This is a genomic window from Vreelandella titanicae BH1 (genome assembly GCF_000336575.1).
Taxonomy (GTDB): domain Bacteria; phylum Pseudomonadota; class Gammaproteobacteria; order Pseudomonadales; family Halomonadaceae; genus Vreelandella; species Vreelandella titanicae.
On the sequence record NZ_AOPO01000002.1, the window covers coordinates 564609 to 605366 of the forward strand.

38 protein-coding genes (1 of these 38 cut by a window edge) are annotated in these 40758 nt (G+C 54.5%); 32 read left to right on the forward strand and 6 right to left on the reverse strand.

Annotation, left to right across the window (positions count from 1 at the left end):
• The 10 genes from ruvA to HALTITAN_RS07240 all read left to right on the forward strand — a co-directional run.
• Positions 1–208, forward strand: the end of a protein-coding gene (gene ruvA / locus HALTITAN_RS07195) for a Holliday junction branch migration protein RuvA (protein WP_009286690.1). It extends 401 nt beyond the left edge of the window; the window shows 208 of its 609 coding nt (coding positions 402–609); its start codon lies off the left edge, out of view; its stop codon occupies positions 206–208.
• 86 nt (positions 209–294) lie between these two features.
• Complete coding sequence (ruvB, locus tag HALTITAN_RS07200; protein WP_009286691.1) at positions 295–1332, forward strand: Holliday junction branch migration DNA helicase RuvB; 1038 nt, start codon at positions 295–297, stop codon at positions 1330–1332.
• Positions 1329–1742, forward strand: a complete 414-nt coding sequence (ybgC, locus tag HALTITAN_RS07205) for a tol-pal system-associated acyl-CoA thioesterase (RefSeq protein WP_009286692.1) — start codon at positions 1329–1331, stop codon at positions 1740–1742. Before ruvB ends, ybgC begins: the two co-directional genes overlap by 4 nt.
• Before the next feature lie 58 nt (positions 1743–1800).
• Entirely contained in the window at positions 1801–2496 is a 696-nt protein-coding gene (gene tolQ, locus HALTITAN_RS07210; protein WP_007114222.1) for a protein TolQ, read from the forward strand.
• Positions 2497–2507: 11 nt separating this feature from the next.
• Positions 2508–2945: a protein TolR gene (gene tolR, locus HALTITAN_RS07215; RefSeq protein WP_022523488.1), complete on the forward strand. Its 438-nt coding sequence runs from the start codon at positions 2508–2510 to the stop codon at positions 2943–2945.
• Positions 2946–2961: 16 nt separating this feature from the next.
• Positions 2962–4131, forward strand: coding sequence for a cell envelope integrity protein TolA (gene tolA, locus HALTITAN_RS07220; protein ID WP_039858487.1), 1170 nt, complete (start codon positions 2962–2964; stop codon positions 4129–4131).
• A complete protein-coding gene (tolB, locus tag HALTITAN_RS07225; protein WP_035537371.1) occupies positions 4131–5423 on the forward strand; it encodes a Tol-Pal system beta propeller repeat protein TolB in 1293 nt (430 codons plus the stop codon). Before tolA ends, tolB begins: the two co-directional genes overlap by 1 nt.
• 40 nt (positions 5424–5463) lie before the next feature.
• Positions 5464–6003: a peptidoglycan-associated lipoprotein Pal gene (pal, locus tag HALTITAN_RS07230; RefSeq protein WP_009286695.1), complete on the forward strand. Its 540-nt coding sequence runs from the start codon at positions 5464–5466 to the stop codon at positions 6001–6003.
• A gap of 80 nt (positions 6004–6083) precedes the next feature.
• Positions 6084–6878, forward strand: a complete 795-nt coding sequence (ybgF, locus tag HALTITAN_RS07235) for a tol-pal system protein YbgF (protein ID WP_022523484.1) — start codon at positions 6084–6086, stop codon at positions 6876–6878.
• Positions 6879–6902: 24 nt separating this feature from the next.
• The gene (locus HALTITAN_RS07240) at positions 6903–7664 is read left to right on the forward strand and encodes a YciK family oxidoreductase (protein WP_022523483.1); all 762 of its coding nucleotides are present in this window, start codon (positions 6903–6905) and stop codon (positions 7662–7664) included.
• A 64-nt stretch (positions 7665–7728) separates the two neighbouring features.
• Here HALTITAN_RS07240 and HALTITAN_RS07245 read toward each other — a convergent pair whose 3' ends face one another.
• Both HALTITAN_RS07245 and ubiG read right to left on the reverse strand, forming a co-directional pair.
• Positions 7729–8397, reverse strand: a complete 669-nt coding sequence (locus HALTITAN_RS07245; protein WP_022523482.1) for an HAD-IA family hydrolase — start codon at positions 8395–8397, stop codon at positions 7729–7731.
• Positions 8398–9141, reverse strand: a complete 744-nt coding sequence (gene ubiG / locus HALTITAN_RS07250; RefSeq protein ID WP_022523481.1) for a bifunctional 2-polyprenyl-6-hydroxyphenol methylase/3-demethylubiquinol 3-O-methyltransferase UbiG — start codon at positions 9139–9141, stop codon at positions 8398–8400.
• Positions 9142–9312: 171 nt separating this feature from the next.
• Here ubiG and galU point away from each other — a divergent pair, with 171 nt between their 5' ends.
• From galU to HALTITAN_RS07285, 7 genes are all read left to right on the forward strand, one after another.
• On the forward strand, positions 9313–10203 hold the full coding sequence (galU, locus tag HALTITAN_RS07255) for a UTP--glucose-1-phosphate uridylyltransferase GalU (RefSeq protein ID WP_009286698.1): 891 nt from the start codon (positions 9313–9315) through the stop codon (positions 10201–10203).
• 3 nt (positions 10204–10206) lie between these two features.
• Positions 10207–11499, forward strand: coding sequence for a nucleotide sugar dehydrogenase (locus HALTITAN_RS07260; RefSeq protein ID WP_039858492.1), 1293 nt, complete (start codon positions 10207–10209; stop codon positions 11497–11499).
• Positions 11500–11508: 9 nt separating this feature from the next.
• The gene (locus HALTITAN_RS07265) at positions 11509–12330 is read left to right on the forward strand and encodes a hypothetical protein (protein ID WP_009286699.1); all 822 of its coding nucleotides are present in this window, start codon (positions 11509–11511) and stop codon (positions 12328–12330) included.
• Between the two features lie 104 nt (positions 12331–12434).
• Positions 12435–14288, forward strand: coding sequence for an autotransporter assembly complex protein TamA (gene tamA, locus HALTITAN_RS07270; protein ID WP_009286700.1), 1854 nt, complete (start codon positions 12435–12437; stop codon positions 14286–14288).
• A 9-nt stretch (positions 14289–14297) separates the two neighbouring features.
• Positions 14298–18350 carry an autotransporter assembly complex protein TamB gene (gene tamB / locus HALTITAN_RS07275; RefSeq protein WP_009286701.1) on the forward strand — a complete coding sequence of 1351 codons (4053 nt, stop codon included), beginning with the start codon at positions 14298–14300 and terminating at the stop codon, positions 18348–18350.
• An 11-nt stretch (positions 18351–18361) separates the two neighbouring features.
• On the forward strand, positions 18362–18994 hold the full coding sequence (gene msrA, locus HALTITAN_RS07280; RefSeq protein WP_009286702.1) for a peptide-methionine (S)-S-oxide reductase MsrA: 633 nt from the start codon (positions 18362–18364) through the stop codon (positions 18992–18994).
• Between the two features lie 49 nt (positions 18995–19043).
• Entirely contained in the window at positions 19044–19571 is a 528-nt protein-coding gene (locus tag HALTITAN_RS07285; protein WP_009286703.1) for a cytochrome c, read from the forward strand.
• Positions 19572–19598: 27 nt separating this feature from the next.
• On the opposite strand, the gene can is transcribed toward HALTITAN_RS07285, so the two are convergent.
• Entirely contained in the window at positions 19599–20246 is a 648-nt protein-coding gene (can, locus tag HALTITAN_RS07290; RefSeq protein ID WP_022523472.1) for a carbonate dehydratase, read from the reverse strand.
• Positions 20247–20463: 217 nt separating this feature from the next.
• On the opposite strand from can, the gene gorA reads away from it, so the two are divergent.
• The 10 genes from gorA to yidD all read left to right on the forward strand — a co-directional run bounded on the left by gorA (position 20464) and on the right by yidD (position 29450).
• On the forward strand, positions 20464–21846 hold the full coding sequence (gorA, locus tag HALTITAN_RS07295) for a glutathione-disulfide reductase (RefSeq protein WP_009286705.1): 1383 nt from the start codon (positions 20464–20466) through the stop codon (positions 21844–21846).
• 208 nt (positions 21847–22054) lie between these two features.
• Entirely contained in the window at positions 22055–22633 is a 579-nt protein-coding gene (gene ectA, locus HALTITAN_RS07300) for a diaminobutyrate acetyltransferase (protein WP_009286706.1), read from the forward strand.
• 106 nt (positions 22634–22739) lie between these two features.
• Positions 22740–24008, forward strand: coding sequence for a diaminobutyrate--2-oxoglutarate transaminase (ectB, locus tag HALTITAN_RS07305; protein ID WP_009286707.1), 1269 nt, complete (start codon positions 22740–22742; stop codon positions 24006–24008).
• Positions 24009–24111: 103 nt separating this feature from the next.
• Positions 24112–24501, forward strand: a complete 390-nt coding sequence (locus tag HALTITAN_RS07310) for an ectoine synthase (protein ID WP_027959425.1) — start codon at positions 24112–24114, stop codon at positions 24499–24501.
• 229 nt (positions 24502–24730) lie between these two features.
• Positions 24731–25567 carry an ATP-dependent zinc protease family protein gene (locus tag HALTITAN_RS07315; protein ID WP_022523469.1) on the forward strand — a complete coding sequence of 279 codons (837 nt, stop codon included), beginning with the start codon at positions 24731–24733 and terminating at the stop codon, positions 25565–25567.
• Positions 25568–25600: 33 nt separating this feature from the next.
• Positions 25601–27124 (forward strand): inactive transglutaminase family protein, encoded by a 1524-nt coding sequence (locus tag HALTITAN_RS07320; RefSeq protein ID WP_009286710.1) that lies wholly within the window; start codon positions 25601–25603, stop codon positions 27122–27124.
• Positions 27121–28134 (forward strand): alpha-L-glutamate ligase-like protein, encoded by a 1014-nt coding sequence (locus HALTITAN_RS07325; protein WP_009286711.1) that lies wholly within the window; start codon positions 27121–27123, stop codon positions 28132–28134. The genes HALTITAN_RS07320 and HALTITAN_RS07325 overlap by 4 nt, the downstream gene beginning before the upstream one ends.
• A 44-nt stretch (positions 28135–28178) precedes the next feature.
• Positions 28179–28625, forward strand: coding sequence for a transcriptional repressor (locus HALTITAN_RS07330; protein WP_027959426.1), 447 nt, complete (start codon positions 28179–28181; stop codon positions 28623–28625).
• Positions 28626–28629: 4 nt separating this feature from the next.
• Entirely contained in the window at positions 28630–29100 is a 471-nt protein-coding gene (gene hisI / locus HALTITAN_RS07335; RefSeq protein ID WP_039858496.1) for a phosphoribosyl-AMP cyclohydrolase, read from the forward strand.
• 17 nt (positions 29101–29117) lie between these two features.
• Positions 29118–29450: a membrane protein insertion efficiency factor YidD gene (gene yidD, locus HALTITAN_RS07340; RefSeq protein WP_039858607.1), complete on the forward strand. Its 333-nt coding sequence runs from the start codon at positions 29118–29120 to the stop codon at positions 29448–29450.
• Between the two features lie 9 nt (positions 29451–29459).
• On the opposite strand, the gene HALTITAN_RS07345 is transcribed toward yidD, so the two are convergent.
• Positions 29460–29876, reverse strand: a complete 417-nt coding sequence (locus tag HALTITAN_RS07345) for a SufE family protein (RefSeq protein ID WP_039858498.1) — start codon at positions 29874–29876, stop codon at positions 29460–29462.
• Between the two features lie 61 nt (positions 29877–29937).
• The gene (locus HALTITAN_RS07350) at positions 29938–31116 is read right to left on the reverse strand and encodes a tyrosine-type recombinase/integrase (protein ID WP_039858501.1); all 1179 of its coding nucleotides are present in this window, start codon (positions 31114–31116) and stop codon (positions 29938–29940) included.
• A 215-nt stretch (positions 31117–31331) separates the two neighbouring features.
• On the opposite strand from HALTITAN_RS07350, the gene HALTITAN_RS07355 reads away from it, so the two are divergent.
• A complete protein-coding gene (locus HALTITAN_RS07355; RefSeq protein WP_039858503.1) occupies positions 31332–32372 on the forward strand; it encodes a DNA-binding protein in 1041 nt (346 codons plus the stop codon).
• 54 nt (positions 32373–32426) lie between these two features.
• Here the strand turns inward: HALTITAN_RS07355 and nfuA are convergent, their stop codons facing one another.
• Positions 32427–33050, reverse strand: coding sequence for a Fe-S biogenesis protein NfuA (nfuA, locus tag HALTITAN_RS07360; protein WP_039858505.1), 624 nt, complete (start codon positions 33048–33050; stop codon positions 32427–32429).
• A gap of 292 nt (positions 33051–33342) precedes the next feature.
• On the opposite strand from nfuA, the gene metH reads away from it, so the two are divergent.
• From metH to HALTITAN_RS07380, 4 genes are all read left to right on the forward strand, one after another.
• Positions 33343–37038, forward strand: coding sequence for a methionine synthase (gene metH, locus HALTITAN_RS07365; RefSeq protein ID WP_039858507.1), 3696 nt, complete (start codon positions 33343–33345; stop codon positions 37036–37038).
• 3 nt (positions 37039–37041) lie between these two features.
• Positions 37042–38367: an MATE family efflux transporter gene (locus HALTITAN_RS07370; protein WP_009286716.1), complete on the forward strand. Its 1326-nt coding sequence runs from the start codon at positions 37042–37044 to the stop codon at positions 38365–38367.
• Between the two features lie 156 nt (positions 38368–38523).
• The gene (locus HALTITAN_RS07375; protein ID WP_039858510.1) at positions 38524–40176 is read left to right on the forward strand and encodes a nitrite/sulfite reductase; all 1653 of its coding nucleotides are present in this window, start codon (positions 38524–38526) and stop codon (positions 40174–40176) included.
• Complete coding sequence (locus HALTITAN_RS07380; RefSeq protein WP_039858512.1) at positions 40169–40717, forward strand: DUF934 domain-containing protein; 549 nt, start codon at positions 40169–40171, stop codon at positions 40715–40717. The genes HALTITAN_RS07375 and HALTITAN_RS07380 overlap by 8 nt, the downstream gene beginning before the upstream one ends.
• Positions 40718–40758: the final 41 nt, after the last annotated feature.

The following is a 40758-nucleotide window of genomic DNA, read 5'->3' on the forward strand; positions in this document are numbered from 1 at the left end:
GTGGGAAGATGGCAGCGACGCGCTACTGCCCCTTGAAGCCACCAATGGCCGTGCTTCTACCCGCGATAGTCTTGCCGATGCGGAAGCCGCGTTAGTTAGCTTGGGGTATAAACTGACTGAGGCGTCGAAAATGCTCGCCGATATTGACCCCAATCAGTCTACCGAAGCGCTGATTAAAGCCGCGCTCACCCAGCGCATGGGTGGCTAAGCAGGCAGCGGTGTGAGTACGAAATTGTGGGTAGTGGATAGACCTTTGTGAATAGACCTTTTGAATCGCCATAAAGAAGAGCACCTATGTTAGAACACGATCGGCTGATCGCCGCTGAGCCTGAACAGGGGGAGGGGCGCATTGATTACGCGATTCGCCCCAAGCGGCTGGATGACTATATTGGCCAGCCGCGTGTGCGTGAACAACTGGAAATCTTTATCGGCGCCGCGCGGCTGCGTGAAGAGAGCCTGGATCACACTCTGGTATTTGGCCCCCCAGGGTTAGGTAAAACGACCCTTGCGCATATTATTGCCACCGAGATGGGCGTCGGTATGAAGTCGACTTCCGGGCCGGTACTCGAGCGGGCAGGCGATCTAGCCGCCATGCTGACTAATTTAGAGCCTGGCGACGTACTCTTTATCGATGAAATTCATCGCCTGTCACCGGTGGTCGAAGAAGTGCTCTACCCGGCCATGGAAGATTTTCAGCTCGATATTATGATTGGCGAAGGGCCTGCGGCACGTTCGATTAAACTGGATCTTCCCCGCTTCACCCTGGTGGGCGCCACGACCCGGGCAGGATTATTGACCTCCCCGCTGCGTGACCGATTTGGTATCGTGCAGCGGCTTGAGTTTTATAACCTGGAAGAGCTAACAGAAATTGTCTCGCGTTCAGCGCGCTTGTTAGGCGTTGAAACCAGCCATGATGGCGCCATTGAAGTGGCCAGGCGTTCAAGGGGCACGCCGCGAATTGCCAACCGACTGCTACGCCGGGTGCGGGATTACGCCGAAATGAAAGGTAACGGCGTCGTCGATGTCGCCATGGCTGATGCGGCTCTCAATATGCTTAATGTGGATCACCACGGCTTGGATCATATGGATCGGCGGCTACTGCTGGCCATGATCGATAAATTTGACGGTGGGCCGGTGGGTATTGACTCACTCGCCGCGGCGATCAGTGAAGAACGTGACACGATCGAAGACGTTATTGAGCCCTATCTTATTCAGCAGGGCTTGATGATGCGCACTCCCCGCGGCCGGGTGGCCACCCGCCAGGCGTGGCTGCACTTTGAGCGCGTGCCCCACGCACAGGCAACCGATATGGAAGGAGAGCGCCGTCCGTGAGTAGCTGCACAAGAGAAGGTTATCGACTGCCGCTGCGCGTTTATATGGAAGATACTGACGCAGGCGGCATTGTCTACTACGTTAACTACTTGAAGTTTATGGAGCGTGCGCGTAGTGAATGGCTCCGCCAGTTGGGCCTGAATCAGCAAACGCTGCTAGACGAAGGTACACAGCTAGTGGTATACCGCTTGGCCTGTCACTACGCGAAACCGGCTTACTTGGATGACGCGTTGGAAATTAGTGCTCACGTTACCAACGTTGGGCGCTGTCGGATGACATTTGAACAGCAGGTTTGGCGTAATGAGGAACTCCTATGCTCTGCCACAGTCGAGATAGCCTGCTTGAGCACCGAACGTTTACGGCCAAAAGCATGGCCAGCATCGCTTAAAGTTTTGACCCAGGCCTCTTAACCAAGAGGTCACTCACTGCGTCGGCAATCCCGACCCTAATAGATTGATGAGGGCACCTGTGAACGATAACACCATGTCCATTCCCCATTTGATAATGAATGCCAGTACTGTAGTGCAACTGGTAATGCTGCTGCTACTGGTGGGGTCGATCCTCTCTTGGGTAGTGATTTTTCAGCGCAGTATTGCGCTGGGCCGCGCCAAGAAAGAGTACAACCAATTTGAGGAGTCTTTTTGGTCAGGTGTCGACTTAAACGAACTCTATCGTGAGATTCCTGCCGATGACCCGCGCCACGGCGCCGAGCATATTTTTCAAGCTGGTTTTCGTGAATTTAACCGTTTGATGCCTAAAACCCGTGACCCGGATACCGTGCTGGAAGGCGTTCAGCGTAGCATGCGCGTAGCGTGGTCTCGGGAAGAGGATCGCTTAACCCAGCATTTAGTGTTTCTTGCCACGGTAGCCTCAGCTAGCCCCTATATCGGCTTGTTCGGCACTGTATGGGGCATCATGGGGTCGTTTCAGGCACTATCACTGACTCAGCAAGCGACCCTTGCTACGGTGGCTCCCTGGATTGCTGAAGCGCTCATTGCCACAGCCATGGGTCTATTTGCGGCGATTCCAGCGGTGATTTTCTATAACCGCCTATCCAACTCGTCTTCTCGCCTGCTGGGCAAATATGAAGACTTTGCCGAAGAGTTTCACGCTATCCTGCACCGCAATTTGCAAGGTCGTGACGGCAAACCGAGCGCCAGCTAAGGGAGAGAGCCATGCAAGGACCATTCAATCGTAGCGGCAAAAGCAAGCCAATGGCGGAGATTAACGTCGTCCCTTTCATTGACATCATGCTGGTACTGCTGGTGGTCTTTATGATCACCGCGCCCATGTTGACCCAGGGCGTACAAGTTGAGTTGCCGCAAGTCACCTCTCAGCCCATTGATATCCAGGAGGATAATGATCCGATCATTATCTCGGTTGATAGCGACGGTGGGTACTTCATCACGCTTGGGGAAGACTCCACGTCGGTGTCGCTGGATGAGATGTCCTCACGAGTGACAACGATTATAGAGCGTCGCCCAGGCACACCGGTAATGGTACGCGGCGACCGTAATGTGGCCTACGGTCAGATTGTCGTCTTGATGAGCACTCTGCAAGGCGCTGGCGTGGCTAATGTGGGGCTGCTATCTGAGCCGTCAAAAGATGGGTAAGGGCAAGGCGCAGCACATGGCACTGAAATCCCCGCGCGATCCTCAAGACGTCGGCTATAAGTGGCCGACTGTTCTGGCGATAGGTGTGCACGTAGCGATTGTAGCGTTTAGCTTGATCAGCCTGCCTAATCGAGACGCAGAACCTGACAGCTCCTCGATCGTACAGGCAACGCTGGTAAGCACCGAAACCTTTACCGACCAGGCGCAGCAAGCAACGGAAGAACAGGCGGCGATGAATGCGCCTGCTGAAGCCCCCACCGAGCCTGATGCACCGGAAGAGCCTTCAGCTAGTGAACAGCAGGCCGCAGCCGAGCAGCAAGCCGCAGAAGAAGCCGCCCAACAGGCGGCGGAAGCCGAGGCGCAGGCGCTAGAAGAAGCACGTGCGGCTGCGGAAGCTGAGGCCCAACGTAGAGCTGAAGAAGCGGCTGAGCAGGCCGAACAGCAGGCTGCTGAAGCGGCTGAACGTGAAGCCGAAGCGGAAGCTGCCGCAAAGCGCCAGCGTGAAGTGGAAGAGGCACAACGCCAGCAGGAAGCCGCCGAGCAGCAGCAACGCGAAGAGGCAGAAGCAGAACGCCAGCGCGAAGCCGAAGAACAGCAGCGCCGTGAAGCGGAAGAAGCCGAGCGTCAGCGCGAAGCTGAAGAGCAGCAGCGCCGTGAAGCGGAGGAGGCTGAACGCCAACGCGAAGCTGAAGAACAGCGATTGCGTGAGCAAGAGGAGGCTCAGCGAGAGCGAGAGGCCGAAGCACAGCGTCAGCGTGAAGCCGAAGAGCAGCAGCGTCGTGAAGCAGAAGCTGAGCGCCAACGCCAAGCCGCAGAAGCTGCCGAGGCGGCTATGCAGCGCCAACTGGACGGTGAGGCCGAAGCAGCTGCCAATGCCCAGCAGGCTGAGCAGGCTGCAAATAATTTCAGCAACATAATGAAACGAGCTATTGAACAAGCCTGGATAATTCCTGGTGGATCAAGTGATAGTATGCGGGCTTCTGTCAATGTGCGTCTGGGGCCTTCGGGGGAGGTATTATTAGTAAACGTAACATCATCGAGTGGCGATAGTGCCTTTGATCAATCCATTATTCAGGCGGTTGAGCAAGCGGCACCGTTTTCTGAGCTACTACAATTATCAGAAGATCAACAGCGTGAAATCCGACGCAATATCACTTTGAACTTTTCCCCAGGGGGAGTCCGTTGATGCAAACTCAAGTGTTAAAGAAATTTTGGTTATTGTGCTTGCTGTTCACTTTTAGCAGTGTGGCAAGTGCTAACTTAACCATTGAGATCACGCGGGGCAGCGATCAAGCGCTGCCGATTGGTGTCGTGCCGTTTGCCGGTTCAGACGGCCTGCCCGAAGATGTAGCACAGATTGTTCAAGATGACCTTGAACGCAGTGGCTATTTTGCCCCCTTGGCGCGCAGCGCTATGTTTGAGCAGCCTAGCCAATCTGACGATGTGCAGTTCGGTACCTGGCGTTCGCTGGACGTGCGCTATCTGGTCGTCGGCCAGGCAGAACAAACTGACGGTGGCTTTGAACTACAGTTTGAACTGATGGATATCAGTGGTCAGCGTCGAATGATCGGTGAAACCGTGACAGTGAGGGGTAATGACCTGCGCGGTGCAGCACACTATATCAGCGATCAAATTTTTGAAGAGATTACTGATATCCGCGGCGCGTTCTCCACCAAAATTGCTTATGTCACGGCCCAAGGTATCGGTGACGATATGCAGTTTGGTCTGTACGTTGCAGACGCCGATGGCCGCCGTAGTGAGCAGGTATTGACCTCTGATGAACCGATCATGTCACCGGCGTGGTCGCCCGACGGCACCAAGCTCGCCTATGTCTCCTTTGAGACTGAGCGTCCGGCGATCTATATCCAGGATGTGGCGACGGGCCAGCGCGTGCAGGCGACCTCCTTCGATGGCATTAACGGCGCGCCAGCATGGTCACCGGATGGGCGGCGTATCGCCATGTCACTGTCTAAAGATGGCCAGCCTGAAATTTACATTATGGATGTTGCCAACCGTTCAGTAGAACGTATTACCAATAACAACAGTATTGATACGGAGCCCGCTTGGGCGCCGGATGGACGCAGCCTGTTGTTTACCTCTGATCGTAGCGGCGGCCCCCAGCTCTATCAATATACACTAGGTGGCGGAGAGGCCCAGCGCCTGACATTTACCGGTAATTATAATGCGCGTGGCCGCTTCTCGCCGGATGGCGAGCAAATATTCTTGATCCATCGCTCTAGCCGTGGTTATCAAGTAGCAAGGCAAGACCTAAGCGGTGACCGCTTAGTGGTATTGAGTGAATCAACAAGAGATGAATCTCCTAGTGTTGCGCCGAACGGGACCATGGTAATCTTCGCTACCCAGCAGGGTAACAGTGGGGTACTAAGTGCTGTTTCTGCCGATGGTCGCTCTTCATTCAGGCTGCCGTCAGCACAAGGCGATGTTCGTGATCCAGCTTGGTCACCCTTCTTAAATTGATTAACATCAAAATTTCAGTTTTCAGGCAAGGAGTCTGATTATGCAACTTAAACCGTTGGCTCGCTCATTAGCAGCAGCGCTATCTATCGTGGTAATCGCTGGCTGTTCCAGCACCGGCGGAACCCAAGACGGTGACTCGTACGGTAGCCAGGATGGCAGCACGACTGGGTCTAGCACCTCGGGTACAGGCACGGGTAGTCAGTATGGTTCCACCTCTGGTTCAGGCGCTGGTCAGCAGGCTGATTCACGCATCCCAGAAGTACGCACCATCTATTTCGATTACGACCGCGATACAATTAAGAGCGAGTACGAATCCGTGGTAATGGCTCATGCGCGCTATCTGCGTGCTAACCCGAACGCTCAAGTGGTACTCCACGGGCATACTGATGAACGCGGTACCCGTGAATACAACATGGCGCTAGGGGAGCGTCGTGCTAATGCGGTAGAACGCTTCTTGAATATTCAGGGCGTCTCTCCTTCACAAATGAGCGTGGTTAGCTATGGTGAAGAGCGTCCGGCTGTCAATGGCCAAGACGAGAGCGCTTACGCTCAGAACCGCCGTGTTGTATTTAACTACTGAGCATTTAACGATTGAATGCTTAACCACTGATGAATTCGGCGTGCGGCTTATCGCACGCCGTTTACGTCTACGGAGTCATCATGAATCACAGTCTCAAGCGTTACGTTGAGAGGCTGTGCGGTGCGGGAGCCATAGTGCTCCCGCTGTCCGTATTGCCCCTAACGGCCACCGCTCAACAGCCGCTCGTTCAAGATCTTTCCAACTCTTCCAACAGCAGCTTTTACCAGCAAACGCAGCGCCAGGAAGCGTCCAGCGGTAACCTGGTATTGTTTAACCAGGTGCAGGAGCACCAGCAGGAGATCCAGCAGCTGCGTGGTCAAATTGAAGAGTTACGCCACCAGTTGGAACAGCTGCGTCGTCAATCCCAGCAGCAGTATCTCGATATTGAAGACCGCCTGATGAGCAGCGGCCCAACTCAGATTGAGCAGTCAACACCAGCAGTCGAGCCTGAGGCCGCTGAAGAAGTTGTCAACGCGCCTTCGAGCCGCAATGTCAGTGAGGACGCCCAGGCCGATTACCAAGCGGCTTTTGCGCATGTTCAAGCGCGCCGTTTTGATGAGGCGATTGCGGCCTTTGAGGCTTTTGTTAGCGACCATCCTGATACTAGTCTAACGGCTAATGGTCACTACTGGCTGGGCGAGCTATATGCTGCAGAAGGCGAGCTGGATGCCGCCGACCAGGCATTTAGCCGTGTGATCGAGGAGTACAGCGGCAGCAGTAAAGTGCCGGATGCGATCTATAAGCTAGGCTTAGTGAAAGCACGTAAAGGCGAAGCAGAGCGCAGCCGTGAGCTACTCGAGCAAGTGCGCGATGACTACCCGCAAAGCAGTGCCGCGGGCCTTGCCAATGACTTTTTACGCCAATCAGCAAGTTAATATCTTTTGCTTCAAGGAATCAGCATGAGCTGCAAGATCGACTATCAACCAGCGCCCAACCTATTGGAAAATCGCATCGTGTTGGTAACCGGCGCAGGGGACGGGATTGGCCGTGCGGCAGCTTTGAGCTATGCCCAACATGGAGCCACCGTGATTCTATTGGGGCGCACTATTGCCAAGTTAGAGCGCGTTTACGATGAAATCGAAGCGGCCGGTGGCCCCCAGCCAGCGATTTTTCCGCTCAACTTTGAAGGCGCTACGCTAAAAGATTTTCATGATATGGCGGAAACGCTGGATAAAGAGTTTGGCCGTTTGGACGGGGTGTTGCATAACGCTGGGTTGTTGGGTCGCATCACGCCTTTCGAGCAGTATAACCCTGAGCTCTGGCAGCAGGTGATGCAGGTGAATATCAATGGGCCCATCTGGATGACCCAGGCACTATTGCCGCTACTGCAGGCGTCTGACGATGCATCGGTGATATTCACCTCCTCCAGCGTTGGCCGTAAAGGCCGCGCCTATTGGGGAGCGTACTCGGTCTCTAAGTTTGCCACCGAAGGGTTTGTCGAGGTGTTGGCCGACGAATTGGATAACCAATCCACGGTACGCGTTAATTCACTCAATCCGGGTGCCACACGGACTCAAATGCGGCGTACCGCGTTCCCCGGTGAGGATCCCTTCACACTACGCACCCCGGAAGACATCATGCCTACCTACTTATGGCTTATGGGGCCAGACAGTGCAGGCACCAACGGTCAAAAGCTTGATGCCCAGCCGCCACGGGTATAGCGCTTACTTTTAAACCCCTTATCAGCACGTCGATGCCCGCCGGTACTTACGCTTGAAATTGTCGCTAGCGTCTGAAACCGTTAAGGGCATCGACCAGCGCGTGACACTCTCCAAACCATAAGTCAGCAGGCCACTGTTGATAGTCATCCTCTGCGCTGATATAGCCGTAGCCAACGGCCACGGCCGTCATCCCCGCAGCGACGGCGGCCTCGATATCCCGTGCATGGTCGCCGATGTACCAGCACTGACCCGGCTCAACGCCTAGCCGCCGGGCAGCTTCCCAGAGCGGCTCAGGGGCTGGCTTTTTTACACTCAGGTCATCTGCACATAGTAGGGCGCCCGGCTGAAGCGCCAATGCGTCCAATAACGGTAGCGTATAGCGACGCGGTTTATTGGTCACAATCCCCCAGGGTCGTTGGTTGCCATGCCACTCTTTCAGCCATACATCGAGCGGCGAGAAGACCTGGCTGTGCACCGCGACCGCCTGCTCGTAGGCATCCAGCAAGAACTGGCGTGCTTGAGTATGTCCATCCGCTGTCGCTTCTAACCCTAGCGCCAGCGTCACCAGCGCACTACCGCCGTTAGAGACCTGGCGGCGGATCACTTCAAAGGGAAGTGGCTCTAAGTCGTGGTGAATACGTAGCGCATTGGTTGCGTGGGCTAAATCTGGAGCGGTATCGACCAGGGTGCCGTCTAGATCGAAGAGAATCGCTTGGGGCGCTTGCATCGGCATTTAATCGCTCACCTTACGGCAGTACATCATGTAGTTGACCGAAACATCATGGCTTACCAAACGATAGTGCCGGGTTAGCGGATTGTAGGTAAGCCCCGTCTGCTCACGCACTTCTAAGCCACAGTCGCGAGACCAGGCGGCCATTTCTGAAGGGCGAATAAATTTCGCGTAGTTATGCGTACCCCGGGGGAGCAGTCTAAGCACGTACTCGGCGCCTAGAATGGCAAACGCATAGGACTTGGCGGTGCGATTCAGCGTAGAGAAAAACACATAGCCGCCAGGGCGAACCAGGGCGCTGCAGGCACGAATGACGGAGGCGGGGTCGGGTACGTGCTCAAGCATCTCCATGCAGGTCACTGCATCGTAAAAACCGGGCTTTTGAGCCGCCATGGCTTCCACACTGATGTGCTGATAATCGATCTCGACACCGCGATCTTCCGCGTGCAGCCTAGCCACCGCTAAAGGTGCTTCACCGAGATCAATACCGGTTACTTTAGCTCCGCGGTTGGCCATTGATTCGCTCAAAATGCCGCCGCCACAGCCCACATCCAGCACTTTTTTTCCTGCCAAGCCCGCACGCGCATCAATAAAATCGAGCCGCAAAGGGTTAATCTCGTGGAGTGGTTTAAATTCACCCTGCGGATCCCACCAGCGGCTAGCAAGCGCTTCAAATTTGGCGACTTCTGCTGCATCGACATTGCCTTGATAGTGACCAGCAGTGCTATCCTGTGGTGTCGCTTGCATGTTGTGACTCCCATTGTCGTTACGCATTAAGCGAAGAGTTGACGCTTAGTTACTGGTTATTATCCATTTGCACTGGTTATCGTCCATTGGCGAGGTGGCATCCATCCACGCCTTCAGTATTATGGACATTCTAACCACTCCTGTGTCGGAACGCATGAAAAGGACCTCTTTATGATTCGCAAGGCCGTACTTCCTGTTGCTGGGTTTGGCACCCGCTGCTTACCGGCTTCGAAGGCTATTCCCAAGGAGATGATTACGATTGTCGATAGGCCGGTTATTCAATATGTGGTCGAAGAAGCCATTGCCGCGGGTATTCGTGAGATTGTGCTGGTCACCAGTAGTAATAAAAGCGCTATTGAAAACCACTTTGACACCCACGCCGAGCTAGAAGCCAGCCTGGAAGCGAAAGGTAAACACGAGCTTTTGGCGATGTTGCGCAATTTGGTGCCTGATGATGTCAGCATTATCAGTATTCGTCAGGGTGTACCGCTGGGGTTAGGCCATGCGGTGCTATGCGCTCGCCCGATCATCGGCGACGACGAACCTTTTGCAGTGCTGCTTCCCGATGTGCTGGTCGACAACAGCGCCAACCAAACGACCGACTTGGCCGGCATGTTGGCAGCTTATGATCAACAGCAAACGGCGCAGCTAATGGTGGAAGAGGTGGCTTGGGAGCAAGTTGAGAAGTATGGCATCGTGGCACCCGCTGGCGATGTGCCTGCACCTAACCAATCGGCAGATCTTGTGGGAATGGTGGAAAAGCCAAAGCGCGATGCAGCGCCTTCAAACCTAGCCGTGATTGGTCGCTACGCGCTGCCAGGCCATATTTTCTCCATTTTAGAAGCCACCAAGCCCGGTGCCGGTGGCGAAATTCAGCTCACTGATGCGCTGGAGACCCTGCGCGAACAGTCGGGGGTGCAGGCATACCGTATGCAGGGCACGACCTACGATTGTGGCCAGCCGCTGGGTTATCTTGAAGCCACACTTGCCTACGCGCGTCGTCACCCCGAGTTTGGTGAGGGTTTCCAAACCCTGTTATCACGTTACCAACAAGGAGAGTAACCCATGCGGGTGTTGCTTTACGGTAGCGAATTGAGCGCAGCGACGGCCGCCGCTGCGTTGGCCTGGGTCGGGCATCAGGTGCAGTGGTTGCCGCACGCTGACGCCCCCTGGTCAGCACTTTCCCGAGTGGACTGGCTGCGCAGCGAACCTCAGCTGATGGCTCATCTGGAGCAGGGTTTGGCGGATGGGACACTGGAGGTCATTGAGCAGCTTAAAGAGGCGCGCACGCCTGAAGTGATCTGGCTGGCGTTATCTCCTGCGCAGCGTAGCTCAGCCAGTGCGTTGGTTGAAGACCCGCTATTGGTCGATCAGCAGGGCATAGTGCTTATCAATAATTCAACGTTTCCGGTCGGCGAGACCGAGCGCCTGCATGCACTGATGGGCATGCAGCACACCAGCGTGGCACTCCCAGATACGTTGGAAGAGGGGCGGGCGTGGGAGTCGTTTACCCGCCCCACTAGGCGGCTGCTAGGTTGCGATGATGCCACTGGTGAGCAGGTGACCAGGGAACTACTACGCGCCTTTAATCGCCGCAGCGAAGTATTTCAGTGTATGCCGCGCCGCGCTGCAGAGCTCACCAAGCTGGCAATTAACGGCATGCTGGCTACCCGTATCAGTTATATGAATGAAATTGCTGGCTTGGCTGATACCCTGGGGGTGGATGTTGAGCATGTCCGCCAGGGAATGGGCGCTGACTCACGGATCGGGTTTGAGTATCTCTACCCCGGATGTGGGTTTGGCGGGCCGAATTTCTCCCGGGATTTGATGCGCTTGGCCGATGTGCAACTGCAAAGTGGTCGCTATTCAGCACTGCTTGAGCAGGTAATGGATATTAACGAGCAGAAGAAAGAGACCCTGTTTCGCAAACTGTGGGCTCACTTTGCAGGTGAACTGGCGGGTAAAACCGTGGCGATATGGGGTGCGGCGTTTAAGCCCGGCACAGCGCGTATTGACCACGCCCCGGTATTAACGCTGCTTGAGGCTCTTTGGGCGCAAGGAATTAAAGTTCATCTCCACGACCCAGCAGCAGTGCCAGCTCTTCATGCCTTGGTGGGCGAACGTGACGACCTGCGCACCTATACGCATGACCCTTACCAAGCCTGTGAGGGGGCCGATGTACTGATGCTGGTGACTGAATGGAAAACGTATTGGAACCCGGACTGGCACCGACTCGGCTCGCTTTTAAACGCTAAGCTCGTACTAGACGGACGCAATATTTACGACCCTGAGTTCGTTGCCAGCTGTGGATTAATGTACCGAGGTATTGGCCGCCGTGCCGACCCGAAGACTCTTTGAGGAAATGTCATGCCAGACGCTACCGCATCCTCTCGTATTGTGCCCGATGTGGATCAAAGCTTGACGGCGCAACACTTGCGTCACCGAAAGGGGCCCACGCTATGGCCACTATGGCTATGTTTGCTACTGATCATTGCGCTTATGGGCGCGGCGGCGGCTGGACTTTGGTATGAACGTGAACGACTGCTGGGTGAGCTGCACCGGGTAAGTGGGGAAGTCTCCAATGTGCACGCTCGGTTGGATTCGGATGACACGGATGTACAAGATACGATAACCTTTGTACAAGCTCAGATGTCGACGCTTTTCCAAGAGCAGGAGCAGCTGTCAGTGTCGTTAGCCGCTACTCGGGAAGAGTTGTACGGTTTTCTCACTTCTAGCGAGGATACTGTCTCTAGTGATTCCATCAATACACTGTTGCAGCAGTTGTCTCAACTTAGAGAGCAAGCCGAACTGCGCGACAGTCAATTAATGGCGGTGAGGGAATCTCTTGACGCCTTGGAACAAACGGGTTCCTCGGGTCGTCAAAATCTTGTTGAGGAAGTCTCCCATCTGGAGCAATTGACCGAACGGCGCATCAATGGCCTGGATAGTCAGCTCAACAGTGTCAGTAGCGCTTGGGAAGAGCAGCTATCAGCACAAAGAGCAGCGTTCGAGGCACGCTTTAATGAGCTGGAAACATCCGTTGCAGAGATAGAAGCACCCGCAGATCAAGCAGCCCTGGAAGCATTGGAGCAGGAGTGGTCTCAACGGCTGAATTCGCTGGAAAGCGATGTGCGCCAAGTACGCCAGGCGCAGCTTGCTTTCAGTGCCCAGCTAGAGATGTTGCGTTAATAAGGCGCGACGGAAGTATGAGTGTGATTGCTTAATCTTTAACATGCTAATGCGTTGAAATGCTTAGGCGATGAAGCCGCTGATTTAGGTTGGGATAAAAATGTATGGGAAGACAACGGCGATGGACATCAGCCACAAAGCGCACCGTTACTGTTGTGCTACCGCTGTTATGCGTATCACCTAGCGCATGGGCATTAGAAGCGACTGTCACGGGTGTTTCCGATGAGGTCGAAGGCAACATCCAAGCCTACTTACAGAATATCGATGCGGCACAATATACCGAGGTGCGTTTAGAGGGTGAGATCCGCCGACGCACCGAGGAAGCAATGCGTGTTTACGGCTATTACGAACCCGAGATAACCCTTGAGCGCGCCACTGATAAACGTGCGTGGCTGGAAATCGAGCCCGGCCCTCAGGTTGAAATTGAAATTCTGTCAATCAATGTGGAAGGCGATGCGAGTGAAGACCCACCTTTCCAACAGGCCGTAGAGGACTTTCCCTTGGAAGAAGGGGATGTGTTGCGGCACGCCCCCTGGGATCGATTAAGCAGCCAGTTTTCGGGGCTGGCTATTGAGCGCGGTTACTTTGACTGGGGGTTTACCGATCGACGCATGGAAGTGCGTCCGTATCTGCAAAGTGCGCGCCTGTATATGGATTTTGACAGTGGCCCACGCTACCAATTTGGTGAATCCTCCATTACCGGAAGCCATATTGAGCTTGATCGATTGCGTCGCATGCAGCCCTTCGAGCCGGGCGACCCCTATTTGGCGCAGACCCTGGCAGACTATAATCGGTCGCTTGCGGAAACCGGCTGGTTTAGCTCGGTCTCGGTGCGTCCGCGCCTTGAGACCGCCCAAGAGTTGGTTATTTCTCCTCCTGGCGGTGGTGCCCCCTGGTGGAGTGAAGCCACCGCCTCTCAGCCGGAGCGCCCGAGAGTCACCAGTGCTGCTTTGGCCAGCGCGCTAAGTCTTAATAAGCCCAGTGATACCCAACTGCCTATCGATGTCAGTGTTGAACCTGCTGATCGCCATCAGTTTGAAGTGGGTATTGGTTACGCCACCGATGTAGGGCCACGGCTGCGCTTTGGTTGGGATCAACCATGGATTAACCGCTTTGGTCATAGCCTTGATCACGACCTCTATTTATCTGCCCCAGAGCAGCGTTTTACCGGGGTATATAATGTGCCACTGGAAGACCCGCTTCGCGACAGCTATCGGCTTCAGTACGGGGTTCGTAATGTCGATGACAGCGACACCAAGTCGTTAGAAGGCACTGTCGAGCTAGCCCGGCGTTGGGAGTTTGATAACGATTGGGTGCAAACGATCTATTTCCGCACTACTTATGAAGACTTTGAACAGGGCGGCGAAGCGGATCAAGTATGGCTGTTTTATCCAGGTATTCAGTGGTCGCGTACGCGGACACGCCCTCAGCGCTTTCCGTTATGGGGTGATCGCCAGCAGCTCTCGTTAGAGTATTCGGATACCGTTTGGGGTTCGGATGCGACATTCGCTCGTATCACGGGGGATACGGAGTGGATCCGCATGATTGGCAACGATAACCGCTTCTTGGCACGTATTAGCTTAGGCGCCATTGAAACCGATGATTTTGCCAAAATACCGCCATCGCTGCGCTTTTTCGCGGGTGGCGACCGCAGTGTGCGTGGTTACTCCTATGAGAGCTTATCTCCCCGCAACGACGAGGGCCGACTGCGAGGTGGGCAGCAAATGCTCACCTCGACCCTGGAGTATCAGCGTCGCGTGACGGGGGATTGGTGGGGGGCCACGTTTATAGATAACGGCGATGCGTTTGATAACTGGGGGCCTAATGATTTGAAAACGGGCGCCGGGGTCGGGGTACGTTGGGTCTCGCCGGTGGGGCCAATTCGTTTTGACATCGCCCACCCTTTTGACCACGAAGACGATTGGCGTTTGCACTTTTCTATCGGACCGGAATTCTAGGAGAGAGACTTGTCTCAGGTTGAACCAGCTGCGTCTGATAAACGCCGTATGTTGTCTCCAAAGTATCGTGCCTGGCTACTGTTCTGGAGCCTTGTGCGTCTTGTCATCGTGTTGCCTATTTGGCTGTTCGGTATTGTGGCGCTGATTGTCGGGGTGGCGTTATCACCCTGGGGCACTGGGGTGCTGCTCTCGCAGGGGGAGCAGCGTGATTTTTTCTCCTACACGCATCATGAAGGCGGCTTGCTCGACCATTTCCAGCTCGAAGATTTCCAGCTACAGCTAGGCGAAACCCGTATAACCGTGGATGAGTTCGAACTCCAGTGGGCAGATGACTGTGTTCTGTCAGGGCGCCTATGCATCGACACACTGCGTGTGGTGGGCGCCGACATCCAGCTAGGCCCATCCAGTGAGCAAGCGCCACCTCCCGAAGAGGAAGAGAGCCCGCTGACTATTCGTTTTCCTTTCCCCATCGAACTACGTTCTTTGTTGCTGGACGATGTTAACCTCAGGCTTGCCGATGGTACCGAAGTAGCGTGGCGCTCGTTAAGCTCGGCAGCCACCGCTGAAGGAAACACAGTACGCCTCTCGCCAACCCATTTGGAGCAGCCTCGTGTCTATTTGCCACCTTCCCCAGGTGTTCTGCTAACCCAGGGCATTGAAACGCCGCTTTATGCTGAAGCCATCGATGCCGCTATCTTGCTCAACCAACCACCCCAAGAAGCCGTGGCGTCGGTGGAATCTCCAGAGCAGCAGCTTGAAGAACGCGAACGCCTGGAACTACCAGAGATCACGCTACCGGTTGATATCCAGATACCTGAATTCACGCTCAACGATTTTCGATTGGAAGGGGCTACCGAGTACCGCGTCGAGCGACTGCGGCTTGGGCTGTTAACCGAAGGTGATAACGTCGAAGTAACTGAGCTTTCCGTTGTTACCCCGGATGCTGAGGCGGAATTAACCGCGAACGCCACTCTAACCGGCAACTACCCACTCGAAGCTCGCTTGGGCGTCGAACTATTTTTACCTGAGATATACCCTGAGCTAAGTGGCGAAGCTTTAACCTTAACGCTGTCTGGCCCACTGGATGCGCTTGAAGCGCAGTTGGATGCCTCTGGCGCGGTCAATGCGTCCTTGAGGGGGCAAGTCGATGCACTCGCCCCGACGCTGCCGTTTCAACTGCAGCTACAAAGTGACCAAGTTCAGTGGCCGCTGCCTGTCAGCGCAGATGAGAGTAGCAATGAAAGCGTCGATGACAGCACTGAAGAAGAGACAGCCCAAGCCTATATAGTCGATGACCTGGATCTACAGGTCACCGGCAGCCTGAGCGATTATAGTGCTCAATTGGCTCTGGCGGTTGAGGGCCCGAGCCTGCCGCGCACTCAAATTAACGTCACCGGAGAGGGCGATCTCGAGCAGTTTAGCTGGCAACCGCTCACCCTCGCAGTCGACGAAAGTTCCCTGCGCAGCGAAGGCAACATCAGTTGGGTTGCACCGCTACAGGTCAACACCACTATTCGTCTGGATCAGTTTAACCCTGCCCACTTCGTGGATCAGCTTGAGGGTAATTTAAACGGCGACATCGAGCTTACGCTGCGTCAGCAAGAGGATCAGTGGGCAGTTAGCGTACCCAACTTAGCGATTGACGGTGAACTGCGCGACTACCCGCTAACCCTGCAAGCGGCCTTTGATGCTAACAGCAACCTGGAGCTGGAGATTGACGAGTTGCTGTTTACCCAGGGGGAGAATCGCTTAACAGCAGAGGGGCAAATTAGCGAACAGGCCATGTCGTTAAACGCGGACATTGCACTACGCCAGTTGCAAACACTATCGCCAGACTTGGCGGGCACTATCGTCGGTACGCTAGAGGCCAGCGGTAGTTTTAATCAACCGCAATTACTCGCCAATTTACAGGGTGATGGCGTGCGTTTTGGTCAGAATCGTATTGAACGGCTTGTCCTAGATGCTGATGTACAGGGCATTGATGATCCTTCCCTCGACGTACAGCTCGCACTACAAAACGTCAATGCTGGGGGGCAGGCCCTTGCAAACATAGAGGCCAATTTGGCCGGGCGCCTCTCTGAGCATCAGCTTGAACTGACCGCCCAGGGCACAGACAACAGCGTTTTAAGCCGTGCGCTGATTGCCCTGGAAGGCCGCTTTGACCAGCAAGACCAGCTTTACCAAGCCCGCGTAACGCCACTGGAAGTTGATTCTGAGGCGGGGGATATTCGTCTTGAAGCGCCTCTAGACCTGCGCTATGACCTAGCCAATGGTCAGGCGCGCCTATCGCCGTTCTGCCTGCGCCGGGAGCAAGGTGGGCTAGTCTGTTCTGAAGAGGAGATCACTGCCTCTGCGCAACAGGGCAACGCCGTGCTTTCGGTACGTGAAGTGCCAATGGAAATGCTGGAGCCCTTTTTGCCTGAAGAGTGGCAGTTAGAGGGGGATACAACCGCGGATCTTGTTGCCAACTGGCGTCAAGGGGGTGCCCAGTGGCAGGCAGATCTACAAATTCTTAGCGAACTCGCCATTACCGCCGTTAATGATTATGGCCAGCCTGTGCAACTGCCAGAAGTCAGTTTCGACGCTCAGATCGAGGCCAACCAAGCCCAGGCGAATACCAATGTGTCGCTTTCGCTTGCCGAAGCGGGCGATATCAACTTGGACCTAGCGGTTAATGATCCCTTGGGGGCCGGCGCGTTAACTGGCGAGCTGCGTGCAGAAGATGTTTCGCTGCAGCCCTATCGATCCATGTTGGTAGGAATGGAGCGACTGGAGGGCGAATTAACGGGCAACGTCCAAATTACTGGCACCACCGCCGCGCCTGACTTACAAGGCCAGCTTGGACTGCGCGGTATAGGGGTAAGTGGCCCGGATATTCCTGTCGATATTCAGGGTGGCGAACTGGTGGTCTCTTTCGACGGTGAACAGGGGGATATTGACGGCTACCTGGCCGCTGAGCGCGGGCGTTTGGAAATCACCGGTGATGCATATTGGCCAAGCAGTGATGATTGGCGGATTGGCGTCGATCTGAATGCTGTGCAGGAGCCTATCCTGGTCGTTTTGCCCCAGTTTGGACGTCTTGAAGTAGCGCCTGATATCCGTATCCGGGTCACGCCGGAAAGGCTGCAAGTGAGGGGGGATGTGAATTTACCCTGGGCACGGCTTGAAATTGGCGATATGCCCTCATCAGCAGTCACCCCAAGTGGCGATGAAGTGATTATTACCGAGCGCGACGATCGCCAGGCCGAAATTGAGGCTCAGCGAGCGGCTGCCAATGAGGATGATCCAAGTGCCGCGGACGAGCTTGCCGCCACCGGTATGGCCATTGACGTACTGGTGACCTTAACGTTGGGTAGCGATATGCAAATTTCAGCCTACGGCTTGGAATCTGGCTTGGGAGGCGCGCTGGAAATTCGCCAAAGCAGCGGCGCGTTACAGTTATTCGGCGACGTTAATTTGGTCGATGGTCGTTTCCAGGCTTTCGGCCAAGACCTGGTTATCCGCCGCGGTGAACTGCTGTTTAGTGGGCCACCCGGTCTACCTACGCTCGACTTCGAGGCCATTCGCAACCCTGACATTACCGAAGATGACGTTATTGCGGGCTTGCGGGTAACAGGTAGTGCCGAATCTCCGAACGTACTGATCTTTTCTGAACCGGCGATGGATGAATCCCGTGCGCTCTCTTACCTGTTACGGGGTCGCGCACCTGATGCTTCTGGGGGCGGTGTGGATAGCGCACTGACTACCGCGCTGATAGGCATGTCGTTAGGGCGCACCGGTGGGGCGGTTGGTTCCATTGGTGAAGCTTTCGGCATTGATGACTTAACTCTGGACACCACTGGGGCTGGCGATGATAGCCAAGTCGCTGTCAGTGGCCAACTCACCGATGATCTTAGAATTAGTTACGGTGTGGGAATTTTCTCGCCAATTGCCGAACTAACACTACGCTACACGCTGTGGCGTAACCTTTATGTACAGGCCGTCTCGGGTACCAACCAAGCGGTGGACTTAATCTACACCTTTACCCGTTCCGGTAATCCTGAAATCATTCAGCAGCAATAAGTGAGGGTGATATGTCACTATTTTCAAACGCTAGCTCAGGTTCAGGCCGTGTACTGCCTGGACGTGATACGCCCATAGAAACCAGTCAGGTGCATACCATTAATGGGCACTCGATACATCCTCCGTTTCCCGAAGGCCACGAGGAGATCGTGCTAGGCATGGGGTGTTTCTGGGGCGTTGAACGCCTGTTTTGGCAGTTGCCAGGAGTCTATGTCACTGCGGTGGGGTATGCCGGTGGTGAGACACCTAACCCCACCTACGACGAGACATGCACGGGGCGTACTGGCCACACCGAAGTGGTACGGGTGGTTTATGACCCACAGCAAGTCGAGCTGGAAACGTTGTTGCAGGTTTTCTGGGAAGGGCACGACCCGACCCAGGGCAATCGCCAGGGGAACGATATTGGCTCGCAGTATCGCTCCGCCATTTTTACCACCAGCCAAGCGCAGCAAACGGTAGCCGAGCAGAGTGCGGCAGCGTACCAACAGGCGCTCGACAAAGCGGGCAGAGGGGCAATCACTACTGAGATTAAGCCGCTAGAAACATTTTATTACGCAGAGGCTTACCATCAGCAGTACCTGGATAAAAACCCTCATGGCTACTGCGGCTTAAAAGGTACGGGTGTCACCTGCCCGATAGGTTAAAACGTGCGCACTAAACCTTTGACTACCGAATCATCGACAGGAAGCCATTATGCAGCAACGCCATTACCTGAAGTGGGCTTCCCCCCGCGGCACGGCAGCCAGCGCTTTAGCATTAATGCTCTGCACGCCGCTGGCTTGGGCAGGCGAGGAAACGAGCGCCCTGGCCATGCCCCAAGCCGTCAGCGACACGCCATTCGCAAGTGAGCGCGAAGCCGTGGTTTGGCGCCGAGAAGAGCTTAAAGATATTGAAAGTCTGGTGCGTCAGCTGCGCTTTGATCTAATCAATAATCAAGATCTTGAGGCTGCAATGCCGCGGTTACTTGAGCTGCAAGAGCGTGCCAGCGCTGATCGTTTGCTACCTGCGTTTATTGAGGGCACCCACGGCAGTGGTTCTGAAGCGCGGGCATCCATATGGGAAGAGTGGGGTGAGTTCGCCGCCGGTTTTAGCGATCTGGAGGATAAAATCGCTAATTTAATTGATGTAGCCGAGCAAGAGGATACTCGAAACACTGCCCGAGCGCTTTCAGAAGTGGGCGCGAGCTGTAAGAGCTGCCATCGTGCCTACCGCTACGACTAAGCGTAGCGGTAGGCATTGGGGGAGTGCTTAATCGCCTTGCTGGATGCGGTCAATACGGTAAAGTGTTTCCACTTGTTCTAAACCACTTACGGTGCAGTTAAGATCTTTAACGCGGCCATCGCTTAATCCGTAGACCCAGCCATGCACCGAAATCTGCTGACCTCGCTGCCAAGCGCGCTGCAAAATTTTGGTGCGGCACAAACTGTTTACCTGGGCTTTCACGTTGAGCTCGCACATGCGATCGATTTGATCTTCCAGTGGGAGGTGGTCAAGCGAATTCCTGTGATGGTTGTACTGTTCGCGCACTGAGTGCAGCCAGTAATCCACCACGCCACATTCGCCTCCCATCATGGCGGCCTTAATGCCCCCGCAGCCATAGTGACCGACAATCATGATATGGCTGACTTTAAGAACATCCACCGCGAACTGAACCACCGAGAGGGCGTTCATATCGGTGTGGTGTAGCAAGTTGGCGACGTTGCGGTGTACGAAAACTTCCCCAGGCGGGAGTGCAATAATTTGATTCGCCGGTACTCGGCTGTCGGAGCAGCCAATCCATAAATAATCGGGGTTCTGCTGGTTCGAAAGGCGCTTAAAGTAGTCGGGGTCTTCTTCGCACATACGCTCAGCCCAGGCGCGATTATTGTCGAGTAGCGTCGCAATAGGGTCAGACATAGCGTCTCCAGAAAAGTTAAAGGGCGTTAAGTCGCTGGTAGATAAGCGGGTTATCAAAGCCCTACTCAGGGTGGAATTAGGCCTTGTATAACCTAGGCCAGTACAAAATAGCAGCAGAAGGTTTTAACCTTCCCGGGTAGTCAGGTCAACCACTGCACTTGACCAATGGGCAACCCGATATTGATTCATACGAATTCTAACTCCCCAGGAGCAAATCATGGCAGACGTTTCTGAATACGAATATGACCTTCTGGTTATTGGCGCAGGCTCTGGTGGTGTACGCACCGCGCGTATGGCCGCGGCTACCGGCGCCAAAGTGGCCATTGCCGAAGATCGCTACCTGGGCGGAACCTGTGTCAACGTTGGCTGTGTGCCCAAGAAGCTTTACTCCTACGCTGCCCATTTCCATGACAGTTTTGATGATGCGGCAGGTTTTGGCTGGCAGCTGCCTGGCCCCGCCAGCTTCGATTGGGCCACACTGCGCGACAACAAAATCAGTGAAATCAAGCGCCTGAATGGCATTTATCAGCGCATGCTGGAAGGCGCTGGAGTAACGCTCTTCAATGCACGAGCACGCTTGGCCGATGCACACACGGTGACCTTAAGCGGCGAGCATGGCGATATATCGGTGACTGCACAAAAAATCGTTCTGGCTACTGGTGGATGGCCCTGGGTACCCGATTTTCCTGGCAGTGAACACGCACTGGATTCCAATCAGATTTTTGATCTAGATACTTTTCCTAAGCGCTTTTTAGTGCTTGGCGGTGGCTATATTGCGGTGGAATTTTCGAGTATCTTTAATGGTCTGGGCAGCGAGACGCACCTCATCTACCGTGGCGAGCTGTTTTTAAAAGGCTTTGATCAACAGGTTCGCGAGTTCACCTGCGCGGAAATGGAAAGAAAGGGAGTCAACCTCCATTTCAACACTAACATCGAGCGTATTGAGCGCAGCCAAGACGGCTACAATGTTCACCTTACCAACGGCAACGTGCTTGAAGTCGATGTGGTGCTCGCAGCCACAGGGCGCAAGGCGAATATCCGTGAGCTAGGGCTTGAAGCGTTGGGCCTATGCCTGGATGAGGCGGGCAAAATCCCCGTAAACGAGCGGTTTGAAACAGCGCTGCCTTCAATTTTAGCCTTGGGCGACCTGACGGCTGGGCCGGAATTAACACCGGTAGCACTGGCTGAGGCGATGCAGCTTGTCGACGCCCACTTTGCCGATACGGTTCCCAAGCCGTTGGACTACACTACGATCCCTACCGCCGTTTTTTGCCATCCCAACATCGGTACCGTGGGTCTTTCCGAGGAGGCCGCGCGGGAAAAATTCACCCATATTCGCGTGTATAGCACCGATTTTCGCGCCATGAAGCACACCCTATCAGGTAGCCAAGAGCGCACCTTAATGAAGCTGGTCGTGGACGATGCTACCGATGTAGTCGTAGGGGCCCATATGGTCGGAGATGACGCGGGTGAAATTATTCAGGGAATTGCTATCGCGGTAAGAGCTGGCCTTACCAAGCAGGACTTTGACCGCACCGTAGGCATCCACCCAACGGGGGCCGAGGAGTTCGTCACGCTGCGTACGCTGACACGCAGATAAGCATATTAAAAGTGAAGGCGTGCCCATGGGCGCGCCTTTTTTTGTAGGCTACTTGCACTATTCTAAAAGAGATAGCGGTGAGCGGTGGTTATGCTACTCGATCATAACAAAAAATTATGGAAAGCGAGGTGTAGAATAATATGATTTTTGAATTGCTCATAATCAGCTGTTATAATGAACATCAAATTCGCTACAGCGAAGCATAACTATGAGTACGCCGACACAACCTTTTACCCCCTCTGCTGACCTTGCTAGGCCAACGGTGGCTGATGCTGTTGTGGGTCATGCGGAGATGCCGCTGTTTATTCGCAAACCCAATGCGGATGATGGCTGGGGAGTTTACGAGCTGGTCAAAGCTTGCCCTCCGCTGGATGTGAATTCAGCCTACGCTTACTTGCTACTGGCGACTCAGTTTCGTGATACCTGCGCAGTGGCTACCAATGAAGAGGGCGAAATCGTTGGTTTTGTTTCTGGCTATGTTAAGGATAATGCTCCAGACACCTACTTTTTATGGCAAGTGGCTGTCGGTGAAAAAGCACGTGGTACAGGGCTAGCGCGACGCTTGGTCGAGGCTATTATGTCCCGCCCTGAGCTTGATGATGTGCATCACCTTGAAACCACCATCACCCCTGACAATCTAGCCTCTTGGGGCTTATTCCGTCGCTTGGCGGCACGCTGGCATGCGCCGCTCAATAGCCGCGAATACTTCTCTACCGAACAGCTCGGAGGAGAGCATGACCCGGAAAACCTGGTTCGTATCGGCCCGTTCCAAACAGATCGCATCTAATACGTCGTTTTGCTAGATACACGTATCGGACTTACCGTTTTTCCCGCTCATGTTGCTTCGGGCAAGTAATGCCTAAAGTTAAAATGATCAACCAAGGAGGTCGCTAATGCAGACCCAGACGCTTGAACGCATGGAATCCAATGTACGTACTTATTCTCGTTCGTTTCCGGTGGTGTTTACCAAAGCGCAAAATGCGCGTCTAACCGATGAGAATGGCCGTGAGTACATTGATTTCCTCGCCGGCGCGGGCACGCTGAACTACGGCCACAATAATCCGCACATGAAACAGGCGATGATTGATTACCTGTCGACTGACGGTGTTGTTCACGGTTTGGATATGTGGACCAATGCCAAGCGTGATTATCTTGAAACGCTGGAAGAAGTTATTTTCAAGCCACGCGGGCTGGATTATAAAGTGCATCTGCCTGGCCCAACCGGTACCAATGCCGTAGAGGCCGCTATCCGCTTGGCTCGTGTGGCTAAAGGCCGTCACAACATTGTCACCTTCACCAATGGTTTCCACGGCGTCACCATGGGGGCTTTGGCGACCACGGGTAATCGTAAATTCCGTGAAGCCACGGGTGGCATACCCACCCAGGGCGCTAGCTTCCTGCCTTACGATGGCTACATGGGTGAGCATACCGATACCCTGGATTATTTTGAAAAGCTGCTCAGCGACAAATCTGGTGGCCTGGATATTCCAGCGGGTGTCATCATTGAAACCGTGCAAGGTGAGGGCGGTATTAACGTTGCAGGCTTGGAGTGGTTAAAGCGTCTCGAAGGGATCTGCCGTGCCCACGACATTCTGCTGATTATTGATGATATTCAGGCAGGCTGTGGCCGTACGGGTAAGTTCTTTAGCTTCGAACACGCGGGTATTACACCTGACATTATTACCAACTCGAAATCGCTCTCCGGTTTTGGCCTGCCATTTGCCCATGTGTTGATGCGCCCAGAGCTGGATAAATGGAAACCGGGTCAATATAACGGCACTTTCCGTGGTTTCAGCCTGGCGATGGTGACTGCCACCGCTGCGTTGAAAAAATACTGGACTAATGACACCTTTGAGCGTGATGTTCAGCGCAAAGGGCGTATTGTAGAAGAGCGCTTCCAGAAGTTAGCAGCGCTGTTAACGGAGCACGGCATGCCTGCCACTGAACGTGGTCGTGGCTTGATGCGCGGTATTGACGTCGTGTCGGGTGATATTGCCGATAAAATTACCAGTAAAGCCTTTGAGCATGGTCTGGTAATCGAAACCAGTGGTCAGGATGGTGAGGTGGTTAAGTGCCTATGCCCGCTAACCATTAGCGATGAAGATCTGCTGAAAGGTTTGGATATTCTCGAAATGTGCGTTAAAGCTGTTGCTAGCGAATAACCTGGCGGTAGGATTAAGCGTTACGCTGAAGCAGTAGCTCACAGTTTTTAGTTAGGGATATAGCGGCTGGTAGTCGCCAGCCGCTTTGCTAAGGAGTACTCCTATGATCGTTCGTAATATTGAAGAAGCGCGTAAAACAGAGCGCCTAGTGACCGCCGAAAATGGTAACTGGGACAGCACGCGCCTGGTGTTGGCCAACGACGGTGGAAACTTCTCTTTCCATATCACACGAATTTTCGAAGGCACTGAGACTCATATTCATTACAAACATCACTATGAGTCTGTGTACTGCATCGAAGGCGAGGGCGAGGTAGAAACACTCGCTGATGGCAAGATTTGGCCTATCAAGCCGGGTGATATCTACATCCTCGACCAGCACGATGAACATCTGCTGCGTGCGCATAAAACCATGCACCTAGCATGTGTATTTACACCGCCGATTACGGGCAACGAAGTTCACCAGGAAGATGGCTCATACGCAGCCCCAGAGTAAATCGTGCTAGCGTGAGATAGATAAGAAGGCAGCCTGCTAAATATGCGGGCTGCCTTTTTTGATCTGAATGGACGAGCGCAATTTTACCCATAGCGGCCTCACTGGTTCGCTTAATATATATTATGTTAAATTAGATAAAATAGGTGCTCCAAAAGCGATGATGGCGTTGGACACTAGACCCCCATCTCCTTATCATTCCCCAACCTATTGTCCAAGGATATCTCTCGTTATGCGCCCAGGTGTTTTGTGGCTTATCGCTGGCTTGTCGCTTTCGATCGCAGGCTGTGCAGCAACCCAGCCGGAAACGAATCAACCGCCCCCTTTAAGCGAAGCCTCATTCAATTCTCGTATCCTGGAGTTAGAGAGCCAGCTAACGCAACAATGTGACACCCGCATTAATTTGCAGCAACGCCAGCTTGATCACCAGCAGGCATTGACCGCTGATATGCGTGAAGTGGGCAGTTTATTGCGTTACCTCCGCCAAGACGTACAGCAATTGGAAGCTCGCGGTGAAGAGCCGGTCATCATACGTGAAGAGTGTGAGATTGATGAGAGCTTGACCACTAAAACGTTACTGGGCCGCAGCGAATGGGTTGGCTTACCAAGCCTTGGCACCTACCTCAAAGCGCGAGTCGATTCAGGAGCCAACACCTCGTCCCTTTCTGCTGCCGAGATCACTCGCTTCGAGCGTGACGGTGAAGATTGGGTGCGCTTCAAGTTGGCGCTGAACGACGACGACGTGGCGGTTGAGTCGCAGCGCGATGAGTGGGTTGAAGCGCCTATCGTGCGCCGAGTGCGCATTGTTCAAGCCTCTGGCGAAGAGTCACGCCCCGTCATTTCTCTGTTAATGACTCTAGGGCCGATTCGTGAAAATGTCGAATTTACCCTCAATGACCGCTCTCATCTCGATTATCCAGTGCTGCTAGGACGGCGCTTTTTGATGGATATTGCGGTAATTGATGTAGCCGATACTTACTTGCATGAGCGCCCCGAATTTCCTGGTGGCGAACCAGCGGACCAAGCTGCTGAAGATGAAGCAGTTGACGAAGACGATAGCGAAGAGTAACCGCTCTGACGCTTCACGAGGAAAGGAATCTCCATGTCACGGTTAATGTTCTATATTATTGTCGGCCTGTTGCTAGTCGCGGGCGTAGCGACCAGCGTGCACCGCCATGTGCAGTTTGAAATTCCATGGTTGCCTGGTGAACAGCGCCAAGTGTGGGAGATTGAGGCTGGCATTACCTTTAATGCTCAGGACGGCCCCGTCCAGGTCGACTTGGCGTTGCCTTCCCATCAGGCAGGCTACCGTGTACTGACTGAAAACACCGCATCATCAGGGTATGGGCTTGCTTATCAGGCGGATGATTTAGGCCGCACCGCCCGCTGGACTATTCGTGAAGCAGTGGGTAGCCAAACATTATACTACTCGGTTCAGATGCTGGTATCTCAAGATGCTCGCTCGCCGGTGCAGACACCCCCTGAAATCCCCGTCACAACGCCTTGGGAAAGCCCCTATGACACTGCGGCTAATCAGCTTATCGAACAAGCCTGGGCGCGCAGTGCCAATAACGCCACCTTCGCCCGTGAGTTAATACGTGATATTAACGGCGAGCGTCAATCTGAAAATGCCCGTCTGCTGCTGACGCAAGAGAATCCGGCGGCCTTGGTGGTGCGGTTGCTAAACCAGGCAGGCGTATTAGCGCGTGAAGTGAGCGGCCTGCTTCTGGAAGATGGTCGTCGTCGCCAAACGCTTAGCAGTTGGATTCAGGTGTTTAACGAGTCAGGTGAAGAATGGTCAATTTTCCATCCACTGACGGGTGAGCAAGGTAAGCCTGACAATCTGCTGCTATGGGAAACCGGTGGTCGAGCGGTATTAGAAGTTCAGGGCGGCACCAACTCACGGGTTTCTTTCTCAATGATGACCCATGACCAGCCTGCTTCGGCGGCGGTGCGCAACCACTACTCTGAAGATACGCTACTGAATTTCTCCATTCACAGCCTGCCACTGGAGGAGCAAGCGCTATTCCAAACTATCTTGCTGATTCCCATTGGTGCGTTAATGGTGGTGTTTTTGCGTGTGCTGGTGGGCATCAAAACGTCCGGTACCTTTATGCCGGTGCTGATCGCCCTCGCCTTCATTCAAACCACCCTTCCTACGGGTTTGATTGGCTTCCTGCTTATCGTTGCCGTCGGTCTGATTATTCGTAACTATCTCTCCTACTTGAATTTATTACTGGTGGCCAGGGTCTCGGCGGTGATCATAACGGTGATTGCGATTATCTCGATCTTCACCGTATTGGCCTACCGCATGGGGCTCAGTGCTGGCTTAACGATCACCTTCTTCCCGATGATCATCCTGGCCTGGACCATCGAGCGGATGTCGATACTTTGGGAAGAGGAAGGCCCTAAGCAGGTGCTAATCCAAGGCGGCGGCAGTTTGATCACGGCTATCCTTGCCTACCTGGCGATGAATAACCCCTGGGTACGTCATATCACCTTCAACTTCCTGGGTGTTCAGTTGATATTGATGGCGTTGATCTTGCTGCTGGGCAATTACACCGGCTACCGTTTATTGGAGCTGCGCCGCTTCAAACCAATCACTGACGATGAGAAGCCCTCATGAGTTGGCTGAAGAATTGGACGTGGCCCACGCGCTTGCGGGATAAAGGTATTATCGGCATGAATCGGCGTAATATTCGCTACATTGGCCGATATAATAGCCGCCGTCTCTATCCCCTTGTCGATGACAAGCTTAAAACCAAACTACTGGCTCAGCAGTATGGGATTACCACGCCCGAGCTGATTGGCACCGTAACAACCCAATTTGGCGTTAAGCATATTGGCGCCATGCTCACGGGGCACGCGGGCTTCGTCATCAAGCCTGCTAAGGGAAGCGGCGGTAAGGGCATCCTGGTGATTGAAAAGGTCGAAGATAACGCCTTTATCAAGCCTAGTGGTACCACGCTCTCTCTTACCGACGTTGAGCGACATGTGTCGAATATTCTGTCAGGGCTCTACTCATTGGGCGGCTCGCCTGATGTGGCGGTGATTGAAACACTGATTAATTTCGATGAAAGCCTGATGGATTACACCTATGAAGGTGTTCCTGATATCCGGGTTATCGTCTTCAAGGGTTACCCGGTGATGGCCATGATGCGCCTTTCCACCGCAGCATCCGACGGCAAAGCAAACCTGCACCAAGGGGCGGTAGGCGTTGGATTGAACATCGCTACCGGGGCTGCCCTGCGCGCCGTTCAGTTTGACCGCCCTTGCTTTAGTCATCCGGACACGGGGCACGATCTGGCAAGTTTGGTCGTTCCCCAGTGGGAAACGCTGCTTAACTTAGCGGCGGGTTGTTATGAAATGACCGGTCTAGGTTACCTGGGTACTGATATGGTGCTGGATCGTAAATACGGGCCGATGCTGCTTGAGCTCAACGCCAGGCCTGGCTTGGCTATTCAAATGACCAATGGTGAAGGTTTGCGCCGTCGCCTCGATCTGATTGAACGTCAACCCGATGGCGTGCCCGCTAAACAACGGGTAGCTTTTGCCCAGCACCATTTTGCGCGACAAAGTGAGCTGGTAGACAGCGAATCGGTAGAAAGCTCTGACACCGCTTCCACCGGCGCGTAGACTACTAACGAGAGCCTAGGCTAACAACGTTCAACGAGTTGCCCATGACCCAAGCGAGTACACTACTACAGCAGGCGGAGTCTCAGTGCCATATCCGCGGCGTCCGCTTCACCCCTATTCGCCGACGCGTGCTGGAGATGATCGCCGAAAATGGCGGCGGGCTAAAAGCCTATGACCTGCTCGATAAGCTCTCTACTGAGCATGCGGCTGCCCGCCCCCCGACGGTTTATCGGGCGCTTGAGTTCTTGATTGATCAAGGCTTGGTGCATCGCATTGAGTCACAGAACTCCTACGTGGCCTGCGCTTGCCCAGAGCATGCGCATGGTTTTCAACTACTGATTTGCCGTCACTGCGGCTATGTCGAAGAGCTGCACTTGGACGAGATAAGCGATCAACTGGCGGCGCTGGCAAAACGCCAGGGCTTTAACGTTGAGCGCCAAACCATTGAGCTTCAAGGGCTTTGTCAGGACTGCCGAACAGTTAGCGAGTAAATTTATGTCCCGTTTTGATCACGTCGCGCCGGATGCTCTGTTTAAGCAACTCGAGCGTGCTGCCCCAGAAGATAGTCTTCCCGCTGTGGCCACTTTGCTAGCCGCGGCGCGTTTTAATGCTGATGGTTTGATCCCTGCCATTGCTCAGCAGCACGATACTAACGAAGTGTTGATGATGGCCTGGATGAACCGTGAGGCGCTGGAAGAGACGTTAACCACCCAGCGTGTTTGCTACTATTCGCGCTCGCGGGGAAAACTGTGGCGCAAGGGTGAGTCATCGGGCCAGCAGCAGCAGCTTGTTTCTGCTGCGTTGGATTGCGATGGTGATACGCTGTTGTTGCAAGTTGAACAAACAGGGCCTGCTTGCCACACCGGGCGGCGCAGCTGTTTCTATATTGCCGTGGATGGAGAGCAGGCCTCAATTACCAGCAATCCGCTGATTGATCCTGACGACCTGTACGGCAAAAAAACCTAGTTCTGCCTATGCAAGCTATGACTCGGTTAATATCAGCCCTGCGCTCAGGCCCGCGTTGGGTATTGATGAAGGTGATGATTGGCTGCGTTAGAGTCTATCAATATACGCTCAGCCCCCTTTTAGGCCCGCGCTGCCGCTTCTGGCCGAGCTGTTCGTCCTACACGATTGAAGCGATTCAGGTGCATGGGCCCATCAAGGGCGGCTGGATGGCCGTTAAGCGGATCGTTAAGTGCCACCCGGGCAATCCTGGCGGTATGGATCCGGTGCCCGGTGGCCGCAGCGAACAGCTTTGCCGCGAGGATGACGAAAAGGGATCGCCGCTCTCTTGCTGTGACCATCACCCTCGCTAGCTTGTTTTCTTACTTCTGCTGCGCTACCGCGTAGATCTTCTCCAGCATGGCATGCAGGCCGTTGCTGCGCGTAGGCGAAAGGTGCTTATCCAATCCCAGATCCGCTAAAAAGTGTGGCTCGGTAGCACGAATCTCAGCGGCGGTGCGTTCGCTGTAAATGCGCAGCAATACGGCAATCAGGCCGGATACGATGGCGGCATCGGAGGTCGCTTTGAACACCAGCTTATCGCCCTCCTCCTCATGGCGCATCCACACGTTTGACTGGCAGCCCTGTATCTTAAACTCTTCTAGCTTCCACTCTTCTGGGAAGTCAGGCAGTTGCTTACCCATATCGATAATGTACTGGTAGCGATCCATCCAGTTATCGAATATCTCGAAATCTTCGATTAGCTCTTGCTGGGCCTGTTCGGCGCCGGAAGTGCTCATGCTATTTCCTTCTCTATTGGAATTGGCTGAATATTGGCGACTGACATTTTGCGTCATAGGGTTACTCATTGTGGCCATTATAACGGCTCGAAGGTGTCTTGAGGGAGGTTGTGTCGGAAACAGTCAATCGATGTCGCTGCTGTTCAAGATGCCACTCGTTGTCTTCGCTATGGAGATAGCGTGAGGTGGTGTCGAGGCGTGCGTGTCGGGCGCTTTCGGCCAGATGACGCAGGCTAATACCCGATTGAGCCTGATGGGTGATCGATGTGTGCCGTAACCAGTGCGGCGTTGCCAGGTTAAGCGCGGTCACATGTTCCGATGCTCCGTTAATATCTCCAAGTGCTTGTGCCGCCTGCTGAAACGTTGCGCGAATAAGCCGATAAAGCTGGTTATGGCCCAGGCCACGCTGTCCATCCAGAGCGCGAAGCACCGGTGCTTCAGCTTCAAACTGCTCAGGGTATTCAGGCAATCCCAGCGTATGGCGCCACTGGCGCAAACAATCAAGCATATCGTCAGGCAACGGAATGCGCGCCATCTTGTTTCCCTTGCCCACCACATGCCACCACCAGCGCCCTTCGCTGCGCTGGAAATCCCCCATACGTGCATCGGCCATCTCGCTGATGCGCGGTGCCAGCAAATAGGCAAAGCCAAAGATAAAGCGCCGTCGTGAATGTTCAAAACGGGCACGACTGCCCTCCCCAGCCTCTAACGGGCTATTCAGCCACTCCCACAGCCACGCCCACAAATCACTTTCCAAATAGCGCTCAACACGCGGCGTTTGATTATTCAGGCGCCGCGATTTATCGCGCATCAAGCGAAACGGATTGTGGTGAACCCAGCCTGCTTCTACCAGCCAGGCAAACATCCCTTGCAGTATCACCAGGCTTTGGCGTCGGCTGGCGGGCGATAAACCGCCACGAAATGGCCGCCACGACGGGTGCGCGCGGGGTTTGGAGGGCCCTACCCATTGCTCGCTTGGCTGTGGGTCGGCGAGAAAGGCTTCAAAGCGGCGCAGGTTTTCGCGGTTGATATCGGCCAGCGTGTGCCCTTGGCTGGTGAGCCAGAGCAGCAGCCGCTCCGCTTCGCGACGGTACGCTTTCAAGGTTTGTGGGCTATCCACGTACTCTTCAAGCCATGCTGTCACTGCCTGGGCATCGTTTTGGGCGCTAATACGTCCGCCATTTGGCGAATCTTTCAATATCTGTAGTTGACCAGTGGGTGTAATAACCTCGTTCGCCATGCCCGTCGCCACTCTCTTCTTTTTAGCCGATGTTTATATTATCTGGCCTTAAGTGTGCTCCTGTAGCCCTATAAATTCAAGATAATACGAGTAATCTTGAATTTATGCACATTATCATAAATAAAATTACGTATTACATAATACGTAATTGTTGCCTTTTATACGACAAGTCCCGACAATGGTGGTTACAGAAGCTCTCAAGGAAGGATCATTTCATGGCCCGCAACGGCATTCAGTACAGCGATGTTCAACAAGCCATTGATGCCCTGTTGGCCCGGGGCGACACGCCCAGCGTGCAGCGTATTCGCGATGTGCTGGGCACCGGCAGCTTCACGACGATTAGTGATCACTTCCGCTTGTGGCGCAGTGAGCGGGAGCAAAATCGCGACGTGCCGCCGCCCAAGGGTGTGCCGGAAGTCGTGGTGACCATGGCCAGCGAGTTATGGCGCGAGGCCCAGGAGGTAGCGAATCAAACGCTGCTTCACTATCGCGAAGATGCCAATCGCCAGGTTGCAGATGCACATCAGCTCGCAGAAGATGCAAAACAGCAGGCCGCTAACGCCGAGCAACGCGAAAGCGCCCTCGCAGAGCACTTGCGTCATATGGAGCAGCGCATGGAGGCGTTAAACCGGGAATTGGCCGCTAGCCAAACCAGCGAACATCACTGGCATCAAAAAGCTGAAACAGCGCAAGAAGAAGTAACTCAACTGAAGCAGGTACAGCAGCAGCTAGAGAACCAGGCAGATGCACAGCGCGATGCGCATAGCAATGCCCTCAGCGAGCAGCAGGTAGCGTGGGAGCAGCGTTTAGCACAAGAGGAGCAGCGCCATGAGGCGGCCGAAGGAAGGCTGATGGCGATGCTGGATAGCGCTCAGCAGACGCGTGCCCAGGAAGAGAAGACTTTCCATAAACGTCTGCAGCACTCTGAGCAGCGCATTGAGACATTGAGTCAGGAGCTAAAGACAAAGCAGCAGGCCCTGCATCAACTACAGCTGGAAGCCAGTGAGCGCGAGCAACAGCTAAGCGAGCAGAAGCTGAAAATGACGGCATTGGAGAAGCAAGAGAAAGCGCTGACCCAGCAGCTAGATGAGGCCAAAGCCGCGCTAAACAGCCAATCTCAACAGCATGCCGAGCGCGAAGCTGCGCTACAGCAAGCGTGGCAAGAGAAGCTTTGGAGCCGTATGGAAGCGCTGCAAACACAGCTAACGGCGCTCCCCGATGCGCTTTCAAAACAGAGCAGTGAGCCAGGCCAGTAGACGTAAAAAAGCCCAGCGATTCAAGCTGGGCTTTTGAGCCATACTATCGCTTATTTAGCGGTAGTAGGCGTTGGTGGTATCACTGTGATCGGTAACGTCGCGAATACCGGCAAGCTCTGGAATGCGCTCCATCAGGGTTTTCTCAACGCCATCTTTCAGGGTTAAGTCAACCGCAGCACAACCCTGGCAGCCGCCGCCAAAGGCCAACACCGCGTACTGTTGTTCGGTGAGTTCCACCAGCTTGATTTCGCCACCGTGGGCCGCCAGCCCAGGATTGATCTCGCTGTAAAGCACATAATTGATACGGTCTTCCAGCGGGCTATCCGCATTTACCTTGGGCATCTTGGCGTTGGGCGCTTTGATAGTTAGCTGGCCACCCATGCGGTCGGCGTTGAAATCCACCACCGCCTCTTCCAAAAACGCTAAGCTGTTTTTATCGAGAAAGACGTTGATTTTCTCGAGCTCAAGCAGAACGTCGGTGGGTTCTTCTTCGCCAGGACGACAGTAAGCCAGGCAGGTTTCCGCGTAGGGTGTGCCCGGCTGGGTAATGAAAATGCGTACGGCAATACCTTCAACGTTCTGCTTTTCCAGCAGCTCTGCCAAGTATTCTTGCGCACTGTTTGTAATATCAATACCTTGGGTATCGACATTGGTGTCTTTTTCGCTAGTCGTGGTCATGAGGGCTGTCTTCCTCCCGTGGTAGTGGCGGCGCCACTTCACATGTCATTTGTGTCTATGGTAAGCAAAACAGCGCGCTGACACAATCCCGACTGTTTTAGTCGGCTATTTTAAACAGCTCTTTTTACGAGCGACTATTAATTATCTTTCCTTATCTTGCGTATAGCCTCCGTAGGGGCGCCTTTTGCCATCCCTTTTGTTATCATTATGCGCCTTATAACGACAGATGCTGCTTTTCCGACGATAACAACATCCCCTTTGACGACTGTGACGCTGGAGAACTCCCCCTGCCATGGCTGATAGTGCTTTGATCGCAACCCTCACCCAACGCCTTGCCCAACGTATCCTGATTCTGGATGGCGGCATGGGAACCATGCTGCAGAATGCCCAGTTGAGCGAGGAAGATTTTCGCGGCGAACGGTTTAGCGACTGGCCCTCGGATCTCAAAGGCAATAATGATCTGCTCGCGCTAACCTGCCCCGAAGTGGTCACGCGGATTCACCGTGACTACCTGGAAGCCGGTGCCGACATTATTGAGACCAACACCTTTAATAGCACTCAGCTGTCACAGTCTGATTACGGCATGGAATCGCTGGTGGTTGAACTCAACCGTGAATCAGCGCGCCTAGCCCGTGAGGTCTGCGACGCAGTGGCCGCTGAAACCGGCGTGCCCCGCTATGTTGCCGGTGTGTTAGGCCCCACCTCGCGCACCGCGTCGCTATCGCCGGATGTGAATGATCCCGCCAAGCGTAACGTCACCTTCGATGAGCTGCGTGAGAACTACTATGAAGCCGCTGAAGCGCTGATTGCAGGCGGTGCCGATCTGATCATGATCGAAACCATCTTCGATACGCTTAACGCCAAGGCCGCGATCTATGCCCTGGAAGAGCTGTTCGATGACCGCGGCGAGCGCTTGCCGGTAATGATCTCCGGCACCATTACCGATGCCTCGGGGCGTACGCTTTCAGGTCAAACCACCGAAGCCTTCTGGAACTCGGTACGCCATGCTCAGCCGCTGTCGGTAGGCTTGAACTGTGCCTTGGGTGCCGAGGAGCTACGTCCTTACCTGGAAGAGCTCGCTACCAAAGCCGATACCTTTGTCTCCGCCCACCCCAATGCGGGCCTGCCCAACGAGTTTGGTGAGTACGACCAAACGCCGGAAGAGATGTCGGAGATTGTCAGCGAGTTTGCTGCCAGCGGGTTGGTGAATATTATCGGCGGCTGCTGTGGCTCGACGCCTGAGCATATCCGGGCGATTGCTGATTCCGTGCGCGATATGCCGCCGCGAGTGATTCCCGAGCGGAGCCGCGCCTGCCGTTTATCCGGTCTAGAGCCGTTCAATATTGAAGCCGATTCGCTGTTCGTCAACGTCGGCGAGCGCACCAACGTCACCGGCTCGGCGCGCTTTAAGCGCCTGATAGTAGAAGAGGACTTCACCACCGCCCTGGAAGTCGCCCTGGAGCAGGTCGAAAACGGCGCCCAGGTCATCGATATCAATATGGACGAGGGCATGCTCGAGTCCAAGGAAGCCATGGAGCGTTTCCTTAACTTGATCGCCGGCGAGCCCGATATCGCCCGTGTGCCGATTATGATCGACTCCTCCAAGTGGGAGATTATCGAAGCGGGCCTCAAGTGTGTCCAGGGCAAGGCGGTGGTGAACTCCATCTCGCTTAAAGAGGGCGAAGCCGCCTTCCGCGAACAGGCGACCAAGTGCCGCCGCTTTGGCGCTGCCATTGTCGTCATGGCCTTTGACGAAGAAGGCCAGGCAGACACCTTTGCCCGCAAAACCGAAATTTGTCAGCGCGCCTATCGCCTGTTGGTCGATGAGATCGGCTTCCCCGCCGAAGACATCATCTTCGACCCTAATATCTTTGCTATTGCCACGGGTATTGAGGAGCACAATAACTACGCGGTCGACTTTATCGAAGCGACTCAGTGGATTCGCGAAAACCTGCCCCACGCAATGATCTCGGGTGGTGTGTCTAACGTCTCGTTCTCGTTCCGTGGCAACAACCCAGTACGCGAAGCGATTCACTCGGCGTTCCTTTATCATGCGATCCGCGCGGGCCTTTCCATGGGTATCGTCAACGCGGGCCAGCTCGCCGTTTATGACGACCTACCCGCCGAGCTACGCGACGCAGTAGAGGATGTGGTGCTCAATCGCCGTAGCGACGGCACCGAGCGTTTGCTGGATATTGCCGATAAGTATAAAGGCGACGGTAGCGGCGCGGCTAAGAAAGAGGATCTTGAGTGGCGTAGCTGGCCGGTGAACAAGCGTATTCAGCATGCGCTGGTTAAAGGGATTACGGTGTATATCGAGGAGGACACCGAACAGGCCCGCGCCGAGGCCGAACGCCCTATTGAAGTGATCGAGGGCCCGCTGATGGACGGCATGAACGTGGTCGGCGATTTGTTTGGCGACGGCAAAATGTTCCTGCCCCAGGTAGTTAAGTCTGCGCGTGTCATGAAACAGGCCGTGGCCTACTTAATCCCCTATATCGAAGCCGAGAAGAGCGAAGAGACCAAAGCCAAAGGCAAGATCGTCATGGCCACGGTCAAAGGCGATGTCCACGATATTGGTAAAAATATCGTTGGTGTGGTCTTGCAGTGTAATAACTACGAGGTGATCGATCTCGGTGTCATGGTCGCCGCAGACAAGATCCTGCAGGCAGCCAAGGAGCATAACGCCGATATTATCGGTCTTTCCGGGCTGATCACCCCGTCGCTGGATGAAATGGTGCACGTTGCCAAAGAGATGCAGCGCAGGGGTATGGATCTACCGCTGCTGATTGGCGGTGCCACCACCTCTAAAGCGCATACCGCGGTAAAAATCGAGCCGCAGTACGAACACCCGGTAATTTACGTTACCGACGCCTCCCGGGCCGTTGGCGTAGCGGGCAAATTATTGACGCCTGCTTTAAAAACACCTTACGTCGCCGAGATCCGTGAAGAGTACGAAAAAGTTCGCGAGCGTAACGCCAAGCGCCGCCCCAAAGCAGCGGATCTTGACTACACTCAGGCGCGCAAGCGGCGTTTTCGCACCGACTGGAACAACCACACCCCCGCCGAGCCCAATATGTTGGGGTTAAAAACCTTCGATGATTACGATCTGGAAGAACTGATCGAACGCATCGACTGGACGCCGTTCTTTATGAGCTGGCAGCTAGCGGGCAAGTACCCCAAAATTCTCGACGACAAAGTCGTCGGCGAGGCAGCCCGCAACCTGTTTGAAGACGCCAAAGTGATGCTACGCAAGCTGGTCGATGAAAAGCGCGTTCAGGCCCGTGGTGTTATCGGCCTGTGGCCCGCCAATAGTGTTGATGATGATGTCATCGAGGTGTACGCCGATGAGTCACGCAGCGAAGTCGTCGAACGTCTCTTCCATATCCGTCAACAGACCACCAAAGGCCGCGACGGTATCTGCTACAGCCTGGCCGATTTTATTGCCCCCAAAGAGAGCGGCAAAGCCGACTGGATTGGCGGCTTTGCGGTCACCACCGGGCACGGTGTCGATGAGCTCACCAAAGCTTATGAGGCGGCAGGCGACGACTACAATGCGATTATGGTGCAGGCGTTGACGGATCGCCTTGCGGAGGCCTTTGCCGAGCGCATGCATGAACGGGTACGCAAAGAGTTTTGGGGCTATGTACCGGAAGAAACGCTGGACAACGATGCCCTGATCGCTGAGAAGTATCAGGGCATCCGCCCTGCCCCCGGCTACCCTGCCTGCCCGGATCATACCGAAAAAGCCACGCTATTCCGGTTGCTCGATGCCACCGAAAATACCGGTTTGGCGTTGACCGAAAACTTCGCCATGTGGCCTGCGGCAGCGGTTTCCGGCTGGTACTTTGCCCATCCCCAGTCGAAATACTTCTCCACTGGTAAGATTACCCGGGATCAGGTCGAGGCCATTGCCGAGCGTAAACAGATGCCCCTTGAGGAGATGGAGCGCTGGCTCTCACCAGTACTCTCCTACGACCCGAGCTAATTAATGCTGTTTGTCCCCGGTCGCCATGGCAAGGTCATGCGCTTAGCTTTTCCGATCATGTTGGGCATGCTCTCCCAGAGCATGCTTAACTTGATCGATGCCGTTCTGGTGGGGCATTTAGGCGAGGTAGCGCTTGCGGGTGTTGGCGTGGGCGGTTACGCCATGTTTATGCTCAGTGCTCTTGTGTTTGGCCTCTCCTCCAGCGTGCAGTCACAAACCGCCCAGCGCGAGGGGGCTGCCCACGCGGATATTGCCCATCCGCTTAACTCGGGGCTGGTGATTGGGCTTGTGGTTGGCCTGCCGCTGTCCGTCTGGGCTTGGTGGCAAGCACCGCTGCTGATTGGTTTGATTAGCCAAGCCGATGATGTTCAAAGCGTCGCCATTGACTATTTTCGTTGGCGGGTGGTGTCACTAATGGCCATTGCGCTAACGCTCTGCTTTCGTGGCTACTGGAACGGTCGGCAGCAAACGCATCTCTACTTGCGTATCATCGTGGCGGTTCACTTGATTAATGTGGCGGCCAGTGCGGGGTTGATCTATGGATTCGCCGGGCTACCCAAAATGGGCGCGAGCGGTGCGGGTGCTGGTACAACACTATCGCTGTTTATTGGCTTGATTGTTTGGTGTTGGGTGAGCATAAAAAGCCCATCTATCCAGCATTTTTTGACACGCATACCTTGCTTAGCCACCCTGCGCACGACCTTGGTACTTGCCGTTCCTCACTCTTTGCAGCAGTTTTTATTTGCAGCGGGTTATGCGGTACTCATTTGGTTACTTAGCCAGCTAGGCACGGCCAGTGTCGCGGTTGGCCATGTGTTGATTAATCTTTCACTGCTGCTAATTTTGCCGGGGGTGGGGATTGGCGTTGCGGCGATGAGCTTGGTGGGTGAGGCATTAGGCCGCGATGCTCAGCACGAAGCCCACCGCTGGGGTCTGGATGCGCTGCGAGTCGCATGGCTACTTTTACTTGTGCTGGCGCTGCCGATGTTAGTGATACCTGAACAGGTACTTGGGATATTTTTCAGCAGTAGCGAGCTAGTGGCTCTGGGTAAACTCCCGTTGCAGATAACCGGCGTGATGATTGTGCTGGATGCCGCCGCTTTAGTGCTCGCCCAGGCCTTAATGGGCGCGGGCGCTCAACGCACAGTGATGATGTTGACCCTGGGGATGCAGTGGCTACTTTTTTTACCCCTGGCCTGGTGGGTCGGGATTGGTTTAAACCAGGGCTTATTAGGTATCTGGCTTATGCAACTGCTCTACCGGTTGATAAACTCAGCCGGCTTTTTATGGGTATGGCAACGACGACGCTGGCTGGCCCCTGCTTTATAAGCCGGTTGCCTGACTCATAATAGATATTCTAAATAGCTTTTAGAGATAAAAAGATAATTATATATTCTTTTGAAGAATATGACGCCCGCGTTAAGGTGACGCTACATTAACGTCCGTCTCAACGTGACCATTTCGCTTTTAGCAGGATCGTGCCACATGTACCGTTATGATATTCACGACCAAACCCTGGTTGACGAGCGTGTCGCTCAGTTCCGCGACCAAATGGAACGCTACCGCGCTGGGCGTTTGGGAGAAGAGGAGTTTCGCCCTTTACGGTTGCAGAACGGCCTCTATATTCAGCGCCATGCGCCTATGCTGCGTATTGCGATTCCTTACGGCATGCTGGCGGGTAGCCAACTGCGTGCCCTGGCTGAGATCACCCGCCGCTATGACCGCGGCTACGGCCACTTTACCACCCGGCAAAATTTGCAGCTCAACTGGCCTGCCCTTGAAGACGTGCCGGATATTTTGGCAGATCTCGCCAAAGTACAAATGCACGCGATTCAAACCAGTGGTAACTGCATTCGTAACACCACCAGCGACCAGTTTGCCGGCATCGCCAACGATGAAGTGGAAGATCCACGTCCCTGGTGCGAATTAATCCGCCAGTGGTCGACTCTGCACCCGGAATTCGCCTATCTGCCGCGTAAGTTTAAAATCGCGGTCAGCGGTGCGGCCCAAGACCGTGCGGCGATTCAAGTACACGATATTGGCCTGCGCCTATGGCACAACGCCGACGGCGAGCTGCGTGTTAAAGTGCTAGCCGGTGGCGGCCTTGGCCGTACTCCAATGATTGCAGACGTGGTACGTGAAGATCTGCCCTGGCAGCATCTGCTCACCTACCTGGAAGCCTGTGTACGGGTATACAACCAGTTTGGTCGCCGGGACAACAAGTTCAAGGCGCGGATTAAAATCCTGGTAAAAGCCCTGGGCATTGAGGAATTCCGTCGCCGGGTCGAGGAAGAGTGGGCGCATTTGAAAGACGGCCCGCAAACGCTTAACCAAGCAGCCGTCGACGCAGCCAAAGTTCACTTCCCTGAGCCTGATCGTCGCCCGGTTGCAGAGAGCGCTAACGAGGATTTTGACCGCTTGCGCGCTGAAAACCGCAGCTTCGCACGCTTTGTCACCAACAACGTGACCGACCACAAAGTGCCCGGCTATAAGGCCGTAACGCTGTCACTGAAACGCCGCGAGCACGCGCCTGGGGATGTCACCGCTGACCAAATGGAAGCCGTCGCAGATTTAGCCGATCGCTACAGCTTTGGTGAAGTGCGTGTTACCCACGAACAGAACCTGGTGCTTTCTGACGTACCGGTCGATGAACTGGAAGCGCTGTGGGAAGAGCTTGAAGCGTTGGGTATGGCGAACCCCACCGTGGGCACGCTCAACGACATTATCTGCTGCCCTGGAGGCGACTACTGCAGCTTGGCTAATGCGGTCTCCATTCCCATTGCCCAGGCGCTGCAGGAACGTTTTGAAGACCTCGACTTCTTGTATGACCTTGGCCCGCTGGATCTGAATATCTCCGGCTGCATGAATGCTTGTGGCCACCACCATGTGGGTCATATCGGCATCCTGGGCGTGGATAAAAAAGGCGAAGAGTTCTATCAGATATCGATTGGCGGCAACTCCACCGACGATGCCTCGCTTGGTAAGATTTTAGGCCCATCCTTTTTCCGCTCAGACGTGCCGGATGTGGTTGAAAAAGTATTGGAAGTCTATGTGTCACAGCGCCATGAGGACGAACGCTTCTTGGATACTTACCGCCGTATTGGCCTAAAACCCTTTAAGGAGCGTGTCTATGCCTAATAAAACAGCTGAGACGCAAGCTGAAGCGGTTGAACAGACACCGGTTCATGTCGATCACTTGATTTTCAATGGCGAGCTTGCGGCGGAAAACGCTTGGTGTGTTTCCTACGATGCAGATGCCCTTCCCGAACAGCGCCCAGCGTTTGTGCCGCTGGCATTGTGGCAGGCTAATCAGGACGACGCTGAGCTGGCACCGCTACTCACCAGCGATACCGAGCTTAATGTTGAGTTAGGCCAACAGCTGAGTAGTGCTAGCGCAATCGCAGTTGATTTCCCTGCGTTTACGGATGGCCGGGGTTACACCATCGCCCGCCTGCTACGCGAGCGGTACGGCTATAGCGGCGAAGTGCGCGCGGTGGGTGATGTTCTGGTGGATCAGTTGGAGTATATGCGCCGCTGTGGTTTTACTGCCATGGCGCTGCGCGATGACCAGCATCCCGAGGATGCCCTGCGCGCGCTAAGTTTTATCAGCGTTCGCTACCAACCCGATGTTGAAGAGCGACAGGCGCTGTTTGAGCGCCGTTTAGCCGATACTAAGTAGACGCAGGGCGTGAATGTTATAAACCCAAAAGGGCAGCTTCT

What these genes read in the sequence shown, in the direction of transcription:
- HALTITAN_RS07325 (WP_009286711.1), top strand. Translation starts at nt 27,121, where the DNA reads ATGAGTTGGCTGAAGAATTGGACGTGGCCCACGCGCTTGCGGGATAAA.
- HALTITAN_RS07240 (WP_022523483.1), top strand. Translation starts at nt 6,903, where the DNA reads ATGAGCTGCAAGATCGACTATCAACCAGCGCCCAACCTATTGGAAAAT.
- HALTITAN_RS07315 (WP_022523469.1), top strand. Translation starts at nt 24,731, where the DNA reads ATGCGCCCAGGTGTTTTGTGGCTTATCGCTGGCTTGTCGCTTTCGATC.
- ybgF (WP_022523484.1), top strand. Translation starts at nt 6,084, where the DNA reads ATGAATCACAGTCTCAAGCGTTACGTTGAGAGGCTGTGCGGTGCGGGA.
- HALTITAN_RS07350 (WP_039858501.1), bottom strand. Translation starts at nt 31,116, where the DNA reads ATGGCGAACGAGGTTATTACACCCACTGGTCAACTACAGATATTGAAA.
- HALTITAN_RS07320 (WP_009286710.1), top strand. Translation starts at nt 25,601, where the DNA reads ATGTCACGGTTAATGTTCTATATTATTGTCGGCCTGTTGCTAGTCGCG.
- tolB (WP_035537371.1), top strand. Translation starts at nt 4,131, where the DNA reads ATGCAAACTCAAGTGTTAAAGAAATTTTGGTTATTGTGCTTGCTGTTC.
- HALTITAN_RS07380 (WP_039858512.1), top strand. Translation starts at nt 40,169, where the DNA reads ATGCCTAATAAAACAGCTGAGACGCAAGCTGAAGCGGTTGAACAGACA.
- HALTITAN_RS07375 (WP_039858510.1), top strand. Translation starts at nt 38,524, where the DNA reads ATGTACCGTTATGATATTCACGACCAAACCCTGGTTGACGAGCGTGTC.
- yidD (WP_039858607.1), top strand. Translation starts at nt 29,118, where the DNA reads ATGACTCGGTTAATATCAGCCCTGCGCTCAGGCCCGCGTTGGGTATTG.
- tolA (WP_039858487.1), top strand. Translation starts at nt 2,962, where the DNA reads ATGGCACTGAAATCCCCGCGCGATCCTCAAGACGTCGGCTATAAGTGG.
- HALTITAN_RS07285 (WP_009286703.1), top strand. Translation starts at nt 19,044, where the DNA reads ATGCAGCAACGCCATTACCTGAAGTGGGCTTCCCCCCGCGGCACGGCA.
- HALTITAN_RS07370 (WP_009286716.1), top strand. Translation starts at nt 37,042, where the DNA reads ATGCTGTTTGTCCCCGGTCGCCATGGCAAGGTCATGCGCTTAGCTTTT.
- msrA (WP_009286702.1), top strand. Translation starts at nt 18,362, where the DNA reads ATGTCACTATTTTCAAACGCTAGCTCAGGTTCAGGCCGTGTACTGCCT.
- ectA (WP_009286706.1), top strand. Translation starts at nt 22,055, where the DNA reads ATGAGTACGCCGACACAACCTTTTACCCCCTCTGCTGACCTTGCTAGG.
- nfuA (WP_039858505.1), bottom strand. Translation starts at nt 33,050, where the DNA reads ATGACCACGACTAGCGAAAAAGACACCAATGTCGATACCCAAGGTATT.
- ubiG (WP_022523481.1), bottom strand. Translation starts at nt 9,141, where the DNA reads ATGCAAGCGACACCACAGGATAGCACTGCTGGTCACTATCAAGGCAAT.
- can (WP_022523472.1), bottom strand. Translation starts at nt 20,246, where the DNA reads ATGTCTGACCCTATTGCGACGCTACTCGACAATAATCGCGCCTGGGCT.
- tamA (WP_009286700.1), top strand. Translation starts at nt 12,435, where the DNA reads ATGGGAAGACAACGGCGATGGACATCAGCCACAAAGCGCACCGTTACT.
- HALTITAN_RS07265 (WP_009286699.1), top strand. Translation starts at nt 11,509, where the DNA reads ATGCCAGACGCTACCGCATCCTCTCGTATTGTGCCCGATGTGGATCAA.
- tolR (WP_022523488.1), top strand. Translation starts at nt 2,508, where the DNA reads ATGCAAGGACCATTCAATCGTAGCGGCAAAAGCAAGCCAATGGCGGAG.
- hisI (WP_039858496.1), top strand. Translation starts at nt 28,630, where the DNA reads ATGTCCCGTTTTGATCACGTCGCGCCGGATGCTCTGTTTAAGCAACTC.
- ruvB (WP_009286691.1), top strand. Translation starts at nt 295, where the DNA reads ATGTTAGAACACGATCGGCTGATCGCCGCTGAGCCTGAACAGGGGGAG.
- HALTITAN_RS07245 (WP_022523482.1), bottom strand. Translation starts at nt 8,397, where the DNA reads ATGCCGATGCAAGCGCCCCAAGCGATTCTCTTCGATCTAGACGGCACC.
- HALTITAN_RS07310 (WP_027959425.1), top strand. Translation starts at nt 24,112, where the DNA reads ATGATCGTTCGTAATATTGAAGAAGCGCGTAAAACAGAGCGCCTAGTG.
- HALTITAN_RS07345 (WP_039858498.1), bottom strand. Translation starts at nt 29,876, where the DNA reads ATGAGCACTTCCGGCGCCGAACAGGCCCAGCAAGAGCTAATCGAAGAT.
- metH (WP_039858507.1), top strand. Translation starts at nt 33,343, where the DNA reads ATGGCTGATAGTGCTTTGATCGCAACCCTCACCCAACGCCTTGCCCAA.
- gorA (WP_009286705.1), top strand. Translation starts at nt 20,464, where the DNA reads ATGGCAGACGTTTCTGAATACGAATATGACCTTCTGGTTATTGGCGCA.
- HALTITAN_RS07355 (WP_039858503.1), top strand. Translation starts at nt 31,332, where the DNA reads ATGGCCCGCAACGGCATTCAGTACAGCGATGTTCAACAAGCCATTGAT.
- pal (WP_009286695.1), top strand. Translation starts at nt 5,464, where the DNA reads ATGCAACTTAAACCGTTGGCTCGCTCATTAGCAGCAGCGCTATCTATC.
- HALTITAN_RS07330 (WP_027959426.1), top strand. Translation starts at nt 28,179, where the DNA reads ATGACCCAAGCGAGTACACTACTACAGCAGGCGGAGTCTCAGTGCCAT.
- ectB (WP_009286707.1), top strand. Translation starts at nt 22,740, where the DNA reads ATGCAGACCCAGACGCTTGAACGCATGGAATCCAATGTACGTACTTAT.
- HALTITAN_RS07260 (WP_039858492.1), top strand. Translation starts at nt 10,207, where the DNA reads ATGCGGGTGTTGCTTTACGGTAGCGAATTGAGCGCAGCGACGGCCGCC.
- galU (WP_009286698.1), top strand. Translation starts at nt 9,313, where the DNA reads ATGATTCGCAAGGCCGTACTTCCTGTTGCTGGGTTTGGCACCCGCTGC.